Source organism: Pedobacter sp. D749 (assembly GCF_019317285.1).
Classification (GTDB): domain Bacteria; phylum Bacteroidota; class Bacteroidia; order Sphingobacteriales; family Sphingobacteriaceae; genus Pedobacter.
On the sequence record NZ_CP079218.1, the window covers coordinates 1,384,110 to 1,441,780 of the forward strand.

General features: G+C 37.3%; 48 protein-coding genes and 1 pseudogene (2 of these 49 cut by a window edge). 32 read left to right on the forward strand and 17 right to left on the reverse strand.

Annotation, left to right across the window (positions count from 1 at the left end; translation table 11 throughout):
* The 9 genes from KYH19_RS05695 to KYH19_RS05735 form a co-directional block, all read left to right on the forward strand.
* Positions 1-3,988: the 3' portion of a hybrid sensor histidine kinase/response regulator transcription factor gene (locus KYH19_RS05695; RefSeq protein WP_219077923.1), read on the forward strand. 26 nt of this gene lie to the left of the window's left edge; 3,988 of the gene's 4,014 nt are visible here — the last part of the coding sequence; its start codon lies beyond the left edge, outside the window; it ends in the stop codon at positions 3,986-3,988.
* A 138-nt stretch (positions 3,989-4,126) separates the two neighbouring features.
* Positions 4,127-5,449 (forward strand): BNR repeat-containing protein, encoded by a 1,323-nt coding sequence (locus KYH19_RS05700; protein ID WP_219077924.1) that lies wholly within the window; start codon positions 4,127-4,129, stop codon positions 5,447-5,449.
* A 16-nt stretch (positions 5,450-5,465) separates the two neighbouring features.
* Positions 5,466-7,637, forward strand: a complete 2,172-nt coding sequence (locus KYH19_RS05705) for a family 43 glycosylhydrolase (protein ID WP_219077925.1) — start codon at positions 5,466-5,468, stop codon at positions 7,635-7,637.
* Positions 7,637-8,776 carry a glycoside hydrolase family 88 protein gene (locus tag KYH19_RS05710; RefSeq protein ID WP_219077926.1) on the forward strand — a complete coding sequence of 380 codons (1,140 nt, stop codon included), beginning with the start codon at positions 7,637-7,639 and terminating at the stop codon, positions 8,774-8,776. Before KYH19_RS05705 ends, KYH19_RS05710 begins: the two co-directional genes overlap by 1 nt.
* Positions 8,777-8,783: 7 nt before the next feature.
* On the forward strand, positions 8,784-10,031 hold the full coding sequence (locus tag KYH19_RS05715) for a DUF2264 domain-containing protein (RefSeq protein ID WP_219077927.1): 1,248 nt from the start codon (positions 8,784-8,786) through the stop codon (positions 10,029-10,031).
* Positions 10,032-10,106: 75 nt separating this feature from the next.
* Positions 10,107-11,225, forward strand: a complete 1,119-nt coding sequence (locus KYH19_RS05720) for a glycoside hydrolase family 43 protein (protein WP_255562566.1) — start codon at positions 10,107-10,109, stop codon at positions 11,223-11,225.
* A 112-nt stretch (positions 11,226-11,337) separates the two neighbouring features.
* The gene (locus KYH19_RS05725; RefSeq protein ID WP_219077929.1) at positions 11,338-13,173 is read left to right on the forward strand and encodes a beta-galactosidase; all 1,836 of its coding nucleotides are present in this window, start codon (positions 11,338-11,340) and stop codon (positions 13,171-13,173) included.
* A gap of 254 nt (positions 13,174-13,427) precedes the next feature.
* Entirely contained in the window at positions 13,428-16,457 is a 3,030-nt protein-coding gene (locus tag KYH19_RS05730; protein WP_255562567.1) for a TonB-dependent receptor, read from the forward strand.
* Between the two features lie 12 nt (positions 16,458-16,469).
* Complete coding sequence (locus tag KYH19_RS05735; protein WP_219077930.1) at positions 16,470-18,095, forward strand: RagB/SusD family nutrient uptake outer membrane protein; 1,626 nt, start codon at positions 16,470-16,472, stop codon at positions 18,093-18,095.
* Between the two features lie 248 nt (positions 18,096-18,343).
* Here KYH19_RS05735 and KYH19_RS05740 read toward each other — a convergent pair whose 3' ends face one another.
* Positions 18,344-18,874 (reverse strand): OmpA family protein, encoded by a 531-nt coding sequence (locus KYH19_RS05740; RefSeq protein ID WP_219077931.1) that lies wholly within the window; start codon positions 18,872-18,874, stop codon positions 18,344-18,346.
* Positions 18,875-19,051: 177 nt separating this feature from the next.
* Here KYH19_RS05740 and KYH19_RS05745 point away from each other — a divergent pair, with 177 nt between their 5' ends.
* The gene (locus tag KYH19_RS05745) at positions 19,052-19,822 is read left to right on the forward strand and encodes an SDR family NAD(P)-dependent oxidoreductase (RefSeq protein WP_219077932.1); all 771 of its coding nucleotides are present in this window, start codon (positions 19,052-19,054) and stop codon (positions 19,820-19,822) included.
* A 20-nt stretch (positions 19,823-19,842) separates the two neighbouring features.
* Here KYH19_RS05745 and KYH19_RS05750 read toward each other — a convergent pair whose 3' ends face one another.
* Positions 19,843-20,541, reverse strand: coding sequence for an NUDIX domain-containing protein (locus KYH19_RS05750; protein ID WP_219077933.1), 699 nt, complete (start codon positions 20,539-20,541; stop codon positions 19,843-19,845).
* Between the two features lie 161 nt (positions 20,542-20,702).
* Here KYH19_RS05750 and KYH19_RS05755 point away from each other — a divergent pair, with 161 nt between their 5' ends.
* Genes KYH19_RS05755 through KYH19_RS05765 form a run of 3 tightly spaced genes read left to right on the forward strand, consistent with a single transcriptional unit; the run spans position 20,703 to position 24,632 of the window.
* Positions 20,703-21,764 carry a UDP-glucose--hexose-1-phosphate uridylyltransferase gene (locus tag KYH19_RS05755; protein WP_219077934.1) on the forward strand — a complete coding sequence of 354 codons (1,062 nt, stop codon included), beginning with the start codon at positions 20,703-20,705 and terminating at the stop codon, positions 21,762-21,764.
* 10 nt (positions 21,765-21,774) lie between these two features.
* Entirely contained in the window at positions 21,775-22,926 is a 1,152-nt protein-coding gene (locus KYH19_RS05760; protein ID WP_219077935.1) for a galactokinase, read from the forward strand.
* Positions 22,927-22,955: 29 nt separating this feature from the next.
* Entirely contained in the window at positions 22,956-24,632 is a 1,677-nt protein-coding gene (locus tag KYH19_RS05765; protein WP_219077936.1) for a sodium/sugar symporter, read from the forward strand.
* Between the two features lie 301 nt (positions 24,633-24,933).
* Here the strand turns inward: KYH19_RS05765 and KYH19_RS05770 are convergent.
* The 4 genes and pseudogenes from KYH19_RS05770 to KYH19_RS05785 all read right to left on the reverse strand — a co-directional run.
* Positions 24,934-25,662, reverse strand: a pseudogene (locus KYH19_RS05770) (cation:proton antiporter); the annotation flags it as partial.
* On the reverse strand, positions 25,646-25,870 hold the full coding sequence (locus KYH19_RS24350) for a cation:proton antiporter (RefSeq protein ID WP_370630289.1): 225 nt from the start codon (positions 25,868-25,870) through the stop codon (positions 25,646-25,648). The gene KYH19_RS24350 and the pseudogene KYH19_RS05770, both read right to left, overlap by 17 nt.
* 41 nt (positions 25,871-25,911) lie before the next feature.
* On the reverse strand, positions 25,912-26,181 hold the full coding sequence (locus KYH19_RS05780) for a cation:proton antiporter (protein ID WP_219077937.1): 270 nt from the start codon (positions 26,179-26,181) through the stop codon (positions 25,912-25,914).
* Between the two features lie 275 nt (positions 26,182-26,456).
* A complete protein-coding gene (locus KYH19_RS05785) occupies positions 26,457-26,771 on the reverse strand; it encodes an RNA-binding protein (protein ID WP_227256362.1) in 315 nt (104 codons plus the stop codon).
* Positions 26,772-27,095: 324 nt separating this feature from the next.
* On the opposite strand from KYH19_RS05785, the gene KYH19_RS05790 reads away from it, so the two are divergent.
* The 6 genes from KYH19_RS05790 to KYH19_RS05810 all read left to right on the forward strand — a co-directional run bounded on the left by KYH19_RS05790 (position 27,096) and on the right by KYH19_RS05810 (position 34,154).
* Complete coding sequence (locus KYH19_RS05790) at positions 27,096-28,976, forward strand: sialate O-acetylesterase (protein ID WP_255562569.1); 1,881 nt, start codon at positions 27,096-27,098, stop codon at positions 28,974-28,976.
* A gap of 625 nt (positions 28,977-29,601) precedes the next feature.
* Complete coding sequence (locus KYH19_RS05795) at positions 29,602-32,109, forward strand: beta-L-arabinofuranosidase domain-containing protein (RefSeq protein ID WP_219077939.1); 2,508 nt, start codon at positions 29,602-29,604, stop codon at positions 32,107-32,109.
* Between the two features lie 72 nt (positions 32,110-32,181).
* Complete coding sequence (locus KYH19_RS05800; protein WP_193425641.1) at positions 32,182-33,045, forward strand: OmpA family protein; 864 nt, start codon at positions 32,182-32,184, stop codon at positions 33,043-33,045.
* A gap of 296 nt (positions 33,046-33,341) precedes the next feature.
* Positions 33,342-33,473, forward strand: a complete 132-nt coding sequence (locus tag KYH19_RS24160) for a hypothetical protein (protein ID WP_255512139.1) — start codon at positions 33,342-33,344, stop codon at positions 33,471-33,473.
* Positions 33,463-33,783: a hypothetical protein gene (locus KYH19_RS05805; protein ID WP_132396264.1), complete on the forward strand. Its 321-nt coding sequence runs from the start codon at positions 33,463-33,465 to the stop codon at positions 33,781-33,783. Before KYH19_RS24160 ends, KYH19_RS05805 begins: the two co-directional genes overlap by 11 nt.
* Positions 33,784-33,938: 155 nt before the next feature.
* Positions 33,939-34,154: a hypothetical protein gene (locus KYH19_RS05810; protein ID WP_121283142.1), complete on the forward strand. Its 216-nt coding sequence runs from the start codon at positions 33,939-33,941 to the stop codon at positions 34,152-34,154.
* 23 nt (positions 34,155-34,177) lie between these two features.
* On the opposite strand, the gene KYH19_RS05815 is transcribed toward KYH19_RS05810, so the two are convergent.
* A complete protein-coding gene (locus KYH19_RS05815) occupies positions 34,178-36,040 on the reverse strand; it encodes an ATP-binding protein (RefSeq protein ID WP_219077940.1) in 1,863 nt (620 codons plus the stop codon).
* 637 nt (positions 36,041-36,677) lie between these two features.
* On the opposite strand from KYH19_RS05815, the gene KYH19_RS05820 reads away from it, so the two are divergent.
* The 4 genes from KYH19_RS05820 (at position 36,678) to KYH19_RS05835 (ending at position 41,048) form a co-directional block, all read left to right on the forward strand.
* Entirely contained in the window at positions 36,678-37,247 is a 570-nt protein-coding gene (locus KYH19_RS05820) for a UbiX family flavin prenyltransferase (RefSeq protein ID WP_219077941.1), read from the forward strand.
* Positions 37,248-37,395: 148 nt separating this feature from the next.
* On the forward strand, positions 37,396-38,718 hold the full coding sequence (gene mtaB, locus KYH19_RS05825) for a tRNA (N(6)-L-threonylcarbamoyladenosine(37)-C(2))-methylthiotransferase MtaB (RefSeq protein ID WP_219077942.1): 1,323 nt from the start codon (positions 37,396-37,398) through the stop codon (positions 38,716-38,718).
* 331 nt (positions 38,719-39,049) lie between these two features.
* A complete protein-coding gene (locus tag KYH19_RS05830) occupies positions 39,050-40,201 on the forward strand; it encodes a prolipoprotein diacylglyceryl transferase (RefSeq protein WP_219077943.1) in 1,152 nt (383 codons plus the stop codon).
* A gap of 58 nt (positions 40,202-40,259) precedes the next feature.
* Entirely contained in the window at positions 40,260-41,048 is a 789-nt protein-coding gene (locus KYH19_RS05835) for an inositol monophosphatase family protein (protein WP_219077944.1), read from the forward strand.
* 211 nt (positions 41,049-41,259) lie between these two features.
* On the opposite strand, the gene KYH19_RS05840 is transcribed toward KYH19_RS05835, so the two are convergent.
* The 6 genes from KYH19_RS05840 to KYH19_RS05865 all read right to left on the reverse strand — a co-directional run bounded on the left by KYH19_RS05840 (position 41,260) and on the right by KYH19_RS05865 (position 44,630).
* Entirely contained in the window at positions 41,260-41,811 is a 552-nt protein-coding gene (locus KYH19_RS05840) for a NifU family protein (RefSeq protein ID WP_121283148.1), read from the reverse strand.
* Between the two features lie 87 nt (positions 41,812-41,898).
* Positions 41,899-43,245, reverse strand: coding sequence for an adenylosuccinate lyase (gene purB, locus KYH19_RS05845; RefSeq protein WP_219077945.1), 1,347 nt, complete (start codon positions 43,243-43,245; stop codon positions 41,899-41,901).
* Between the two features lie 115 nt (positions 43,246-43,360).
* The gene (locus tag KYH19_RS05850) at positions 43,361-43,558 is read right to left on the reverse strand and encodes a hypothetical protein (protein WP_025142866.1); all 198 of its coding nucleotides are present in this window, start codon (positions 43,556-43,558) and stop codon (positions 43,361-43,363) included.
* 135 nt (positions 43,559-43,693) lie between these two features.
* Entirely contained in the window at positions 43,694-43,915 is a 222-nt protein-coding gene (locus KYH19_RS05855; RefSeq protein ID WP_132396248.1) for a hypothetical protein, read from the reverse strand.
* A 131-nt stretch (positions 43,916-44,046) separates the two neighbouring features.
* On the reverse strand, positions 44,047-44,265 hold the full coding sequence (locus KYH19_RS05860; protein ID WP_132396246.1) for a hypothetical protein: 219 nt from the start codon (positions 44,263-44,265) through the stop codon (positions 44,047-44,049).
* A 146-nt stretch (positions 44,266-44,411) separates the two neighbouring features.
* Complete coding sequence (locus tag KYH19_RS05865) at positions 44,412-44,630, reverse strand: hypothetical protein (protein ID WP_116251788.1); 219 nt, start codon at positions 44,628-44,630, stop codon at positions 44,412-44,414.
* Between the two features lie 202 nt (positions 44,631-44,832).
* Here KYH19_RS05865 and KYH19_RS05870 point away from each other — a divergent pair, with 202 nt between their 5' ends.
* The 6 genes from KYH19_RS05870 to KYH19_RS05895 all read left to right on the forward strand — a co-directional run bounded on the left by KYH19_RS05870 (position 44,833) and on the right by KYH19_RS05895 (position 49,584).
* The gene (locus KYH19_RS05870; RefSeq protein ID WP_121283153.1) at positions 44,833-45,399 is read left to right on the forward strand and encodes an RNA polymerase sigma factor; all 567 of its coding nucleotides are present in this window, start codon (positions 44,833-44,835) and stop codon (positions 45,397-45,399) included.
* Positions 45,400-45,405: 6 nt separating this feature from the next.
* Positions 45,406-46,500, forward strand: a complete 1,095-nt coding sequence (locus KYH19_RS05875) for a S1C family serine protease (protein ID WP_219077946.1) — start codon at positions 45,406-45,408, stop codon at positions 46,498-46,500.
* A 165-nt stretch (positions 46,501-46,665) separates the two neighbouring features.
* Entirely contained in the window at positions 46,666-47,301 is a 636-nt protein-coding gene (locus tag KYH19_RS05880; protein WP_193425623.1) for a peroxiredoxin, read from the forward strand.
* Positions 47,302-47,512: 211 nt separating this feature from the next.
* On the forward strand, positions 47,513-47,710 hold the full coding sequence (locus KYH19_RS05885) for a cold-shock protein (RefSeq protein WP_029276380.1): 198 nt from the start codon (positions 47,513-47,515) through the stop codon (positions 47,708-47,710).
* A gap of 723 nt (positions 47,711-48,433) precedes the next feature.
* A complete protein-coding gene (locus KYH19_RS05890; RefSeq protein ID WP_132404428.1) occupies positions 48,434-48,724 on the forward strand; it encodes a transposase in 291 nt (96 codons plus the stop codon).
* Positions 48,721-49,584, forward strand: a complete 864-nt coding sequence (locus KYH19_RS05895) for an IS3 family transposase (RefSeq protein WP_255562631.1) — start codon at positions 48,721-48,723, stop codon at positions 49,582-49,584. The genes KYH19_RS05890 and KYH19_RS05895 overlap by 4 nt, the downstream gene beginning before the upstream one ends.
* Positions 49,585-50,193: 609 nt before the next feature.
* On the opposite strand, the gene KYH19_RS05900 is transcribed toward KYH19_RS05895, so the two are convergent.
* The 4 genes from KYH19_RS05900 to KYH19_RS05915 all read right to left on the reverse strand — a co-directional run bounded on the left by KYH19_RS05900 (position 50,194) and on the right by KYH19_RS05915 (position 53,937).
* Positions 50,194-51,381, reverse strand: coding sequence for a class I SAM-dependent methyltransferase (locus tag KYH19_RS05900; RefSeq protein ID WP_219077947.1), 1,188 nt, complete (start codon positions 51,379-51,381; stop codon positions 50,194-50,196).
* Between the two features lie 109 nt (positions 51,382-51,490).
* Positions 51,491-52,765 carry an aspartate kinase gene (locus tag KYH19_RS05905; protein ID WP_219077948.1) on the reverse strand — a complete coding sequence of 425 codons (1,275 nt, stop codon included), beginning with the start codon at positions 52,763-52,765 and terminating at the stop codon, positions 51,491-51,493.
* A gap of 1 nt (position 52,766) precedes the next feature.
* The gene (locus KYH19_RS05910; protein ID WP_219077949.1) at positions 52,767-53,234 is read right to left on the reverse strand and encodes a GNAT family N-acetyltransferase; all 468 of its coding nucleotides are present in this window, start codon (positions 53,232-53,234) and stop codon (positions 52,767-52,769) included.
* A 1-nt stretch (position 53,235) separates the two neighbouring features.
* Positions 53,236-53,937, reverse strand: coding sequence for a YggS family pyridoxal phosphate-dependent enzyme (locus KYH19_RS05915; protein WP_219077950.1), 702 nt, complete (start codon positions 53,935-53,937; stop codon positions 53,236-53,238).
* 12 nt (positions 53,938-53,949) lie between these two features.
* On the opposite strand from KYH19_RS05915, the gene KYH19_RS05920 reads away from it, so the two are divergent.
* The 3 genes from KYH19_RS05920 to KYH19_RS05930 form a co-directional block, all read left to right on the forward strand.
* On the forward strand, positions 53,950-54,564 hold the full coding sequence (locus KYH19_RS05920) for a DUF4296 domain-containing protein (protein ID WP_219077951.1): 615 nt from the start codon (positions 53,950-53,952) through the stop codon (positions 54,562-54,564).
* 1 nt (position 54,565) lies between these two features.
* Complete coding sequence (locus KYH19_RS05925) at positions 54,566-56,944, forward strand: endonuclease MutS2 (RefSeq protein ID WP_219077952.1); 2,379 nt, start codon at positions 54,566-54,568, stop codon at positions 56,942-56,944.
* Positions 56,945-57,293: 349 nt separating this feature from the next.
* Positions 57,294-57,671: the 5' portion of a sorbosone dehydrogenase family protein gene (locus tag KYH19_RS05930; protein WP_219077953.1), read on the forward strand. The gene runs 714 nt beyond the window's last position; the window shows 378 of its 1,092 coding nt (coding positions 1-378); it begins with the start codon at positions 57,294-57,296; the stop codon falls past the right edge of the window.

Genomic DNA, 57,671 nt, shown 5'->3' on the forward strand with positions numbered 1-57,671 from the left:
TATTGGTTTTGCCCAGTCTTCTTTAACTGTTCCACTTAAATACCTTGGGGTAGAAAGTGGTCTGTCTAATAACGTGGTAAATTCCTTGTATCTGGATCATTATGGTTTTATGTGGATGGGTACTTATGACGGATTAAACCGTTACGATGGTTATCATTTCAAGGTTTTTAGAAATGGGTGGGGAGATGAGCATTCATTGGTGAATAACCATATCACAGTATTGAATGGAGATGAGAATAACAGGGTTTGGGTAGGTACGCAAAAAGGAATTTCATATTATGATTATGCCGATTCTAAGTTTCATCAATTGGTTTATCTGGATAAAGGCATAAAAAGTGAAGTAAGTGATGCTGTTAATTCAATTGCAATCAGTAAAGCTTCAGTTGTTTATGTGGCTACTGAAGAAAAAGGCCTGTTCATGCTCAAAAAGAATAGTGGTACAGCAGAACGGATCCCATTTGATAAAAAATTCGATTTTACAGTAAAGGCTTTATATGCAGATGAAAATCAAACCCTTTGGCTTTTTATAAAAGATGTTGGGCTTTGCAGGTATGATCTTGATAAAAACACACTTCGTTTAGTAACTCCTGCCGTACGCTCGGTAACTTGTATTACCAAAGGTGCTAACCAAATGCTTTGGGTTGGAACAGAACACGGACTTTTTCAGTTTGATAAAACCAAAGGTAGCCTGACCAGGTTTAACAAGCATTTAAGTAATGAGAATATTATGAATCTGTTGTTCGATCGGAAACAAAAACTCTGGATTTCGACCGATGGGGGAGGAATTGCCGTTTACGACACAAAAAATCAAAAAACGAATTACCTGTCTGCAGGAAAAGAAAAAGGCTTACTGAGCAGTAATTCTGTTGCACAGGTTTACGAAGACCGCGAATCCAGAAAGTGGATAGCAACCTTACGTGGCGGGGTTAATATCATTGATCCGGAAAGTGAGCAGTTTACCACGATTAAACATGATCCATTAAATAGAAATTCATTAATTAACAATTTTGTGCTCTCCTTTAGTGAAGATGAGCACAAAAACATTTGGATCGGAACTGATGGTGGTGGTTTAAGTGTTTGGAACCGGAAGCAAAACGTGTTTACTAATTATGCTAAAACCAGCGATCCAAACTCCTTAACCAGTAATTTTGTTACCAGTATTTTAAATGATACCGATCACAACGTGTGGGTGGCCACTTTTAGCGGAGGGATAGACAGGTTTAATAAAACAACCGGAAAATTTATCCATTATAACTGTTATAATACTTTTAAAGGTATTGATGATATTAATATTTGGAAGCTTTATCAAGACAAACAGCAAAATATTTGGGTAGGAACCACGAAAGGTGGCGCATTATACCGTTACAATAAGAGTACTGATAAATTTGAACTTTTTGACCATAAATTAAAAGATATTCACAGCTTGTTCCAGGATTCGAAAGGCAGGCTTTGGGCTGGGAATTATACCGATCTGATTGAAATAGATCCAATCAATAAAAGACATCATTATACAAAAATCAACTTTGCCATTAGGGCTATTCAGGAGGGTTTAAACCATCAACTATGGATTGGTACAGAAGGTGGAGGGTTACTGCTTTTTGATCCCGAAACCAAAAAAATAAAACGATATATCCAGAGTGATGGATTGCCGGGTAATTCGGTACTCAATATCCTCCAGGATAAACAAGGCAATTTATGGTGCAGTACCTACAATGGTCTGTCGAAATTTGATGTTACACACCATAACTTTAAAAACTACTATGCTACTGATGGTTTACAGAGCAATCAGTTTAACTACAATGCAGCCTTAAAGCTTACTAATGGTGATCTTTTATTTGGTGGAATTGGCGGCTTCAACCTGTTTTCGCCCGATAGCATAAAGAAAAACAGAAGGATACCTAAAATGGTGCTGACAGATTTCAGGATCAATAATATTCCGCTCGACCAGGATTCAGGTTATAAGGATATCTCTATCGTTAATTTAGCTCATATAGAAATCCCATATAATGCTGCGGTGATTTCTATCGATTATGCAGCCATAGAATTTTCTTTTCAGGACCAGATTTCGTATGCTTATTACCTGGAGGGGTGGGACAGAGACTGGAATTATGTAAACAAATTGAGTACCGCTTATTATTCCAGATTAAGTGAGGGCGAATATAAACTGCACATTAAAAGTACCGATACAGAAGGTGCCTGGAGCAACAACGAAAAGATCGTATTCATTCGGATTTTACCTCCCTGGTACCGTACCTGGTGGGCGTATGCCATTTATCTCATTATAGGATCTTCCCTGTTTTATCTTTTTCAAACTTATCGCAGCCGCCAGAGAAGATTAAAACACGAAGTGGAGCTTACCAATTTTAAAATGGAGCGTGAAAAGGACCTGAATGAGAAAAAGTTAAACTTCTTTACTAATATTTCTCACGAGCTTAGAACACCGTTAACCCTGATCGTTAATCCGATTAAAGATATTATCCATAAAAAAGATCCGGGGCAAGAGAAGAACGATTTAAGTGTAGTTTACCGCAATTCGAGGCGTTTATTAAGCTTGGTAGATCAGTTATTGCTATTTAGAAAAACGGAAAGTGAAAATGATACCTTGAAAATTGTAAGGATCAACCTATACAAATTTACAAACGAGATTTTCCTCTGCTTTAATTATCTGGCAAAGCAGAATCACATCGAGTATATATTTGAGTGCGAAGAAGAGGACCTGGATATTTATGCAGATAAAGACAAACTCGAAATTGTTTTTTTTAACCTGCTCTCTAATGCACTAAAATTTACACCAAAGGGCGGTTTTGTGAAATTTAGTGTTAAAAGCCTTGGTATGCGTGTGCATATTGAAGTGAGCGATAGTGGTCCGGGCATACCGGCGCATGTCGGTGAAAAGTTATTCGATAAATTTTATAAGGTCATGTCGAACGAATCGCTGAAAATGGGTTTCGGTATTGGCCTGTACCTGGCCAAAAACTTTGTAGAATTGCATCAGGGTAAAATTTCGTTCCGCTCCAATCAGGGAATAGGTACGGTATTTTTGATCGATATTCCGGTTGGAGAACCAAATTTGCAACACAGTGGTGTGTTTCAAAATGAATTAACCTATGTAAATGAACTTATTGCACAAGAGGAAGAAGCTGAAAATAATGACACCGAGCATGTAGGCAACCTCGAATTGCTTATCTCAGATTTACACTCAATTTTGGTTGTTGATGATAACCTGGAAATTATAGATTACATTAAACAGATTTTTCAGGATAACTTCAAAATTTACAAGGCCGAAAACGGTACCGATGGACTAAAGCTTTGTAAAGAATATTTGCCAGATATCGTGATATCTGATGTAAACATGGATGGCCTCAACGGTATCGAACTCTGTAAGGCGATTAAAGACGATTCTGCCCTAAGCCATATTCCTGTAATTCTGCTAACCGGCGACCCTGGTCCGGAAGTAAAACTTAAAGGAATTGAAGTTGGAGCCTACGATTTTATAGGTAAACCTTTCGATAAAGAGCTTTTTACAGCCAAGATTAATAGCATTATTAAAAACAGGACCAATCTTCAGTCTTATTTCTACAATGAAATAACCTTGAAGAGTGATGCCCACAAAGTCTCTCAGGAGGATAAGGGCTTTCTTCAAAAATGCATTATGATTATCGAAGAAAATTTAATGGAGGATAACTTTAACGTAAAAACAATGGCATCTGATCTTGGGATGAGTCATTCTAATCTCTATAAAAGAATCAAAGCTACTTCAGGCCAATCGATAAATGGTTTTATCCGTTTTATCAGGTTAAGAAAAGCTGCCGAATTATTAATCAATACCAATTTAAATATTAACGAAGCAGCTTTCAGAGTTGGCATAAATGATAGTAAATATTTTAGGGAGCAGTTTCAAAAGCTGTTTAAGTTAACGCCATCAGAGTTTATAAAGAAACACCGGAAAAGTTTTCATAAATACTATAATGTTAATGCTACAACATAAAAGTTACGCTATTTTACCTTTTTAAGGCATTTAGCTTAAAACACCCCCTGCAAAGTATGATTTAACCCCCTGTGTAAAGCTTAAAAATTTCGGTACTTAGGCTTTGCCAAATGTAATGCCGATCAGTGTAAACGTATAATGTATCAATACCTCAATAAAAATATATTTCTAATCTGTGTGTTCGTCAGTGTTAGTCTGATAAGTGTTGCACAAGAAACACAGCTGAGTACTATTGCCAGCAACGGTTGGGCGAACAATTCAGTAAATACAGTTATTTTTCGAAAAAATTCCTTAATTAGCTTTAAAGGCAGCCAGTATGCAGCTTACTATGATCACGAACAAAATGTGGTATTGGCCAAACGAAAAATCGGTTCTACCCATTGGACGTCGGTTATCACACCTTATAAAGGCGATGCTACCGATGCGCATAAATCAATCAGTATTATGATCGATGGGGATGGTTTTCTTCATATTGCCTGGGGCCAGCATAACAATAATTTAAACTACGCCAGATCAGTTTCAGCAGGTTCGTTAACTTTAGGCAAAAAAGAAGTTATGCTCTCCGCAAAGGAAAATAAAGTCAGTTATCCTGAGTTTTATAAGCTGACTAATGGCGATCTTTTGTTTTTTTACCGTGATGGGGGCTCTGGAAACGGAAACCTGATGATTAATCATTATAGTTTAAAAACCAGAAAGTGGACACGGATACAAGATGGAATGATTGATGGCGAAGGCCAGCGTAATGCCTATTGGCAGGTTGCAGTAGATCAGGTTGGAACCATCCATTTATCGTGGGTTTGGCGCGAAAGCCCTGATGTAGCCAGTAACCATGATTTATGTTATGCAAAATCAACCGATGGCGGCATCACCTGGTTAAAATCTACCGGCGAAAAATATCAGCTTCCCATTACCGCCACAAATGCAGAGTATACCGTAAAAATTCCACAGAAAAGTGAGTTGATTAACCAAACATCAATGTTTGCCGATGCGAAAGGTAAAGTATTTATTGCTGGTTACTGGCGCGGAGTGAATGAAGCCGGGCCTCAGTATCACCTTGTCTTTAAAACGGATAACAGCTGGAAAGTAAGTAACCTGAATTTTAGAAAAACGACGTTTAGCTTAAGTGGTACCGGTACCAAGCGGATTCCAATTTCGCGACCACAGATTATCGTTTGGTCAAATGGAAAACATTATGCCGCAGGTTTATTATTTAGAGATGCCGAACGCGGAAACAAGGCATCTATTGCTTTAAATGATCATCTTGGATCAGAAAACTGGATAATTAAAGACCTGACCAAAACCAGCATGGGCGATTGGGAACCTACGTATGATACTGAACTTTGGAAAACTAAAGGTATATTAAGCCTATTTTTACAAAATGTTACCCAAATAGATGGCGAAGGAAAAGCAGACCATGCGCCAACAAAGGTCCAGGTATTGGATTGGAAACCAAAAAAATAAAATAACTACACGAGAAATGAAATATTCACGAATAAAATATACTATTCTTTTATTACTGATATGTTTATCAGGAAAAATAATCGCACAACCTAAAAAAACTTCTGGTCAAAAAGCCCAATCAAAAGAGAATGTGGCTTACTTATTTACCTATTTCACCGGAAATTCGAAAGCAGAAGAAGCCATTCGTTTTGCAGTGAGTACCGATGGTTATCATTACAGCGCATTAAATAACAATAACGCAATCATTTCTTCAGAAAAGATTAGCAGCACTGGTGGCGTTCGCGACCCACATATTCTGCGCGGTGAAGATGGCAAAACCTTTTACATGGTGGCTACTGATATGGTTTCGGCTAATGGCTGGAACTCGAACAGGGCCATGGTATTGTTGAAATCAAATGATCTGATCCATTGGACATCGGCAGTTGTTAATATTCAAAAACGTTTTCCGAATAACGAAAACCTGCTGCGCGTTTGGGCTCCGCAAACCATCTATGATAAAACAGCCAAAAAATATATGGTTTATTGGTCGATGAAGAATGGCGATGATCCTGATAAAATTTATTACGCTTATGCCAACGTGGATTTTACCGACCTCGAAACTACTCCAAAACAGCTCTTTTTTAGTCCAACCAATGGCTCTTGTATCGATGGAGATATTATTTACGATAAGGGTAAATACAATCTGTTCTTTAAAACAGAAGGTAATGGTAATGGCATTAAAAAAGCAGTTTCTGATAAATTAACAGAAGGTTACGTATTACAGGATAAATACCTTCAACAAACTAAAGAAGCGGTAGAAGGAGCCGGTGTTTTTAAACTGAACCATGGCGATGAATATATCCTGATGTATGATGTATACATGAAAGGCCGTTACCAGTTTACCAAGAGTAAAGATTTGACAAATTTTAGTGTGGTAGATCAGGATGTTACAATGGATTTTCATCCAAGGCACGGAACTATTTTGCCGATTAATCAGCAAGAGTTAAGCCGTTTGCTTAAACAGTGGTATACAGTCGAGTCTGTTCTACATACCACAAAAAATAAGGCAATCAACCAAAATAACATTGTTCTGGATAGTGTGAACCAAAAACTTTATCTACCTGTAAATTATGGCACAGATCTAAAGACTTTTGATCCGCAGTTTAATACCTTTAACCAAATCAGCATCCTGCCAAAAGGAAAACTGGATTTTTCTAAAGGCCCTGTAAAAATTAAGGTGAGCATTCCTGGTCAGCAAGCTAAAACTTTCGAGGTAATTGTTGCAGTAGCGAATAACCCTGTGCTAAAAGGCTATTATGCCGATCCTGAGATTTTATATTCCAATAAAACTTCTAAATATTATATCTATCCAACCAGTGATGGATTTAACAATTGGAGCGGTACTTATTTTAAAACTTTTTCCTCAACAGATCTGGTTAACTGGAAAGATGAAGGCAAAATATTAGATCTTGAAAAAGACGTTTCATGGGCAAAAAGGAATGCCTGGGCACCTACTATTATCGAAAAGAAAGTAAATGGAAAATATAAATATTTCTATTATTTCACAGCTGCACAGAAAATTGGTGTTGCTGTTGCTGATGATCCGGCAGGACCATTTAAGGATAGTGGCAAAGCTTTAATTGCGAGCAAGCCAAAAGGAATTAAAGGTGGTCAGGAGATTGATCCGGATGTGTTTAACGATCCTAAAACCAATAAAAGTTATTTGTACTGGGGAAATGGCTACATGGCTGTTGCACCATTAAATGATGATATGATTTCGATTGATACCACTGCGATTAAAATTATTACCCCAAATAATGATTTCAGAGAAGGCACAGAAGTGTTTTATAGAAATGGGAAATATTATTTTTTATGGTCGGAAGATGATACCCGAAGTGAGAATTACAGGGTAAGATATGGTTTTTCTGACTCGCCTACAGGAAAAATAACCATTCCGAAAAATAATCTGATTTTGGCAAAAGATGCACCTCAGGGTATCTACGGTACAGGGCACAACAGTGTGATTAAAGTAAATGGCAGAGACGAATGGTATATGGTTTACCACCGTTTTACCCGGCCAAAAGGAATTTCAATGGGAGACGCTGCAGGCTTCAACCGCGAAGTTTGTATTGACAAGATGGAATTTAATACTGATGGAACCATTAAGCCTATAAAACCAACTGTAAATGGCATTAAACCAATACACTAATGAATTCAAAATTATATAAAGTGCTTTTCTTACTCTTTTTCTTAACCAGCGGAGCGGTAAATGCCCAGAGCCAGCTGTCAAAAGAAGAAGTGCTGGAAATGATTAACCGGGCAAATATTTATTGGCAAAGCAACAATAAACCCGAAGTGCGTGCCTTTTGGGATCACGCAGCTTATCATACCGGGAACATGGAGGCCTATGAGGTTACCAAAAACGAAGCATACCGAAAATATTCAGAAGATTGGGCCGGATACAATAAATGGATGGGCGCAAAATCTACCGATAAATCCAATTGGAAATATAAATATGGCGAAACAGATGAACATGTACTGTTTGGCGATTGGCAAATCTGCTTTCAAACCTATATCGATCTATACCACTTAAAACCCGAAGAATATAAAATCGCCAGGGCAAAAGAGGTAATGCAATACGAAATGAGTACACCCAATAACGATTATTGGTGGTGGGCAGACGGCTTGTACATGGTAATGCCAGTGATGACCAAACTTTATAAAGTAACCGGCGATCAAAAATACCTGGATAAACTCTACGAATATTTTATGTATGCCAACAGCATCATGTACGATAAAAAGGAAAAGCTTTATTACCGCGATGCCAAATATGTTTATCCGAAACATAAAAGTGCCAATGGCAAAAAAGATTTTTGGGCAAGGGGCGATGGCTGGGTGTTTGCAGGTTTGGCGAAAGTGCTAAAAGATCTGCCCCTTACAGATCCACACCGGAATGAATACCTAACCAAATACCGCAATATGGCCAAAGCAATTGTTAAAAGCCAGCAAGCAGAAGGCTATTGGACCAGAAGTATCCTCGATCCGCAACACGCGCCAGGACCTGAAACCAGTGGGACAGCGTTTTTTACTTATGGTTTGTTGTGGGGGATAAACAACGGCTATTTAAAAGAAAAAAACTATTTACCTGCAGCGCAAAAAGCATGGACATATTTAACTAAAACTGCATTACAACCTGATGGTAAACTGGGTTATGTACAACCGATTGGAGAGAAAGCCATTCCAGGTCAGGTGGTTGATGTAAATTCTACATCGAATTTTGGTGTAGGTGCATTTTTATTGGCAGGAAGCGAAATGTACCGCTATTTATCAAAGGACGCTAAATTTTAAAGAGAAAATGAGACTTAAAAATATCTTGATTGCAGGCTTATTCATCATTTTGGCTGGTGGATCTGTTTTTGCACAAAAGAAAGCCAAAAATAATAAAGGTGCAGCGCTAACTGACAGGCAGTTTTGGTTGCAGCAAATGGATAAGATGGTGAAACCTGTTTTATATAATCTGGCTAAAGACAGTTTGAGGATTGTGATGCCTAAGGTTACCTCTATCCACGTAGATAATAAAGAACACCGCATTAAAGTACAATATGTGGAAGTTTTGGGTAGGGTTTTAAGTGGTATTGCACCATGGTTACAGTTAGAAGGAGGTTCAGCTGAAGAAGTTGCCTTAAGGAAACAATATCGTGAATGGGCTATTCAGGGCTTAAAAAATGCCTTAGACTCTAACGCCAAAGATTTTATGAACTTTGATATTGGTGGGCAACAATTGGTAGATGCTTCCTATGTGGCACTTGCTTTAGTTCGTGCACCATGGCTATGGGAAAACCTGGATAAGAAAAACCAGGCATTGATGATGCAGTCTATTGTAACGACCAGAAGATTCAAGCCCGTTTTTTCTAACTGGTTACTGTTCTCAGCGATGAACGAGGCTTTTTTAGCCAGATTTGGTTACAGTTGGGACTCTATGCGTGTTGATTATGCTCTACAGCAAATGGAGCAATGGTACACAGGCGATGGAATGTATAGCGATGGAACATCATTCGCCTTCGATTATTACAATAGTTATGTAATCCATCCTTATCTGGCAACTTTAGCAAATATCATTGGTACTAAAACGAGCAGTTATAAGGAAATGTTCGGGAAAATTAAAAAACGTAATGAACGATATGCCATCATTCAGGAAAGATTAATCAACGCCGATGGCACTTATCCTGCAACTGGTCGCTCTATTATTTATCGTGGAGCTGCATTTCATCATTTGGCTGATATGGCCTGGAGGAAAGCACTGCCTAAACAGTTAAGTCCGGCACAGGTACGTTGTGCTTTAACAGCAGTAATCAGAAAAACTTTAGAGAGCCCATCAACCTATAAAAATGGATGGTTAACAATAGGTTTATATGGCGATCAGCCCAATCTCGGCGATTTCTATAACAACCAGGGTAGCCCATATATTGCTTCAAATATCTTCTTGCCTTTAGGGTTGCCGGCATCAGATCCTTTTTGGGCTAACCCGGCAGAAAAATGGAGTGCACAAAAGATCTGGAGTGGCGAGAATTTTGATAACGACCATAGTGTTAGTTTAAAATAAATAAAGCGTTGATAAACAGTTGGAAAGAGGCAGGTAATTACTTCTATATAATATTAAAATTAGTTAATTAAAATGATGAATAAGAGAATCAGTTTTGTTTTAGGATTTATCGCCTTTAGTTTGTGCTTAAACAGTTTTGTTTCTGCACAGCAAACCTATACCTCTTTTACCCCAGGTAAAATTTGGAAAGATGATAAAGGTGTTCATATCAATGCACATGGCGGCGGTATTGTGGAGCATAAAGGTGTTTATTATTGGTTTGGAGAACATAAAATTGAAGGAGAAATAGGAAATACGGCACAGGTAGGCGTGCATTGTTATTCATCGAAAGATTTATACAATTGGAAAGATGAAGGCATTGCCTTGCCGGTTTCAAACGATTTGACCAGTGATATTGCCAAAGGCTGTATCCTTGAAAGGCCTAAAGTAGTGTACAACAAGAAAACCAAAAAGTTTGTAATGTGGTTTCACTTAGAACTTTTGGGCAAAGGTTATGCAGCAGCCAGATCAGGTGTAGCTGTTGCCGATCGCCCAACCGGGCCATATACTTTCATTAAGAGTTATCGCCCAAATCCAGGTAAAATGCCTTTTTATGCATCAGGCACAGCCGAAAAAGATATGGTAAACTGCCAGCAACCAGCCAATAAAAGTGATGGCTTTTTCTGCAGGGATTTACCTGGCGGACAAATGGCAAGAGACATGACCGTTTTCGTTGACGATGATGGAAAAGCCTATCATGTATTTTCTTCCGAAGAGAATTTTACCTTGCATTTAGCAGAATTAACGCCAGATTATTTAGGGCATACCGGAAAATTTATCAGAATTTATGTAGGGCAGCAAACCGAAGCACCAGCTTTGTTCAAGAAAAATGGAACTTATTATATGATTGGTTCAGGCTGTACAGGCTGGGCGCCAAATCCGGCAAGATGGTTCAAAGCAAACAATATCTGGGGACCCTGGAGTTATATGGGAAATCCTTGCCAGGGCGAAGGTGCTAAACTAACTTATGGTGGGCAAAGTACACATGTATTGCCAGCACCAGGTAAAAAGGGAGATTTTATTTTTATGGCCGATAAATGGGAGCCAAAAAATGCAATTGATGGCCGTTATTTATGGTTGCCGATCAAATTTGAGCAGGATAAAATTTCGATAAACTGGGCAGATGAATGGGATCTGAGCGTGTTTAAAAAATAAATAATAAACAAAGTTTTTATATAAACCTTGATGATTGAACTGCGTAAAGCAAGGCAAAAAGGGACTGTTTTGCCCAAAATTCGGATCATCTTAAAAACAACTTTTAAAAAAAATGAAAGAAAAATTACTATGGTTGATGGCGATATGTTTCTCCTTATCTGCTTTTGGCCAGCAAGCTAAACATACATTTAAGCTGGGAGAAACAGACTTTTTATTAGATGGAAAACCTTTTCAGATTATCTCTGGTGAGATGCACTACCCACGTGTACCAAAAGAAGCCTGGAGAACCCGTATGAAAATGGCCAAAGCAATGGGTTTAAATACCATTGGTACCTATGTATTCTGGAACTTTCACGAACCGCAAAAAGGAAAGTTCGATTTTTCAGGTAATAACAACATTGCCGAATTTGTAAAAATTGCCCAACAGGAAGGCTTATGGGTTATTTTAAGACCAAGCCCTTACGTTTGTGCGGAGTGGGAGTTTGGTGGTTATCCTTATTGGTTGCAAACCGAAAAAGGTCTGGTGGTAAGAAGTACCGAACAGCAGTATTTAGAGGAGTATAAGAAATATATTATTGAAGTTGGTAAACAGTTGGCACCATTGCAGATTAACCATGGTGGTAACATCATTATGGTGCAGGTGGAGAATGAATATGGTTCGTATGCCGCCGATAAAAACTATTTAGATATCAACCGCAAAATGTTTATAGAAGCGGGTTTTGATGGATTGCTTTATACCTGCGATCCTGCAGCAGATGTAAAGGATGGACATTTAGATGGGTTGCTGCCAGCACTAAACGGCATTGATAATCCAGCGAAAATCAGGCAACTGGTAAATGAAAATCACAATGGCAAAGGGCCGTATTTTATTGCAGAATGGTACCCTGCCTGGTTCGATTGGTGGGGAACCCCTCATCACACTGTTCCAGCAGCAGAATATACCCAAAAGTTAGACTCTGTTTTAACAGCAGGTATTTCGATTAATATGTACATGTTTCATGGAGGAACCACCCGCGATTTTATGAATGGTGCAAACTACAAGGATATTTCGCCTTATGAGCCACAAACCAGCAGCTATGATTATGATGCACCTCTAAATGAGGCAGGAAATGTGACTGAAAAATTCAAGGCATTTAGAAGTGTGATCGAAAAACACCTTCCTGCAGGACAAAGTTTACCATCAATTCCAACTGCAAAGCCCAGCATGGCCATTGCACCTTTTAAATTGTCCACTAAAGTTGCTTTGTTCAATGCATTGCCTAAGGCTGTGAAAAACAGTGCACCTTTAACTTTCGAGGATCTTAGTCAGGATTATGGTTACGTATTATACCGAACCACCATTCAGGGAGGTAAAAAAGGCGAACTGCAGCTTAAACAATTGCGCGATTATGCGCTCATTTTTGTTAATCAAAAAAGGGTAGGTATTTTAGACCGCAGACTAAACCAGAATACATTAGCATTAGATCTTCCGGCAGGAGAGGTACAGCTTGATATTTTTGTGGAGAATATGGGCCGGATAAATTTTGGAAAGTATTTACTCGAAAACAAAAAAGGAATTACCGAACAGGTTACTTTTGATGGTGCCGAAGTTAAAAACTGGTCGATGTATGGCTTCCCTTTTGGCAACGATCGCCTGACCATGACTGGTTCATCAAAAGCTAACGGAAATGGGCCAACATTGCAGAAAGGTTTCTTTCAGCTATCAACCGTTGCCGATACTTATTTAGATATGACCGATTGGGGAAAAGGAGTAGTATGGGTTAACGGACACAACTTAGGGAAGTACTGGGCAATTGGTCCACAGCAAACGCTTTATATTCCTCAAGAGTGGCTAAAAAAAGGTAAAAATGATATCGCAGTTTTAGAACTGATTAAACCTGATCAGAATATGTTAAAGGCAATTGACCAGCCAATCTTAAACACACTTAAAAAATTAAACGTAGAATAAACGTTAAAAAATCTTCAGATTAGGGGTTAAAAGCGAAATTTTAACAAAAAGTAACAATTTAACCCCTACTTATTACCGTATTACCCCTCACTCCACTAGGATTTTATGTCTACTTTGCTGTAATAAATCCCTTCATCATTCATGCACAATTATACATCCGGCCAGATTAAATATTTAATAAAATATTTTAATAGGCTTCCCCTTTGAATTTCCTTCGAGGTTCAATTATTAACTAACCAAAATAATCTTAAAAAATGAAAAGAAAACTACTAGCCACATCTAAGTGTGCGGTAATGTTTTTGTTTGTTTTAATCCTATCCTTAGGTAAATCAAACAATTCAATTGCACAAACAATCGCTCAAATCTCAATTTCCGGAAAAGTAAAAGATAATAAAGGTAACCCCATTCCAGGTGCATCTATTAGTGTTAAAGGAACTACACAGGTGGTGGCCAGCGATGCCAATGGAAATTTCAAAATATCAGCCCAAAAAGGAGAAAGTTTAGTCATTAGTTTTGTAGGTTACGTAACCAATACAGTATTGGTAGCTAATGAAACGCAACTGAGCATCATCCTTGCAGAGGATAAGGATAAAAACCTACAAGATGTAATTGTAATAGGTTATGGTACGCAAAAGCGTTCTGATGTTACCGGTTCGGTAGTTTCTGTACCTAAAGCACGGTTGTCGCAACTACCCGTTACCAACGTTTTACAATCTATAGAAGGTGCAGTTGCAGGTGTTAATGTTACCACGACATCTTCAGTTCCAGGTAGCCAGCCAAACGCATTAATCAGAGGTCAGAATTCAATAAGCGCAGGTACCGGACCTTATGTTGTTGTGGATGGAGTACCTTTGACCAAAACCGGTGGTTCATTAAATGACATCAATCCGAATGATATCGCATCTGTTGAGATTTTAAAAGATGCGAGTGCAACTGCAATTTATGGTACCAATGGCTCAAATGGTGTTATCTTAATCACAACGAAAAGAGGTACAACTGGTAAACCGGTTATTCGTTACAGCGGTTATGCTGGTATTGATAATATTGCACATATTTTGCAGCCAGGAAGCGGTGCTGATTACGTTCAGAAATATGCTGATATGCTTAAACAGACCGGACAGGTACAACAAAGACCTGTTCCAAATATCGGAGAACTTCCTGCTTATAATGCAGGCACCACAACCGATTGGGTTAAAGAAGCAACTCAACAAGGTGTAATTCAGGATCATAATGTTAGTATTTCGGGCGGATCACAGGATGTTAAATATTTCATTTCAGGCGATTATCTTAATCAGAAAGGTGTAATTAAAGGTTATGATTTTAAACGTATAGGTTTGCGTTCTAACCTGGATGTTAATGTAACCAGTTTTTTAACTATAGGTACATCATTATTCTTAACCAGTAATAACTTCGACGGTGGAAGGGCAAACTTGTTGTTAGCAACGGCGATGAGTCCTTACGGTCAGGAGTATAATACAAATGGAACATATACAATTTATCCGATGAGTCCGGAGCAGTTGTACACAAATCCATTGCTTGGTTTAACGACTACTCAAATTAGAAGAACAACCAACATTAATGGAAACGGTTATGCTGAAGTTAAGTTTCCCGGTGCTTTAACCGGTTTAAAATTTCGTTTAAATGCAGGTTACACTTACTTTCCTGAAAAAAGAGGGAGTTATATCGGCCGTTTAGCGAATGATTTAAACGGTACGGCAAGTAGTTTCAATGCATCTACAAATAGCTATACCATCGAAAATATCTTAACTTACTCTAAAGACATTAAAAAACACCATTTTGATTTTACTGCTTTGTATAGTGCTCAGGAGCGTAACTATAATTCTACCACAGCTGGTGCGGTTGGCTTCATTAATGATGAATTAGGTTTAAATAATATTGGTGCAGGTGCTACGCAAACCAGTGGATCTAACCGTGATAGATATGGGCTGAACTCTCAAATGGGCCGGTTATTCTACTCATACGATAGCAAATACTTGCTTACTTTGACTGCACGTAGAGATGGTTCTTCTGTTTTTGGTGCAAACACAACTAAATATGGGGTTTTCCCTTCTGCAGCAATTGGATGGAACATTATTAACGAAGACTTTATGAAAAACGTTAAAGTTTTCAGCAATCTGAAGTTAAGAATATCTTATGGTAAAACAGGTAATGAAGCTGTTGGTGTTTACAATACGATTACAACTGAAGGGTCCTCGCGTTCCCCTTTCAACGGCATAAGTACAATTGGTGTTATTCCAAATAACTTAGGAAATATATCATTGCAGTGGGAAACTACAAAAACGGCCAATATCGGATTGGATTTCGGAATTCTTAATAACAGGATTAATGGTAGTATTGAAGCTTACCAAAATAAAACAAGTGGTTTATTGCTTAACAGAAGTTTGCCTATTATTACAGGATACTCAAAAGTTTCAGAAAATATAGGTAAGACAACAAATAAAGGCTTAGAGTTAACTTTAAATACACAAAATATTGCTGGTAAAGATTTCCGTTGGGAAACCATGTTTGTTTTTGCGACTAACAAAAATAAAATTACAGATTTATATGGCGATGGAAAAGACGATTTAGGAAACAGATGGTTTATAGGTAAGCCAATCAGAGTAGTGTATGATTATCAAATGACTGGCGTTTGGCAAACAGGAGAGGACGTTTCTAAACAAGACCCAACAGCAAAACCAGGAAGCCTGAAATTTGCTGATTTAACCAACGACGGTAAAATTACTGCTGATGACAGAACGATTCTAGGTCAAATTGATCCAAAATGGACCGGTGGTATAACCAATACTTTCCATTACAAAAACATCAACCTGAGCATTTTCATTCAAACCGCTCAAGGAATGACCAGAAACAATACTGATCTGGGGTATGGTGATGAAACCGGAAGAAGAAATACGCCTGCTGAAATTGGTTACTGGACGCCTGAAAATATGAGTCAGACCAGACCCGCATTATCTTACAACAACACTTTAGGATACGGCTATGCATCTGATGCAAGTTACACCAGAATCAAGGATGTAACTTTAAGTTATGTGTTTTCACAAAATCTATTGGATAAACTTCATTTAGGTGGTCTAACAATTTATGCTAGTGGCCGTAACCTGCATACTTTTACTAAATGGGTAGGTTGGGATCCTGAACAAACTACTTATGGTAGAGGATCAGGGGATGGCAATGCAAATCAACAGGCATTTGCAGCAGACTGGACAAATAATTATCCTTTAACAAGAACTTTTGTATTGGGTTTAAATGTTTCATTACGTTAATTTACAATCATCATGAAAAAATATATAACCATAATTGCTTCATTATCATTGCTTTTTGTTGCGTTTTCGTCCTGCAAAAAAGCATTTTTAGATGAGAAACCGTTTTCATCATATACACCATTAACGCTTACGGATTCACTTGGATTCGAAGCATCGTTAATTGGTTTATATAACCACACCAGTACAATTTTTTCCTGGTCCGATCAGCAGGGCTGGCCAAGCGTTTGGCAGGTTGGAACTGATGTTGCAAATGCAACCAATAACCAGCAAGGTGTAGAAATTCCATACTATAATTATGCTACGCTAACCGCTACAGATGGTGGTGCAGCCCGCATGTGGAATAGAGACTATATCATGGTTAACTTAACTAACATTATTGTAGATGGAATTGAAAATCCAGGTGTAACCAGCTTAAGTGCAAAAGGTAAAAGCCTGGTAAGCGCCGAAGCTAAATTTTTCAGGGCTTATGCTTACAACAACTTAGCAACCTTGTTTGGTGGCGTGCCATTGATTACACATGCATTAGCAGGCCCGAAAACAGATTTTGTGAGAGCACCTATAGCTGATGTAAACAATCTCATCGTAGCAGATTTGCTTTTTGCTGCAGCAAATCTTCCTGATATTGAAGCGGTAAAAACCAATTCCAAAGGCAAAATGTATGGCAGGGCAAACAAATTTATGGCCATGCAGCTTCTGGCTGAAGTTTATCTTCGAATCGGGAAACCTGATTTAGCTGAACAGCAGGCACAGGCCATTATCAGTAGCGGAAAATTTAGCTTGATCAGAAGCCGTTATGGTGTTAAAACTGGCCAGCCAGGAGATTATTATTCAGACATGTTTCAATATGGAAATGAAAGAAGGGTTCAGGGCAATACAGAGGCTATTTGGGTGTTAGAACAGGAAAATCCGACTGCGGTTGTTGGCGGTATTACCGATAGTCCGCAGCAAAGAAGGGTTTGGGGTGCTGCTTATTACAACATCGCGGGAATGGCTTTGGCCGATTCATTAGGCGGGCGTTCGATTGGCAGGTTGCGCCTAAGTAATTGGGTACTTTATGGTTTGTATAAAGGAAATGATATTCGGAATTCGCAATACAATATCCGTAGAAAATATTATTACAACGATCCAGATCCTAAATACGCAGCAAAATTCGGAAAACAAGTTCCTTTTACCGGTCCCGATACGTTAATCAATATTTGCCCAAGTACAACCAAATGGGGCGCTTTTGATCCCAATGATACCTTTGGTTATGCCATGATCAAAGATTTTATCTTGATGCGTTTAGGTGAAACTTATTTGCTTCTAGCTGAAGCACAGGTTGCACAAGGTAAAACAGGAGATGCAGCAACAACAATTAACGTGTTAAGAACCAGAGCAAATGCTGCACAGGTTAGTGCTTCTGAAATGACAAAGGATTTTATTCTTGATGAAAGAGCCAGAGAGTTAATTGGTGAAGAAAACAGAAGAATGACCCTAATGAGAACCGGAACTTTGGTAGAACGTGCACTTCGTTTAAACGCTAATGATGCATCAAAACCGATTACAGGCTTAACAACAAAAAATTTGTTATTGCCAATTCCTTTAGGTGAAATACAGTTAAATAAAGATGCTGTATTAACCCAAAACCCAGGCTATTAGCCTATTTTGGTTAGTATGATTAATATGCTCTTCGGATCTTTCTGCAAAGAAAGGTTCGGAAAGTTTTTTTAAACAGTGCAACCAGTTTTATCTGTTAAATAAACGTTTAATTTCTGACCGGAAAGCAGAAAATATCATAAAAAGGCTGAAGTCGAAGGGCAGAAACAAGTTTAAGAATACGATTATACGCTAAATTAAAAAGGGCCATTGATATTAAATCATGGCCCTTTTTCTTATTTTTTTAAGAATTACTTCTGAACTTTTATTTCAGTTCTTCTGTTCAGCATTCTACCTTCTTCGCTATTATTGCTGCTAATCGGCTCTTTCTCGCCATGACCAACAACAGTGAAATTATTTCCATTTAAACCCGCATTTATAAAGTATGATTTTACGGCATTTGCACGGTCTACAGAAAGTTGCATGTTGTGCTCGGGTGTGCCTTCAGCAGATGAATGACCATTAAGAATAAATTTTGTATCTGGCGATTTTTTCATTTCTGCTACAGCTTTATCCAGAATTGAGAATGATGATGTTTTAAGTACAAATGAATTAAACTCAAACTGGATGTTATCTAAGTTAAAATTGGGCTTTTCAACCGGAGCAGGTGCTTCTTCTTTCTCTGGTGCAGGCGTTGGTTTTTTCTCTTCTACTGGTGGTGCAGGCTTTTCAACAGGTACAGGAGCAGGCTTTGCTGCCAGTTTTTTTGTTTTACAAGAGTACATGGTTAGCGTAAACAAAGCTAGGAGCGTAGTAAATAAAAGGTTTTTGGTAATGTTCATGTTTTAAGATTAATTTAAGTTTATTGTGTGTTTGTTACCCAAACATACTAATAAATGATTACAGCTATAACGATGTTTTTTTTGAGAACTTATATTAATGTATTAATCCTGTTAATAACTTCAGTTTTACTCAAACATATTTACATCAATTTCATTTATGTATTATAACATTTTACTATGAATCGTTTTGAAAACAAAATTGCTTTAATTACCGGAAGTAGTCAGGGAATTGGTGCTGCATGTGCCTTAAGGTTGGCCAAAGATGGCTGTGATATTATTTTAAATGGGCATAAATTTGATGAGCGGGGCGAAAAACTTATCAAAGAAATACAGGACATGGGTAGAAAGGCCGCTTTTTTGGAAGCCGACTTAAGTAAAGCCAATGCAGCCACCAAATTGATTACCGATGCAGTAGCAGTATTTGGCCATTTAGATATCCTGGTCAACAATGCGGGGGTAGAAAAAAAAGCCAGCTTTTGGGAAGTTACGGAAGAAGATTACGACCTGATCATGAATACCAATTTAAAAGGTGTTTTTTTTAGCATCCAGTCGTTTGTAAATTATTGTAGAAAAAGTAAGGTAGCCGGAACGATAATCAACATGAGCTCTGTACACGAAGAAATCGCATTTCCGCATTTTACTGCCTACTGCGCAAGTAAAGGAGGTTTAAAGATGTTAACCAGAAATCTTGCTTCAGAATTAGCCCAGTTTAATATCAGAATTAATAATGTAGCTCCCGGAGCTGTTTCAACACCGATCAATCAGGATTTATTGAATAATAAAGAACAGCTGGAAAAGGTATTGCAGAATATCCCGTTAAAACGAATGGGTAAGGTAGAAGATGTGGCCGCGGTAGTGGCATTTCTTGCTTCTGATGATGCCACTTATGTAACTGGATCAACTTATTATGTAGATGGAGGATTAACCTATCATTATGAAGAACAATAGGTTAACCACGTTAAATTAATTTAAGCCTTTAAATTTGGCATTAAGTTTAAGAAAGCCTGCGAATTGGCATGATATTTCTTCTTATCTAATTTAAAATAGAATGCACCTTTTTTAGAACCAGTTCTGTCTTTTTCGGCCAGCTTAATTAATAAACCTGTAGAGGTAATTTTGCGGCTAAAATTTCTGGTATCGATTTTAGTGTCGTTTACTTCCTCAAAAAGGATATGCAGTTGTGGAATCGTAAATTTTTTAGGCAGCATTTCAAATAATATTGGATGAAGTGCAGCTTTATACCTTAATTTTTTTCGGGCATCAGCAACCATTTGGTTATGATCGAAAATGAGTTTTGGCCGGTCGTTAATCAAAAACCATTCTGCCTCATAATCGTCGCTTAACTGTGCCTCATATTTGTGAATATCAATGAGGGCAAAATAGCCAACAGAAAGCGTTCTTTCGATGGGGTCGCGGCCTGGCTCTCCATAAATCTGCATCTGCTCCAGGTAAACGCCTTCTAAACCTGTCATTTTTTTGAGTACCCTATTTGCTGCATCATCCGGACTTTCATCAGCGCCTACAAAACCTCCCATTAAACTCCATTTATTTATTTCGGGTTCTAAACCCCGTTTAACCAATAGAATTTTAAGGTGCTCGCCGTCAAAACCAAACACGATGCAATCAACAGCAACAAGATAATGTGGCTGCCTGGAATATTCAATCATTTTTTATCAGGGTTTTAAAGGGCTTAATATGTTCAAATTTTCACGAAAATAAAAATTATTATTAATTGTCGTTTTGACAATTAATAATAATTTTATAATTTGGCCAACTAGATAGGAGAGCCACGTGGATCTCTTTTTTCTAACCAGTTGAAAAATATAAAATGAACCAAACATTCGAACTTGACAGTAATCCACATACCCGGCTTAACATATTAACTGGCGAGTGGGTATTAGTATCACCGCACCGCACCAAGAGACCGTGGCAAGGTAAGGTTGAAGGCATCACACCAGATAACCGCCCCGAATATGATCCTAAATGTTATTTATGTCCGGGAAACGGTAGGGCAGATGGCGATAGCAATCCAGAATATACGGAGAGCTTTGTTTTTAACAATGATTTCGCCGCTTTGTTGGAAGATACACCAGCTGGCGAAATGAATGAAGCTGATTTGTTGGTAGCCAACAACCAGCGTGGACTTTGCAGAGTAATCAGCTTTAGCCCTAAACATAATCTAACACTTCCTGAAATGAGTGTCGAGGGCATAACAGCTGTAGTTAATGTTTGGCAAAATGAATTTAACAGCCTGGCTGAAAACGATTGGATCAAATATATTCAGATTTTCGAAAATAAAGGAGAAATAATGGGCTGTAGCAACCCACATCCGCATGGTCAGATCTGGTCGCAGGGTGATATCCCATTGGAAATTGCCAAAGAAACCGAACGCCAGAAAACTTACTATGCCATCCATAGGAGGAGTTTATTAGCCGATTATTTAAAGCTGGAGCAGAAGAAAAACGAGCGCATTATATTTGAAAATGATCATTTTGCAGTATTAGTGCCTTTTTGGGCAGTTTGGCCGTACGAAACCATGATTATCAGCAAACGACATGTCAATAGTATTAAACTTTTTACTGCTACGGAAAAGAAATCACTGGCTGAAGCTATTAAAATCCTCTCCACTAAATACGATAACCTGTTCGAAACATCTTTCCCTTACTCGGCAGGTATGCACCAGGCTCCGGTAAACAATGGTGATTACCCAGAATGGCATTGGCATATGCATTTTTATCCACCATTGTTACGCTCTGCATCAGTTAAAAAATTTATGGTCGGTTATGAGATGCTTGCCAACCCTCAACGCGATATTACCCCTGAGTTTGCAGCCAACCGTTTAAAAGAAATGTCTACAACACACTATAAAATCAGCAAAACTGAAGTCTAAAATATTCATAATGGATGCACAACATTTAAAAAATACATTTAAAAAACTTTTCAATGCTGAACCCATTTTAGTGCGTTCGCCCGGAAGGATCAATATTATTGGCGAACATACCGATTACAATGGCGGTTTTGTAATGCCTGCAGCTATAGATAAAGCCATTTATGTAGCTATCTCAAAAAGAGAAGACGATGAAATACATTTATTTTCGGAGAGTTATCAGCAATTTGATATTTCATCAATCAAAAGCCTGAAAAAATCAGAAAATAGTTGGGCCAATTACATTTTAGGTGTTGCCGATCAATTAAAAGAAAGAGGTTACCAATTAGGAGGTTTTAACTTTTACATCGATGGTGATGTGCCTTTGGGCGCAGGTTTATCCTCTTCGGCTGCTGTAGAATGTGCTACTGGCTTTGCACTCGGTCAGCTTTTTTCGCTTGATGTTCCAAAAATAGATATTGCTTTAATTGCTCAAAAGGCTGAACAGACTTTTGCTGGTGTTAACTGCGGTATTATGGATCAGTTTGCCTCTGTATTTGGTAAAAAAGATCAGGCCATCATGCTTGATTGCCGATCAATGAAACACGTTTATATCCCTTTAAAGTTAGATGGTTACAAACTTTTGCTTTTAAATACGAATGTAAAACATGCTCTTGCTGATTCTGCTTACAACAAAAGAAGAGCCCAATGCGAGCAAGGTGTAGCCTGGGTAAAAGAACATTATCCCAATGTAAATACATTACGCGATGTAGACCTTAGCATGTTAGAAGCACATGTTAAGGCAAAAGATGAAGAGGTATTTACAAAATGCAGCTTTGTAGTGAAAGAAATAGGGCGTTTACTAACAGCAGCAGAACAACTTGAAAATGGTAATCTGCAGGGGTTAGGAAACCTGATGTTTGAAACGCACGAAGGTTTAAGCAAAGATTACGAAGTAAGCTGTAAGGAATTAGATTTTTTGGTTGAGGCTGTTAAACCACTGGATTACGTATTGGGTGCCAGGATGATGGGCGGTGGTTTTGGTGGTTGTACCATCAATATCGTTAAAGAAGAAAAAATTGCGGATTTAATCGAAGAACTGTCTTCTAAATATTTATTACAATTCGGGCTCAAGCTGGATGCTTATACCGTTCAAACCGAAAATGGAACCAGTTTATTCAATTAAAATTTAAACAACCTAACAAAGATAAAACAATGAAAAATAACATATTAGACACTAAGGATTACATTGTCTTTGCAATTTACTTCGTTATTGTAGCTGCTTACGGGCTATACATTTATAACAAGAAAAAGTCCGAATCTACGGGTTCTAAAGATTATTTTCTTGCAGAAGGTTCTTTAACCTGGTGGGCAATCGGCGCATCTTTAATCGCATCAAACATCTCTGCTGAGCAGTTTATCGGTATGAGCGGTTCAGGCTTTAAAATGGGACTGGCTATTGCAACCTACGAATGGATGGGTGCACTTACTTTGGTAGTGGTAGCCGTATTTTTCATTCCGGTTTATTTGAAAAACAAAATTGCTACCATGCCACAGTTTCTGCACCAGCGCTATAATGGTACTGTAGCCATGATTATGGCCGTTTTCTGGTTATTGCTTTATGTTGTGGTAAACTTAACTTCTATTCTTTACTTAGGTGCATTAGCGGTAAGCAGTATTTCTGGTTTCGATTTAAGGTTTTGTATGTATGCCATTGCAATTTTTGCCATTCTCATCACCTTGGGCGGGATGAAAGTAATTGGGTATACCGACGTAATCCAGGTATTTTTCTTGATTTTAGGTGGCTTGGCTACTACTTATCTGGCTTTAAACCTGGTTTCTACACATTATGGTACAAGTGGTATTTTTGAAGGCTATAGCTTAATGACTTCTAAAGCATCAGAGCATTTCCACATGATCTTAAAACCTGATAATGAAAATTATATTGACTTACCAGGCTTAAGCGTATTGATAGGCGGTATGTGGATCGTGAACCTAAACTATTGGGGCTGTAACCAGTACATCACGCAACGTGCCTTAGGTGCTAATCTGGAAACTGCGAGGGGAGGTATCCTTTTCGCAGCTTTCTTAAAGCTGTTAATGCCTATCATTGTGGTATTGCCCGGTATTGCCGCTTATGTGTTGTATAAAGATGGTGCTTTCCAAACAGAAATGCTGCAGGATGGATCTGTAAATCCAGATCGTGCTTACCCGGTATTGTTAAACTTGCTTCCTGCGGGATTAAAAGGGCTTTCGTTTGCTGCATTAACCGCTGCGGTTGTGGCGTCACTGGCAGGTAAAGCAAATAGTATTGCCACCATTTTTACGTTAGATATTTATAAAAAAGTATTAAAAACCGATGCTACAGAGAAAAATTTAGTTACAACAGGTAAGATTTCTATTGTTGTAGCAATGATTCTTGGCGTGTTGATTGCTCCACACTTAGGAATTGATAAAAAAGGTGGTTTTCAATACATTCAGGAATATACCGGTTTTGTTTCTCCGGGTATTTTTGCCATGTTTATTTTAGGTTTCTTCTGGAAAAGAACAACCTCTGGTGCAGCACTATTTGCTACCATCGGCGGTTTTGGTTTGTCGATTTTACTTAAATTCTTACCTAAACTTACCGATCTTTCATGGTTGTCGGGTATGGGCTTCTCTGTTAAAAATGCAGCCGGAGTTTACGAAATTCCATTTTTGGATCGAATGGGCTTTGTATTTGTATTCTGTATGTTAGGTATGGTGATCATCAGTTTAGCGAGCAACAAAGTTAAGGCAGAAGCTAAAGGATTGGCTATTGATGCTAAAATGTTTAAAACCACTACCAGTTTTGCAGTAGGCGCTTTAATTATCATCGGCTTATTGGTTGCACTGTACAGTGTATATTGGTAAACAATTTAGATCAACAATTATTTACTTTGACAATCTTTTGGGCGTAATGCCTGTAAGATTGTCAAAGTTTTAACTGCATTATACCATAATGATTAAAGAAATAAGTTCAATTATTTACTTTGACAATCTTTGTGCGTGATGCCTGTAAGATTGTTTAAGTTTTTTAACTACCTTAATTTCTTAATGATAAATGCAGGTAGTCCAAAAGTCAGGGATCGGGATGTTCGAAGTTTAAGGTAAAAAACGACTCTGTTTTCTCTGTGATTTCTTCTCAGTGAACTCGGTGGTTAGAAAAACAAAATTACCCTTCATCCTCCGTCGCCAGTTTCTTCACTAACCAAGGTAAAGTAAGGCCCTGCCCGATTAAGGTAAACAATACCACCACTACCGAAATAAATATAACGGCATTTCGTTGTGGAAACGCACTTCCATCCGATAAAGTAGCTGGTAACCCAATTGCAATGGCCAGCGAAACAATGCCTCTCATGCCCGACCAGCTGATAATTAAACTGTTCTTAAAATCCAGCAATGCATCCTCTGTAATGCGGTGTTTCCCTTTCTGAAAAGCTTTTTGAAGATTAAATTTTTGTAAGAAAACACGCGCCATTCTGAGTAACAAAGCGACAACCGTAATCACCAACGAATAACCAATGTATGGTAGAATATCAGCACTGCTAATATTTTTATATACATAAGGAAACTGTAAGCCAATTAATATAAAAATTAGCCCATTTAATAAAAAGATAATAATGTCCCAGATGTTTTTCGATTGGTTTTTAAGTTGCTCTGGAAATACCTTGTTACTAAACCTGGATATGCCCAATCCTAAAATAACAACAGCAATAACACCCGAAACATGCACTTGTTCTGCAATTAAATAGGTAACAAAAGGCATTAATAACATAAAGCTGATGGTTGCCAGGCGATTGTTATGAATCCGTTTAATAATAAAGGCTAAAATTTTCGACATCACCATGCCAATTAAGAATCCACCAGCCATCAATAAGACAAATTCAAGGGATGCTTTCCAAAATACAAAGGCTGTTCCTGTTACTGCGGCTACTGCAAAACGATACGCTACAAGCGCAGAAGCAAACTAAACTCTCACCCTCCAGAATGGTGTTGGTTTTATGAGATAAACCCAGTCCTTTGGTAATACTCATGGCGGCAACCGCATCGGTGGCTGAAAGAATTGCGCCTAATACGAAAGATACCGGCCAACTCATCCCCGGAATCATATAATGGGCAACGACAGCAATGCCGATAGCGGTGATAAAAACTAGCGTAATAGCTGGGTAAATATGGTGTTGATATTGGTTTTAAATTCATTAAATGAGATATTAAAGGCGGCATCATAAAGCAATGGCGGTAGAAATATCAAAAATATAATTTCGGGATTAATATCAATTGGCGGCAACGAAGGCACAAAACCTACTGCAATTCCGGCTATAATCAATAAAATAGGGTAGGGAATCTTAATTCGGTCTGCGATAGCAGAAAGGCCAATCATTACAGCCAAAATAAATATTACAACGGCATAATTTTCCATACGTCTAAATGCGTTTTTAATTAACACGTCATGCAAATTATACGTTTACCATCGGATTACGAAGTTTATGTAAAATTAGCTAGGTGGTAGAGGTCTTTCGCATAATGAATTGCGGTATCGTTATCCGATAGCTTAGGGTGTGATAGCTGATCTTGCATAGGATGAATCAATCTTGATCATACTATTCGCTAAAAAGCAAGAAAGATTGCTTTGTGGTTATTTATCGCAATAGCGACCTTATTCCCGAGCCTTTCAGTAAAAGCCAATTTGATGCACTAGCGTTGTAACCTGGGCCTTTTACTTTTAAAAGCTGGGTTGGGTTTTGGTTTTACTGCTTTAGCGCCACCTTCCTCTTCAGATATTTTAACTGTAATGACATTACCTTTAAATGTCTCGCCATTTAAAGTTGATACGATGTTTTTGGCATCGGGAAGACTATAAATTTCCAGAAAAGCGTAACCTTTACATTTACCCGTTGCCCTGTCGCGAACAATTTTAATTGTTTCTACCCTACCATGAAGGCTAACCAATATTGCCAAATCCATCTCTTGGATATTGTCAGGAAGGCCGCCTATGAAAATCTTAATCATTAATTCTTTTATTTGAGAGAACATTTGAGCTATAAATATTAAAATCCAGCGCTGTTCCTTAAGACCTGCAAAATAAGTAAAATGATGTTCTTACCCAAAATAATTTGTAGGAATTTTGTCTCATTAACCATAAATTTTGTTTGTAGCAGACCTGTATATTGATGTTGATCGGTAGAAAACGTACATTAGCTTTCTAATCATCCAAAAATAGGTTAAAATATGAGCGCGCGCAGGTTAAGATCTATACTTCTCATTACACTATTACTTTGCATATCTCCCTTTATACAAGCTAAAATTTTATTGCCCTCAGTTTTTAGCAATAACATGGTTTTACAGCAGAAAACCAATGCTGCAATTTGGGGTAAAGCAGATGCTGGTAAAGCAGTTAAAGTAACGGTTTCATGGAATAAAATTAATTACGGAGCTATTGCGGATGCCAATGGTAATTGGAAAATTAAAGTGGCAACGCCAGGTTACGGAGGACCGTATACCATAACTATATCAGATGGGGAGTTGCTGGTGCTCAATAACGTATTAATTGGCGATGTATGGATCTGTTCCGGGCAGTCGAACATGGAAATGCCGCTGGCAGGCTGGGGCAAAATCCTCAATAGCGAAAAAGAAATCGCCGAAGCTAAATATCCCAATATCCGTTTATTGCAGACGGAACATGTTGCCAGTAATTTTCCACTTAATGATGCTAAAGTGGCCAATGGCGGTTGGCAGGAATGCAGTCCAAAATATATTGCGGAGTTTTCTTCTACCGCATATTTCTTCGCCCGCGAAGTGTATGAAAAAACTAAAATCCCTATTGGCCTGATCCACACTTCCTGGGGCGGTACAATTGCTGAAGCCTGGACGAGTGCTGAATCGTTAAAAAAGATGGCAGATTTTTCTGCTGCAGTTGATAAGATTCAGAAATCTGCTAAAAATCCATCTCCAATTTCTTATGATGAAAAGCTAAAAAATTGGGTTAAAATCACTACAGATAAAGATTCAGGTAATCAAGACGGGCAGATGAAATGGGCTTTGGAAGAAAGTGGCAATTGGAAAGATATGACTTTGCCAACCTTATGGGAGGATGCAGCACTTAAAGACTTCGATGGTGTGGTTTGGTTTACAAAAAAGGTTACCATTCCAGAAAACTGGAAAACGAACCGGGTAAAGCTTAATTTGGGGACTATTGATGATAACGATATTACTTTTATAAATGGTGTAAAAGTGGGCGAAACAGCAGGATATAATGTTGGAAGAACATATACAATACCTGCTAATTTGCTCAAAGTAGGTGATAATTTCATCACTGTAAGGGTTTTTGATAGTGGAGGAGGGGGCGGCTTATACGGTGAAGCTAAAGATCTAAATTTAACAAATGGCGCTACCGGGAAAATTTTACTTGCTGGTGAATGGAAATATAGAATAGGTTTGGATTTTAAAAATATTGAGCCTAAGCCACACGAAGAAAATGGCGCTAACCGTCCGACAGTTTTGTACAATGCTATGATTCATCCTTACCGCCAATTCTCCATCAAAGGGGCTATTTGGTATCAGGGAGAAGCTAATGCCGACAGAGCTTATCAATACCGTGAGTTATTTCCAGCAATGATCAAAGATTGGCGGCAGAAATGGGGGCAGGGCGATTTTCCATTTTATTTTGTTCAGTTAGCCAATTTTATGCAAGTTGATAATTTGCCAGCACAATCTGCCTGGGCAGAACTTAGGGAGGCACAGCAAAAAACACTCGCTTTGCCAAATACGGGCATGGCCACAATTATTGATATTGGTGATGCAAAAGATATCCACCCTAAAAATAAACAGGAGGTAGGTAGAAGATTGGCATTAATTGCCCTGGCCAAAACATATGGCCAAAAAATAAACTATTCCGGCCCAGTTTATCAATCAAATAAAATTGAAGGAAAACAGATTCTTTTAACCTTTAGCAATACAGAAAATGGATTAAAAGCCGCAGATGGCGCAGCACTTACAGGTTTTGCCATCGCCGGAGCAGATAAAAAATTTTACTGGGCCAAAGCAAGTATCAAGGGTAATCAGATTATCGTAAGTAGTGATCAGGTAGCAAATCCTGTTGCCGTTCGTTATGCATGGGGAAATAATCCTGTTTGTAACCTCGTTAGTAACGATGGCTTACCAGCGTTGCCATTTAGAACAGATACGTGGCTGGGAATTACCTTTGGAAAGAAATAAATAGTTGTAAGCATTTGCGTTAAAAAAAATGAATTTTTCGTAAAGCAGGTTTAATGCTTTTCGGTCAGAACAGTCCTTCTTTTAGTTACTATCTTTTGTGAAGGTGTTGCTCAATGTCATTAAGTTAGGGTGAAAAATCGCAAAAAGATCTCATCCTGAGGGATGATTTATTATTAAAAATCAATATGAATGACAGATTTTTAGCGGATTTTAGACTGCGAGGAATCGTCATTCCCAACTTGATTGGGAACCACGGAGTGCTCATGAATGCCTCTGAATAAAAGGAAAACTGATGAATAATCGTAATGCAAGCGCTTTAAGATTCCCGCCTGCGCGAGAATGACGGCCATACTGATAGATTCTGTCAATGGTAGTATAATCTAAGGGCATTTATTTGCGATTTACCAATCTCAAGAAGTCTCCGACTACGCTCAGATTGACGATCGTGGTGCTGAACTTATAATATCAAGGTAAGTTTCAGGCTGTTGCCTATGCTACAAAAGTCTAACTACTACATAAGGTTTATTTAACAGTTATACTACTCGAATATACGCTTACTAAATCGTTTTAATATTTGATGTATATTTATTAGTTTTATAAAACATTTCTAACCAATATGTCTTTTATGAAAAGAATATATATCTTAATCCATTTTCTTGTTTCTATATCGATTCCTGCATTATATGCCCAAAATTTAACTGAATTTAATAAAGCGCCGTTAAAACAACAGGTTTATGTGCAATTACCAATAGGCAGTATTAAAGCAAAGGGATGGTTGTTAAAGCAGCTGGAACAACAAAGAGATGGTGCAACCGGAATGGCTGAAGAGTTATACCCTGAAAAAGATAATCTTGGAAAAAATTCCGATTGGCTGGGAGGCGATGGAAATGGATGGGAGCGCGTACCTTATTATGTTAAAGGTTTAGTCGCATTGGCTTATACTTTAGATGATCCTGTGCTAAAAGCGAAAGCGCAGAAGTATATCGATTGGACTTTAAACAATCAACAAGCCAATGGATTATTTGGTCCACCGAAAATGAAAGATTGGTGGCCGAGAATGCCAATGATGTATGCTTTACAAAGCTATTATGAAGCCACAAATGATAAAAGGGTTATTCCATTTCTCTCCAAATATTTTAAATATGAACTTGCGAATCTCGATGCCGATCCGTTAAAAGAATGGGGCAAAGCAAGGGCAGGCGATAACATGGAAATTGCCATTTGGCTTTACAATAAAACCGGTGATCAGGATTTATTAACACTTGTAGAAAAGTTAAAACAACAGGCATATCCCTGGATTGATATATATAGTAATAACGAATTTTACTTTTTCGGTGACGATTTTCAGCCAAAACACATGGTTAATGTGGCTCAGGCGTTAAAATTTCCTATAGTTTGTGCGCAACTTCAAGATCTTCCATCTAATCTTGAAGCACTCTCTAAAGGTATCGCACATATTATGCACGACCATGGTCAGCCCGAAGGGCTAGGTTCGGGAACTGAATTCCTGGCAGGCACTAGCAGTATAGAAGGCGTAGAAACCTGTACAGTAGTGGAATGGATGCAGAGTTTAGAAACTGCGGCAAAAGTTATTCACGATGCAAAAATTGGCGATCAGTTGGAGAAAGTGGCTTTTAATGCTTTGCCTGCGCAGTTTAGCCGGGATTTTAAAAACCACTCCTATTACACATTACCAAATCAGGTGCAGAGTATTCATGGCGAGCATGGTTTTAATCAGGATTATGCTACAGGAATTGTTTCCAGTCCATATTCAGGCTATGGCTGCTGCCGATATAATATGCACATGGGCTGGCCTTATTTTTTGAAAAGTAGCGTGGTATCTACTCCAGAGAAAGGTTTAGCGGTAATTACCTATGGCCCTATGGAAATAGAAACCGTAGTAGCAGAAAATAAAAAAATAAAAATTACCGAAGAAACCAATTACCCCTTCGAAGAACAAATCAGGTTAAAAGTAGAACTTGCCGCCAGTACATCATTTCCATTAACTTTAAGAATCCCAGCCTGGAGTGTAAAACCAGGCATCAGGTTAAATGGAGCTACATTAGAAGGCGTAAAAGCTGGAGAAATGTTTACCATAGCCAGAGAATGGAAAAATCAAGATCAATTAGAATTGAATTTTCCAATGGAAATCACTACCAGGGCACAGGTAAATAATTCTTTGAGTGTAGAACGTGGACCTATTGTTTATGCACTGGAAATTAAGGCGGTAAACAAGGTAACCAAAACACATCCTGTTGCTGGCTTTGCAGATTACGAAATCCATCCGGAATCAGCATGGAATTATGGTTTGATGATCGATAAAAGTGGTTTAAGTAAGGCTAGGGTATTAAAATCAGAAATGCCAAATAACCCTTTTATTGCGGCAAATGCACCGGTTAAAATAAAGGTTCAGGCAAAAAAGATTCCTTCATGGGGTTTAGGTTACAATAAAATGTCTGCTTTTGATGTGCCCTTTAGTCCAATCGCATCAGCTGAAAAACAGGAAGAAGTTATCCTGGTACCCTACGGATCTGAAAATATCCGCTTAAGCTGTTTCCCTGTAATCGGTGAGCCAAAAAAAATAAATAAAACTTTGGTCGAAAACTTTGATGAAGGAATGGCCAGCAATTGGGTTTTTTATGGCGGGGGCTGGTTTTGGAAAGATGGACAGATAAACGCTGCGTCAAATGCAGGCTCTGGTGGCTATGGTATACATGGATCTAAATATGTGGCCAATGACACAGACTTTAAAGATTTTGTTTATCAGGCAGATGTTAAAATCAATACCTCTGGTGATGCGGGTTTAATGTTCAGGATTTCTAATCCTGATATTGGCCCTGATGCCTACCAAGGCTATTATGTTGGCTTAGATCAACTTAATGGAACTGTAATATTTGGAAAAGCCAACGGACAAAAATGGACGGTAATACGTTCAGGAAAATATCCTGTTGAAATGAACAAAATGTATACCTTAAAGATAGTGGCCAAGGCAGATAAATTTGATGTCTTTATAAACGGATCAGTTCAGCCTGTACTTTCGGCATCAGATAATCAATACCAATCGGGGAGTATAGGATTAAGAACATATAACGCTTTGGCAAGCTTCGATTCGGTAAAAATTAACACCTTTTAACATCAACTGCGGGCGATGTAAAACTTACGGCAAGGAATTTGCTAATGCAGTGGTAACAAATAAAGTAATATTATGAAATTATACAAATCAATTCCCATAATGCTCTTTACGCTTGCACTTGCTGCAGGTTGTGTAAGCAATAAAAAGTATGCTGAACTTCAGGACACCTATGCCAAGTTAAGAGATAGGAATCAGGAACTTAGTAATAAATACCAGGATAGCCAGCGTGAACTTAGCGGAAGCACCAGTAGGGTTAAAAGTTTAGAAGAGCAGATCGCATCAGAAAAAGCCAATGTAACGGCACTGCAAGATGCTTTAAACAAATGTTTAAATTCGAGTAACCAGGGAAATGTTAACATTTCAAAATTGGTTGATGAGATTAATAGTTCAAACAAATACATCAAACAATTAGTGAATGCTAAAAACAAAAGTGACTCACTTAATATGGTGTTAACTAATAACTTAACAAGGTCATTAAGTCGTGAAGAGTTGGGTGATGTTGATGTTCAGGTACTTAAAGGCGTGGTATACATCTCTTTAGCTGATAACATGTTATATAAATCAGGTAGCTATGAAGTTTCTGATAAAGCTGGCGAAACTTTAAGCAAAATTGCCAAAATTATTAAAGATTACGATACCTATGATGTACTGATAGAAGGTAACACCGATAATGTACCAATTGTTCAAACAAACATCCGTAACAACTGGGATTTAAGTGCCTTACGTGCTTCATCAGTAGTGCAGGTATTACAAACCAAGTATGCCGTCGACCCTAAGCGTTTAACAGCTGGTGGACGTGGAGAGTTTAATCCAATTGCTGATAATAATACTCCAGGTGGAAAAGCAAAAAACAGGCGTACACAGATTATCATAACACCTAAACTAGATCAGTTTATGGATCTGATCGGAAAAGCGCCTGAGCAATCTCAAAAATAAAAGGTTATTATGATTAAGCATAAGAAGGGTTGGAGTTAATTTTCCAACCCTTTTTATTTGCAATGCTTTCCTTTTGATATTTAAATGAAATATATCCTGATAACCAGACTTCTATGACTGTTCTAATCATTAATAAAGGTATATTTGTTTATATCAGTAATACTATCACTTCTTTCTCTCGCTGATGTACCATTATAGTATTCGCCAATCTTATTTAGGTGAGTATTCCTTACTCCAGCCACCGAATTGTTTAAGCAATGATGATTGGTCTTAGCTAACAGTAAACATTTATTTTTATGAGTAGAGACAAAAAGAAAGAGGCCAGTCTAAATAAAAAGGCACCCTCAGATTATCAATCGGGAAAAGGTAAAACAGCAAAAACAGAAATTGATCCTTTCGCCAAAAAACCGGGTAAAAATGGCAAATAACGATCAAAAAGCTCAGGTCAAAGTTTTTTTGTATGAATTGAACAATACCAGGCACGAATATGGTTTTTCGGCAGACGAAGAGTGGACATTGGATTTAGCTACAGATAGTCAGCGAAAGGTTCTCGAGCATAAATATTACCCCATGTTATCTTTAACTGTTGTACCAGAAAACATTATCGGGATGCTTGATCTTTTGGAAGATAAACTTGGAAATGCAGTTGGCCATATTAAAGATAGCCTCAGCCGTAAAAAGATTTCAAAAGAATCAACACATCTTTTGGCTTATTGTATAGCGAGATTAAAACATTAAAACACGGAATTGCCTATTTGCTTGCATTAATTCGTTTTAGTAATAAATATTGTATCAATCCCTACACTTAATTTTTCAAAAAAAATCTTTTATGTATCTTTTATGATACGTAAATTGACTATAATTGTTCATTATTTATAAAAATAAATTCTGCAATGGGAGTGAATAGGAAGGGAGACGTTATCCAGATTGACTTTGAAAATGGGCATGGGATCATTATTGATGAAAATGGCCAGGATATCCATTTTCAATTAGATGACGTGTCTGATCGAATTAATATAAACTCGAAAATAGTTTTTGAAATTGAATTACACGAGCGTGGCTTGGTGGCGGTTAACGTTAAATTAGCAATGGAAGAGATAAAAGTTTAATTCCACACCGACTGAATAGATATTCAGGGCATCAAATGGTCATTTGGGATGGGCAAGCTGAAATAAAATGTAGAACCTTGCCCCAACTTGCTTTCTGCCCAGATTTTTCCCCCATGCCTTTGAATTATTTCGGCACAAATGTACAAGCCAACTCCAAATCCTGCAATTGTTTTGGTATCAGAACTTTCTACACGGTAAAAGCGGTCAAAAAGTTTGGGTATATTATCTTCCTTAATGCCTATACCCTCGTCTTCTACACTAACAACCAGATAACCCTTTTGTATATCGCATTTTATTGCAATTAAAGATTCTTTTTTCGAGTATTTCGCTGCGTTGCCAATCAGGTTATTAACAACATTGCCAATTTTGTCCATGTCAGCATGTAGCATCATTTCTTCAGGACCAATTACCTGGATAAAATGGCTGGGTAAAACCATTCTGTTTTCTTCAGCAATAGTTTTAATCAAATCAACCAGATTAAAATTTGTTTTATTCAATAAAATTTTACCCGATTCTAATAAGGAGACATTTAAGAAACCATCAATCATTAATGACATTCTCTTTAACTGGACATTTATCTTATCCAGTATCTGAGTAGGGAACTCGTTATCCGTTTCTTTGAATTTAAATTGTAAAAGCTGTACATAAGCGCTTAAAGATGTCAAAGGAGTTTTAAGCTCATGACTTACCATACCGATGAAATCATTTTTTCTAATTTCATCCTGTTTATGTTCCGTAATATCCAGAACTGCTCCAGCAATATAAACGGCTTTTCCCTCTTCGTTATAATAGGCTTTTCCTGCAGTTCTTAACCATTTGCGCTTTGCACTGATGCCATTCAAATTAATCTGGTATTCGATATTAAAAGCGTTTCGGTGGTGTAATGCACGTTTAATACCACTAGTAAGATGCCTGCTGTCTTCGGGACTAATCAATGATTTGGCTTCCTCAATACCCAATCTGTTGTTTTCCAGTTCATATATATGTTGTGCCCTTTCTGACAGCAGGATCTGTTTGTTTTCTAAATCGATATTCCACGAGCCCATTTCTGAAGCATCCATGGCTATTTTTAAAATATCTTTAGCCTTAAGTAATTCTTTTTTAAAGTTTACCTGCTCTGTAATATCCTTGATAATCACTAAAATTCTGGTTACTTCGTTTTTATCATTTTTTAAAGGTTCATACAAAGCGATGAAATAACCGTCTGAAACTGCTGTGGAGAGTTTTAATTCGTTGAGTGTTAATGGCTGTTGGTTTTTGAAAATGTCTTTTACACGTTTTACAAGCGCCTGCTGTTTTTCAAATTCCGGCCGTGCCTCTTCTAAAGGTAATCCGATAACTTCTTTTCTGGATTTACCCCAAATTTTTAATATGTTATCGTTTGCATACTCCGTAATCAACTCCGGACCTTTTAATACACACATGCCTAAAGGTGCCTGCTCAAAAAATCCCCTAAAACGAGCTTCACTTTCCGAAAGTTCAAATAAAATATGCTCAAGGTCATTTTCATCCATTGGAATTTCTCTTAATGAACAAACGAGGTATTCAACCGGGCGGTCATTTTGTAATACTGGCGAAAATTCTAATTCCCACTTCACGTTTGGCGAGTTGGAATAGATGGGATGAATGATTAGCGTACTTTTTGTCTTAAGTTCACTTACTTTATGAACTGTTTTAATTAGAATATTCTTTTCAACATCAGATAAGAGGTTTGGGATAATGTCGATATCATATAATTTTAATTTTCCACCCACACGCTCAATTAAAGCCTGGTAAGCATCGTTATGTTCTACTACAACCAATATTGGCTTTACTTTAAAAATGATTATAGGACTTGTAGAATGTTTTAATAGTGCTTTTAGGAATGGAGAAGCTAAATCTATCATATATTTGAGTGACACTTTCCCAAATATAATCCTTAAACAGTTAATCGCCAACGGATTTTTAAGGAATATCTAACATTTATCATACAAATTGGTATGAGCTATAAGTGTAATAATTTTATCGTAAGCTGTTACATTCCATTATTTAATTTGGAACCCTTAAACTATGATGAATAAAACATTTAAGATGGATGGGGCTGTCCTTATCTGTTCTAAAAATCTGCATATGATTTTTTGGAGTGTACAAAATGATGTTATGCAAATATCAAAAAATTGTAAAGTTAAGGTCGTAAAATGATAAGCGAAATTTAAATTAGATCATTATAAGATAATTATGACTGATTTATAATACAGTATTAGGCGTTATTCTACTGAAAATTGAGTCTTTTTAAGCATTAAAAAAGTTTTTATCTATTTTAGTAGAAAATTATTAATCTGATAATCAGTTGTTTGTGTTTTATTTTTGAGTTTAACATTTGATTTAAGTGATTTAGCATTTCTCCATTACATTTTTTTAAAAATTTATATATATTTGTTCTTACCCTTTCGAGGGTATGTTTTTCATAGGTAGATGTAGGGTCAGAACATTGTTCTGGCCCTTTTTTGTTTGAATAGAATTTATAAAAACTATTTTTGTGTTATGATAAAAAAGAAAGTGATTGTTGCAGTTACAGGTGCCAGCGGTTCAGTTTATGCAAAGGTTTTATTTGATCAGTTATTAAAATTAAAAGATCAGATTGAAGCCGTTGGTGTGGTAATGAGCGATAATGCCAAAGAGGTTTGGCAATTCGAACTGGGGAACCAGGATTATACTCATTTTAAAGACTTCACTTTCTATAACAAAAACGATTTTAATGCCCCTTTTGCTTCAGGCTCGGCAAAATACGATACGATGATCATCGTTCCATGCTCGATGGGTACATTAGGACGTATTGCACACGGAATATCAAATGATCTGATTTCAAGGGCTGCAGATGTGGTACTAAAGGAACGGAGAAAACTGATTGCTGTAGTACGCGACACACCTTTTAGCTTAATTCACATCAATAATATGAAAACAGTTACCGAAGCCGGTGGCATTATTTGTCCGGCTAATCCATCTTTTTATAGTCTGCCTAAAAGCATCGAAGAAGTAGCCGGAACAGTTGTGAGCAGGGTGCTTGATTTAGCAGGTTTTGAACAGGAAAGTTACCGCTGGCAGGAGAAATAAGTTTCAGTTAGCAGTTTTTACCCGATCGTTTATAATGAGCTGAAAATCGAAAAACTACAAACAGCATTGTTAATTAACTGTAATTTACCTTTAATCTCCAATCTCATATCATAATACTCAAATCTATTTTGTTATCTTTGCAGCCTCAATGAAAAAGGTCGCATTTTATACATTAGGTTGTAAACTCAATTTCTCCGAAACCTCAACCATCGGTCGTTTATTTACCGATGCGGGTTACTCCGTAGTAGAATTTCAGCATCAGGCCGATGTTTATGTGATCAATACCTGCTCTGTTACCGAGCATGCCGATAAAAAGTGCCGTAAAGTTGTTAAAGAAGCTTTAAAGTATTCACCAAATGCCTTTGTAACCATTGTAGGTTGTTATGCACAGCTAAAACCACAGGAAATTGCCGAAATAGAAGGAGTTGATATGGTTTTGGGCGCTGCAGAAAAATTCAGGATAGTAGAATATATTACCGATTTAACTAAACAGCCTAAAACGCTTATTCATCAGCAAAGTATTGAGAAAGTAAACCATAATTTTATTGCCTCTTATTCTATTGGCGATAGAACACGTACTTTTTTGAAAGTACAGGATGGTTGCGATTACCCTTGTACATATTGCACCATTCCTTTAGCACGCGGTGCAAGTCGTAGCGATACCATTGAAAATGTGGTTAATCGTGCAAAAATGATTGCCGATAGCGGTGTTAAAGAAATTGTATTAACCGGTGTAAACCTTGGTGATTTCGGAATCAGAAATGGTCAGCGTGAAGATAAATTTTTTGACCTGGTTAAAGCTTTAGATGAGGTAGAAGGAATTGAAAGAATCCGTATTTCATCTATTGAACCTAACCTTTTGAGCAATGAGATCATCGAGTTTGTATCCACTTCTAAAAGGTTTGTTCCGCATTTTCATATTCCCTTACAATCCGGTTCTGATAAAATTTTAGGTTTAATGCGCCGTCGCTACCGTAGCGATTTGTATGTAGAGCGTGTTGCCAAAATTAAGGAGGTAATGCCGCACTGTTGTATTGGCGTAGATGTAATTGTTGGTTTTCCTGGTGAAACAAAAGAAGATTTTTTAGATACCTATCAGTTTTTAAACCAACTTGATATTTCTTATTTACACGTATTTACTTACTCCGAACGCGAATTAACGGCTGCAGCCGAAATGAAAGGTGTTGTGGCAGGAAGCGAGCGTAATGAGCGTAGTAAAATGCTTCATATTTTATCTGATAAAAAGCGGAGGGCTTTCTACGAATCTCAAATTGGTACTGATGCTGAAGTACTTTTCGAAGCAGATCAGAAATTGGGTTACATGCACGGTTTTACTAAAAACTATGTGAAAGTACGTGCCAAATACGATCCGGTTATGGTAAATGAATTAAAAGCAGTTAAGCTTTTAGAAATTACAGCCGATGGAGAAGTAGAAGTGGCAGAACTGGAAACTGTTCACGCGCATCATTAGTTTAGTCCTAGGTCTTAGTTTAGTCCGAAGTCATTAGTCAGAAGTCTTCAGTCAAACATCCTTTACTGTCATTCTGAACGCAGTGAAGAATCTTTTACTATGAAAGGTTTGCTTGTTTCACAAGTTTTTAATCTGGAGAGTAAAGTGTAGAGCAGGACCTTGTTAACCGACGGAACACAGAATCACTTTTTCCAAATAGGAAAACAGATTTTCACCTCTTTCTCCCAGGTTTAAACACTGGTTTTTAGTCTTTCCGCTTTAGTCTTTAAGCTTTGGCCTTTAACCTTTCAGCTTTGCGCTTTCTTTCCTATCTTCGCAACAAATTATTTGTATGTTTCCTACCGTTTCACATTTCTTAGAATACTTATTCGGCATTAATTTACCGCTTCCATTTAATACATTTGGTGTTTTTGTTGCACTGGCATTTGTTGCTGGCTATTGGGCTTTTACCAAAGAACTTAAGCGTAAAGAAGCGCTGGGCATACTCCATCCAATTAAAAAAACAATTGTGGTTGGTAAACCTGCTACTACATCCGAATTGATCATGAACGGTCTTTTTGGATTTGTTATTGGGTATAAACTGGTTTATGCGTTGTTAAACTATAAACTTTTTGTAAATGATGCACAGTCGATTTTAATGTCGGCCAAAGGAAATATAATTGGTGGTTTGTTTTTTGCAGGTTTATTTGCTTACTGGGATTATACCGAAAAGAATAAGCACAAACTAGATAAGCCAAAAGAAACACAGGTAACCATTCACCCATACCAAACCATGAGTAATCTGATTGTTTGGGCGGCGGTTTGGGGCTTTTTAGGTGCAAAATTCTTTGATAATTTAGAATATTGGGATGATTTTGTTCAACACCCAATAGAGCGCTTATTATCTTTTAGCGGCTTAACTTTTTATGGTGGCTTAATTTGCGGCGGTGCAGCTGTATTAATTATTGCAAAGAGAAATGGTATTAAGCCTTTACACATGCTTGATGTAGGCGGACCGGGGATGATGCTGGCTTATGCAGTAGGTCGTATCGGTTGTCACTTAGCTGGCGATGGCGACTGGGGGATTGTTAATTCTAATCCAAAGCCATTTTCATGGCTTCCAGATTGGTTGTGGTCTTATAAATACCCAAATAACGTAGTAGGGGAAGGAATTCCGATTCCTGGTTGTACTGGTAAGTTTTGCAACGAACTGGCACAAGGTGTATACCCAACACCGATATACGAAGTAATTATCTGTTTAATTCTTTTTGCCTTTTTATGGCGCATCAGAGATAAAATAAAAGCACCAGGTTTAATGTTTGGTATTTATATGATCTTAAACGGTGTTGAGCGTTTCTGCATCGAATTAATCCGGGTAAACTCAAAATACCATGTTTTTGGTTTGTCTTTTACGCAGGCAGAAATGATTTCAACTTTTCTTGTAGTAGGTGGGATTGCGCTAAGTGCTTATGCTTTAAGGAACAAGAACGAACTGGCCCGGTAAACAACCTTATACATTCATTTAAAATCCAACAACAACCTTATTTAGTTGTTAAATAGTTATGAATTACGAATTACTATGCAATAAAGTGATCTCGATTGTAAAGCTTACCGGAAATTTTATCCGTAAAGAGGCCTTGCAGTTCGATGTTCAGAAAATAGAATACAAAGGGTTAAATGATATGGTTTCTTATGTTGACAAAACAGCAGAGCAGAAATTGGTTCAAAATCTTGAAAAATTAATTCCCGATGCAGGTTTTATAACGGAAGAGAAAACCATTAACCGGACAGGCAAAACCTACACCTGGATCATCGATCCTTTGGATGGCACAACAAACTTTATCCATGGCATTCCGGCTTATGGCATTAGCGTAGCGCTTTATGAAGACGGATTACCTGTAATTGGTGTCGTTTACGAATTAAATAGGGGAGAGATGTTTTATTCGTATAAAGGCGGACCCGCCCTAATGAATAAGAAAGAAATTAAGGTTTCTGTAAACCCTGATCTGGGTTCGAGCTTGTTGGCTACAGGTTTCCCATATTATCAGTTTGATAAACAAGAGAAATACTTAAAGTTATTAGCCGAAATGATGCAGAAAAGCCATGGGGTACGTAGAATTGGTGCGGCGGCAATAGATTTAGTGTATACAGCCTGTGGACGTTTTGATGCTTTCTTTGAATACAACCTGCAGCAATGGGATTTTGCAGCAGGATGCTTTATTGTTCAGCAGGCAGGAGGAGAAGTATACGATTTCTCAGGTGGAAATGATTACTTTGAAAAAAGAGAGATATTGGCTACCAATGGTAAACTTACTGCCGAAATGTTAACTGCGATTAAACAGTATTTTTAACGATCGTGACGTCACCTGACCTGTAGTGAAGCGGAAAGCTACGAAGTAAACCGAGCCTTAAGCGAGCTCACCGAAGGTAATTTATTTCGGGGCCTAACCTAGCAGGAAAGATGCTGAAACAAGTTCATGACGACAAAGAAGAACGCATAAAAAAAGGTCGCGATTCTCATCGCGACCTTTTCACTATATATACTATGAAAAATGCACAATTTTAAAGCGCTTCAGAAACTACTTCTGTAACTTCAGGTACCATTCTCTGTAATAAGTTTTGGATCCCTGATTTAAGCGTAATGGTAGAAGACGGGCAACCACTGCAAGAACCACGCAGCTCTACGGTAACCACACCTTCATCAAAAGATTTATAGGTAATTGCACCACCATCCTGTTCAACAGCCGGACGTACGTAATCGTGTAAAATCTGTTGAATTTTAATTTCAGTTTCCGTACCTTCAAAAGCAGGAGCTTCTTCGGCAGTTGCTTCTTTAATTTTTAATTCAGATTCTACAGCACCTTTAACAAATTCTTTTAGAATAGCTTCAATATCAGCCCATTCTGCATCATCTGTTTTGGTAATGGTAACAAAATTACTGGCGAAAAAAACGCCGGAAACGAAGTTGAACTTAAATAACTCTTTAGCAAAAGGCGAATGCTCAGCACTCTCTTTAGTCGCAAAATCCTCACTGCCATTTATTAACAGTTTGTTTACCATGAATTTCATGGTCGCTGGATTTGGAGTCTGTTCTGTATATACGTTAATCGTCATGTCTTAATCAATTTGAATAAACAAAATTAACAATTACTCAGCAATAAAGCCTTTATTGGCTGTCTGCTTAACGTCAATTTAATTTTACTAAAAAACGCCGGTGTAATTAAAAGGTGTAATGGTTCTCAACTGCACTTTTACAGATTCAGAAACCGCTAAACCTTCAATAAATTCGGCAATACTTGCTGCATTGATTTTTGAATTGGTTCTGGTTAATTCTTTTAAGGCTTCGTAAGGGTTAGGGTAGTTCTCTCTCCTTAAAACTGTTTGAATAGCCTCAGCAACAACTGCCCAGTTTTCATCTAAATCTGCATGTAAAGCAGCTTCATTTAATAAAATCTTATTTAATCCACGTAAAGTAGAATTAATGGCAATTAAAGTATGTCCAAAAGGGACACCAACATTTCTCAAAACAGTAGAATCTGTTAAATCTCTCTGTAAACGCGAAATCGGTAATTTAGCAGCAAAGAACTCGAAAAGTGCATTTGCAATTCCTGCATTTCCTTCTGCATTTTCAAAATCGATCGGGTTAACCTTGTGCGGCATTGCTGATGAACCAATCTCTCCGGCTTTGATCCTTTGTTTAAAATAGTTTTTGGAAATATAAGTCCAGATATCTCTATCCAAATCGATAATGATGTTATTGATGCGTTTTAAAGCATCGCACTGGGCTGCAAACTGATCGTAGTGCTCAATCTGCGTAGTATGTTGCGCACGGGTTAAACCTAATGTTTCATTTACAAATTGATTCGAAAAATCAACCCAGTTTACTTCCGGATAAGCAATGTGATGGGCGTTGAAGTTTCCGGTTGCACCACCAAATTTTGCACTATTAGGGATGTTTTTCAAACTTTCCACCTGGATAGCCAAACGGTCAGCGAAAACCAAAAACTCTTTCCCTAATTTGGTAGGAGAGGCCGGTTGTCCGTGGGTATGTGCCAACATCGGAATATCTTTCCATTCTGTTGCCAAGGCATTTATTTTTTCGATTAAAGAACCAATCGCCGGGTAGTAACTTTCATTCAGCGCCAGTTTAATAGAATAAGGGATGGCAGTATTGTTGATGTCCTGAGAGGTTAAGCCAAAATGGATGAACTCTTTATAGTTTTGAAGAGATAAAGCATCAAATTTACTTTTGATAAAATATTCAACCGCTTTAACATCGTGATTGGTTACTTTTTCAGTTTCTTTAATTTCTAAAGCATCTGCTTCTGAGAAATTTTCGTGGATTTTGCGTAGTTCAGCATAAAGATTTCGATCAAAATTTTCTAAGCCAGACAAGTTGATTTCGCAAAGTGCGATAAAATATTCGATTTCTACAAAAACCCGGTATTTAATTAGCGCTTCTTCAGAAAAATAAGCAGCTAAACTTTCGGTAGTTTTTCTATAACGGCCGTCAACAGGTGAAATAGCTTGTAGTGATGTTAAATTCATTATGCGGATTATATTTTTGCCGCAAATTTACGACAATTGATGGATTTTAAGGTCTAGCTGCCTAAAATAAAAAAGCCTTAGGTATACTAAGGCTTTTTCAAATGGTTTGATAAAACTATTTTTTAGTTGTATCAGCTTTTAGAGTGTCTTTAACGGTTGTGTCTTTTACAGTTGTATCTTTAACTGTAGTATCTACAACTGTAGAGTCAACTTTAGATGAATCTGTTCCGCCATCTTTCTTTTCCGATTTACAGGCTACAACCGATAGAGATAAAGCCAGAGCTAAAAAGCCCATCTTGAATGCATTTTTCATTGTTTTTTAATTTGTTTGGTTTTTAAAATTAATTACTAATTTATACAAAAAAGCTATAAAAGTAACCCGGTTTGATTAAATAAAAAAGGTCACGATTCAGAATCGTGACCTTTTTTGTGGAATTTTATAAAAAAATTAGTGTTTTACTTCAGTTTTTTCTGTAGTAGCTTTAACTGTAGTATCTTTTACGGTAGAATCTTTAACTACTGTATCAACTTTAGTTGTATCAGTAACAATTGTAGAAGAATCTGTCACTGTTGTATCAGCGCCATCTGCTTTTTTAGTTGAATCGCCACAAGCAGCAACTGTTAAAGATAAGGCCAGGGCTAAAAAGCCTAATTTGAATGCATTTTTCATCTTGGTATATGTTTTAGGGTTAATATATACCATTAATACCCAAAAAGTAAAAAGGTAACCCGTTTTTGGGTTAAAATGAAAAAGCCTTTGAAAAATGAATTTCCAAAGGCTTCTTTTATAAAAAAGTTAAACTAGTGTTTAACTTCAGTTTTTTCTGTAGTAGTTTTTACAGTAGTATCTTTTACTGTAGAATCTTTTACTGAAGTATCTTTTTTAGTAGTGTCAGTAATTACAGTTGAAGAATCAGTAGCTGTAGTATCAGCACCTTCTGCTTTTTTCTCTGAGTTACAAGCAACAACTGATAAAGATAAAGCTAAAGCTAAGAAGCCTAATTTGAATGCATTTTTCATTTTGAATATTTTTTAAGTAATTAATTAATTTACCTGTTAATACCCGTTATTGAAAAAGGTAACCCAAAAAAATAAAGAAAAATTAGAAAAAAATAAAAAAGGCTTCTGATGTATAACCAGAAGCCTTTTTTTATAGTAAAGTTAGACTAGTGTTTAACTTCAGTTGTAGTAGTAGTTGCTTTTACAGTTGTATCTTTAACTGTAGAATCTTTAACTGTAGTATCTTTTGCAGTAGTATCAGTAACGATAGTAGAAGAATCAGTTAAAGTAGTATCAGCACCTTCAGCTTTTTTTTCTGATTTACAAGCTACAACTGATAAAGATAAAGCTAAAGCTAAAAAGCCTAATTTGAATGCATTTTTCATTTTTGAATTTTTTTAGTAATTAATTTCTTATTAATGCCGCAAAGGTAAAAAGGTAACCCGATAATTTTCAGAAAAGGTAAAATATTTTTTTCTGGCGATTTGGGTTACCGTTTGCTTTTAGTTTGTATTAAGCAATTATAGTAGCAATAAATATTTTTTTGTCTAATATTGGGTTACTATTTATAGAAAAATGTATTAACTAGTGAATAACAGTTTAAAGAGTTCAGTTCCAACAGATAGAGAGGTTATTTTAGGTATTCTAAATAACTCAGAAGATACACTTAACAAGTTATACAAAGCGTATTATGCGATGGTTTTGCAGTTTATCCTAAACAATAACGGTGATGAAGATGATGCAAAAGATGTTTATCAGGAAGGCATAATAATTTTATATAACAAAATTAAGGCGGGTAATTTTGAGCTCAGCAGCAAGCTGAAAACTTATATTTATTCGGTCTGCAGGCGTATCTGGCTAAAAAAACTTAGTCTGAACAGTAAAAAAGCCGGTAATATTACCGATTATGAAGATGTATTTGCTGTTGAAGAAGATGTAGAAAACCATGAAGAGAAAGATGCTTCTTTTGCAAAAATGCAATCTGCACTTGATCACCTGGGCGAACCTTGTAAAACCATTATTCAGGATTTTTATATCCACAATTTATCCATGCAGGATATCTGTGAAAAGTTCGGTTATACCAATACCGATAATGCAAAAACGCAGAAATATAAATGCCTGCAAAGGTTAAAGAAAATATTTTTTCAACCATAATTTGAAATGAGAAACGATTTGGAGTTAGATGCAATTATTGAAGATTATCTTTTAGGTAAACTTAATGCACAGGAAATGGAAGCTTTTGAACAGTTACGTCTTAATGATGCCACAGTAGATCATAAGGTAGTTTCGCATAAGTTCTTTTTAGCATCTATGGATACATTTGCAGAACAGCTGCGCCTAAAAGAACAATTAAATCATATTCATTCAGAAATTGATGTGGAAGGTCTGGCTGCTACACTTAGGCCTCATCCTTCACGTGTAGTTCAATTGTGGCGGAAACATAAATCTGCCATTGCGGTGGCAGCATCTTTTGTTGTACTTTCTCTGGTTTCTATCTACTCTATTCAGCATAGCACTCAACAGGCAGAACGCTACAGACAATTAAGTAATAAGGTAAATAATGCCATTAAAACACAAAATAGCTTAATCAGAAATATTAAGCATAACAATGCAACTTCTGATAAGCCAAGTACTCAGAATAGTTTTGGTGGTACTGGTTTTGCCATTTCTACAAATGGTTATATTTTAACTAATCTGCATATCATTAATGGCGCTGATTCTTTATATGTTCAAAACAGTAAAGGAGAATCATTTAAAGTAAAATCGATTTATACAGATCCTCAAAACGATATCGCAATTCTTAAAATAAACGATAAACACTTCAGTAACTTATCTTCTATTCCTTATACCATTAAAAGAAATACCAGTAACATTGGTGAAATTGTGTACACTTTAGGTTATCCAAAAGACGATGCTGTACTTGGAGAGGGCTATGTGAGTTCTAAAAATGGTTTTATTGGAGATACCACTCAGTATCAGGTAGCCATTTCGGTTAATCCAGGTAATAGCGGCGGTCCGGTTTTAGACAATAACGGAAATTTGGTTGGTATTATCAGTGGTAAGCCAGATCAGACTGAAGGCGCTGCCTTTGCCATTAAATCAAAATATATTTTAGAGGCAATGAGGGCTATTCCTCAAGATTCATTGGGTACAAATAAACTTTCTGCCAACAAAAAGAGCTTACTGTCTGGTTTAAAACGTACCAAACAGATCGAAAAAATACAAGATTATGTATTTATGATTAAAGCATATTAAAAATATAATACCCCAAACAAATTAATATTCTTAAACCCTGTAGATTAAATTCTTCAGGGTTTTTTATTGGAATTGTAATTTGGAGGTCTGAAATTAATATTAAATCTATGTATTTACTATAGTATTGTTTAGATTTGTTATAGTCAAAATTAAATTAATAATATCATGAGTATAAGATTAGGCGATACCGCACCGAATTTCAAGGCCGATACCTCTATTGGCGAAATAGATTTTTACGATTATTTAGGCGATAGCTGGGGCGTGCTTTTTTCTCACCCTGCTGATTATACACCAGTTTGTACAACAGAACTGGGTAGAACGGCTGCGCTAAAAGGCGAATTTGAAAAGCGAAATGTTAAAGTTCTGGCATTAAGTGTTGATTCTGCCGAGTCGCATAAAGGCTGGATTAATGATATTAACGAAACTCAAAATACTTCTGTCGAATTTCCAATTATTGCCGACCCAGACAAAACAGTGGCCAATCTTTATGATATGATCCACCCGAATGCTTCAGAAACATTAACCGTTCGATCATTGTTCGTCATTAGTCCCGATAAAAAAGTGAAATTGATCATTACTTATCCGGCATCTACCGGAAGAAATTTCAATGAAGTATTGCGCGTAATTGATTCTTTGCAGCTTACCGCAAATTATAGCGTAGCTACACCGGCAGATTGGAAAGACGGAGAGGATGTAATTGTGGTAAACAGCATTAAAACTGAAGATATTCCGGCTAAATTTCCAAAAGGACATCAGGTAATCAAGCCATATTTACGTACTACACCTCAACCGAATAAATAATTTGAGCAACATGCTTTTTGAAACGCAACATTCTTGTTAAACGTCCAAAAAGGAGAAGCATTATAGGTGCAAATTATTATATTTGATAGTTTTGTTTCAATATTAACGCTCTAACTAATTGTTTATCCCATTTTTAATTGTCAATTGGTTGAATGAAATGCTGATCAAAGCGTAAAAGGTTTATTTATTTTATACAATTTTTTATTTTTTTATGGCAACCGGAAAAGTTAAGTGGTTTAACACACAAAAAGGCTTTGGATTTATTGTACAAGAAGACAATAAAGACTTATTTGTACATTTTAAAGATGTTTTAGGTGGAATCGAAAGCTTGAAAGAAAACGATACAGTAGAATTTGAAGTGGCTGAAGGCAGAAAAGGTTTACAGGCAGTAAACGTTAAGAAAGTTTAAGCAATAATATAATCATTATTTCTCCACCCTACAAAAAGCTTTTCGAGAGAAGGGCTTTTTGTATTTTGTATTGCCATGTTTGTCATTCTGAACGCAGTGAAGAATCCCTGACCTATGAATACTGCCTTCTGGACTGTAACTTTGCACAAAGGTCGATTAGCATTTATGTTGGTTGCTCCCTACTTGCGGATTCCTTATTCTGTTTGGGATCACAGTTTACTAATATCATGCAATGGGTTCTGACCTATTTTTTGAAAAGCAGTAGTTGTAGTGCTTCTGTTTTGATAGTCCCGTCATTTGCTTAATCCCGATTTAAATCCTCTATGGGATAAAATATAATACTCCAATCGGGATAACGCTGTCTGTCGGGTTTATTTTACAAACAATAGCTGTACTATTTAAGCCAGCTAAACCCGATCTTAGCGAGATGCCGGTATTTTTCATCGGCAGAAGCGGGAGCGGGGCTGTGGGATCCCAATGGCTTCTGGACCTGCTTTCCAAAAAAAAGTAGTTGGTTTTGATTTAATATTTTGTAGGTTAAAGATTCTTCACTGCGTTCAGAATGACAGACTTCAATATAATGGTCGTCATCTCGACCGGAGCAACGCAAAGTGGAGAGATCTATTTAGACAGATTTTGCTTCTCAAGAGCCTTTGGAGTTGCTACATTTGACTGGAGGGTTTTATTTGTCAGATTTAAACATTAAACTTTAAATTTGAATATATGAGCAGACGAATATTTGATGAGCCTTTTAAAAGAATGGCTTTGGATCTGGCCCATGCGCGGGGTTCGATAAAGGATGTTGCAATAGAATTGGGTATAAGTTCGAACCTTTTAAGTAAATGGAAAGAGCGCGAAGGAATTGCAAAAGCTGATACTACAAGCCTTAGCGAGGAGCAGCAATTGATTCGGAAACTTCAAAAGGAGCTTAAAGAAGCCCAGCTAGAACGTGATATATTAAAAAAGGCGGTAGGCATCTTTTCCAAGGGAGACGGGAGATATTCGGATTTATAAAAGATTACCGAAAGATATTTTCTGTTGAAAGGATGTGTAGGGTATTTGGAATAAACAACAGTAGTTTTTATTACTGGTTAAAAAACCCCCAGGGTAAGCGGCTTACCGATGATAATTATCTTATGATAGAGATAAGCAAGATTTACGCAGAGAGTAAAGGGTGTTACGGGAGTCCGCGTATTACTGCCGAATTATGTTCCAGAGGGATCTTTATCTCTCGGCCCAGAGTTGCCAGGCTGATGCGCAGATTGGGTATAAAGAGTACCATCCGTAAGAAATGGGTACAGACAACAGATTCACAGCACACTTACTCCTTAGCAGAAAATTTCCTTAATAGAGATTTTTATGCCGCCAATATTAGAGAGAAATGGGTTTCAGACCTCACTTATATACAAACTGGGGAAGGTTGGCTATATCTGACAACAGTTATAGATCTGGCGGATAGAAAAGTTGTAGGCTGGTCATTAAGTGAAAATATGGAAGCTGAGAACACCACGATAAAGGCATTAGAAATGGCTATAAAGAATAGACCTATTACCCAACAGTTAATTTTTCACTCAGACAGAGGTATACAATATGCATGTTCCGAGTTCAGAAAAAAATTAGAATGCTTAGGGATAAAGCAAAGCATGAGCAGAAAAGGAAACTGTTGGGATAACGCAGTTGCAGAGAGTTTCTTTAAAACTATAAAAACAGAAATGATATACCAGCAGATATATAAAACAAGAGCGAAGGCTAGTTTAGCCATTTTTGAATATATAGAGGTCTGGTATAATAGAAAAAGAAGACATTCATACTTAGGGTACTTATCGCCATTAGAGTTTGCAAACAGCTCAATAAATCCTAAAATCGCAGCTTAAAAGAAAGAAAAATATCTAAAGTAATGCTTCTCAATAAAAATAATATGACAAAAAAAAATCTCCAGTAGACTATTGCAATTCCACTTCGGGTTATCGGCTGCTGCACCTGTTACCTATCGGGTTCGCTTATAAAGACGATTGGGATATCATGTAATGGGTTCTGACCTATTTTTTTGAAAAGCAATAGTTGTAGTGCTTCTGTTTCGATACTCCCGCCATTTGCTTAATCCCGATTAAAATCCTCTAAGGATAAAATATATAATACTCAAATCGGGATAACGCTGTCTGTCGGGTTTATTTTACAAACAATAGCGGTACTATTTAAGCCAGCTAAACCCGATCTTAGCGAGATGCCGATATTTTTCATCGGCAGAAGCGGGAGCGGGGCTGTGGAATCCCAATGGCTTCTGGACCTGCTTTCCAAAAAAAAAAGTAGTTGGTTTTTGATTTAATTTTTTAGTTAAAGATTCTTCACTGTGTTCAGAATGACAGAATCAATAGAATGGTCGTCATCTCGACCGGAGCAATGCGAAGTGGAGAGATCTATTTAGGCAGATTTTTGCTTCGCAGAGTTATCTGGTTAGCTCGAAATGACGATGTATGGAAACCTTAATAATATTGTATAATTGATGCTTTCAAAATCACATTTTCGCCATTAGCAATCTTTGTAAAAATCAAAAATTGCTCCTGATCTGACTTGATTTTATATTTCTTAATCAAATCCTCAGGCTTTGCCGGATAGTTCCGGACAATTACATTCCCTTTTAAATTTGTTTCCTTTTTTAGTTCCCCAGTATTTAATATGGCCTCGATTTTAAATATACGGCCTGGAAAATCTGTTTTGATTACATCAGCACTAAATAGTTGCGTTTGAGGATGTAATTTGATAAGTTGATATGTGGAACCGATTAAGTTAAAAGCGCCTGATTTTAATAAGGCGGCATCCGGTTCGTACAAATATTCACCAACGCTTAAGTTTTCTGCAAATTGTACAGCTCCGTTAGCAGCCAGCCTGTAAAAGGAAAAATCTTTTTCAATCTCGTTATTTAGCGTTACAGCTATAATTTTCGTGTCTTCGCTATAATGTTTATCAATTACCCATAAAAGTTCTTTACACTCGTTTTTTATACTCACAATGTGTATTTCACTCACCTGGCTCAATTCGGTTAATCCAGCTGAAATATCAAGCAATGGGGCTGTTTTAACAATTATTCTGGAAGATTTTTCTAATAATATGTCCAGATTGCCTGCAATATCTGGCGTACAATCTTTTAACATAAAAACTTTACCCTTTTCGGCTCTTCGGGCTGGATCTACATAGATCGTATCAAAAGTAGTATCACTATTTTGAATATAACCAATACCATCTACCGCTTTAAATTCTATATTGGTTGCATGTAAGGCCTGTGCATTATGCTGGGCTATGGCAGATAGTTCGGGATTTATTTCGCAATGTGTAACTGTTTTTACCTTTTGCGAAAAGTAATAACTGTCAATTCCGAAGCCTCCGGTAATATCAATTAATGTCTCGCCTTTAGCAAGCTTTGATTTGTATTTTGCGGTAATTTCAGAAGAGGTTTGTTCGATGGATAGTACAGGTGGATAATAAATGTTTTCTGTATGGAACCAGGTTGGTAATTTCTTCTCCGATTTCTTTTTTGCCGTAATTTGTGTGGCTAGCTCGGCTGGGCTAATGCCTTCGAACGGACTTTTTGCCAGAGCAATCTGATTTACATCTGCATTTAAATTGGCACTGATATAATCTTGTACGGCTTTGGCTAAAAGTTTGTTGTTCATTGTTTTAGGTAGTAGTATCAGGTATTAAGTAGCAAGTATCAAGTATTAGGTAGCGAGAATTAAGTAGCAAGTATCAAGGGTAGTATCCAATCTTGATTCTTGATACTAATTACTTGCTACTAATTTTATTCTTCATCACCATCTGACAGGTGTGCCGGCTCTTCACCTCTAATAAAATATCTTTATCAACTGTTACACGATCAATGGTTCGCTGGTTGTAATAACGGATGGTAACCAGTTCCAGGCCCTTGTTATATTTTACAGTAAATTCTTCAGACAGGTCTTTAATCAATTTTTCAATCTGAACAGGATGATCATCAACACTCACTGAAAAGCTGATGGCAGAGTTAAGCATGGTATTGATTTTGATCATGTGTGTATGGAAAAGTTCAAAAATATTGCTCAGATTTTCTTCAATAATAAAAGAATAGTCTTTTGGAAAAATAGAAATCAGCGCCTGGTCTATCTTAAAAATAAAAGAGGGGATAGGTAAGGGGTTATTATCTTTGGTAATTGCTGTCCCAGAGCCTTCTGGCTGAATAAATGACCTTACAAAAAGCGGAATCCCTTTGTTTTGAAGTGGTTTTATCGTTTTAGGGTGGATTACCGTTGCGCCATAATAAGTAAGCTCAATGGCATCATGATAAGAAAGCTGTGCTATTTTTTCCGTTTCATCAAACCATTTCGGGTCTGCATTTAATACCCCGGGAACATCCTTCCAGATGGTTAATGCAGCGGCATCTAAACAGGAAGCAAATATGGCTGCCGAATAATCAGAACCTTCGCGACCTAATGTTGTAGTGTAATTTTCGCTCGTTCCGCCTATAAATCCTTGTGTTACAATAATATTATCGGTTAAAAGCGGTACTAAATCTTTCTGTATAATCTGATTGGTTTTTGCCCAGTCTACTTTACCCTCTTTATATGTATTATCCGTCTGGATATAGTTGCGTGCATCGGCCCAAAGGGTTTTATTTCCCGTTTCATTTAACCAGGCGGCTACAATTTTAGTAGAAATGACCTCACCGATGGATACAATCTGATCATAAATATAATCAGGATTGTTATCAGGCTCATCCTCAATCAACCAATCGATCTCCACAAAGGTATTAGCCACATCATCATAAACCGGATGGTGTTTCCCCTGAAATAGTTCGTCTATGATGCTAAAATGGAAATGTTTAATTTCTTCAAAAATTGCATGTGCCTCATCATTTTGTGAGAGGAAAGCATGGGTTAGGTCTTCCAATCTGTTGGTAATTTTGCCCATGGCAGAAATTACGATCAACAGATTCCCCTTTTTATAATCGCGAACGATATTGGCCAGATTTTTAACACCTGCCGCATCTTTTACCGAGGCACCTCCAAATTTAAAAATATCCATATTAAAATGCCTTGATCTGTTCTTTAGAGAAAGCCGCGTTTAACCAGCCACTTTCTAAATGTGCTTTATATTTATTGTAGAAGTTGATTGCTGGTTCGTTCCAGTCCAATACTTGCCAAACCATGCCACTGTAGTTGCCATTTTTAGCCTCTTCTATTACTTTTTCGAACAAGACTTTACCCAAGCCCTTTCCTCTAAATTCTTCTGTTACAATAAAATCTTCGAGGTATAATCTGCATCCTTTCCAGGTGGAGTAACGTGTATAGTATAATGCAAAACCTACAATCGCATCGTTTACTTCAGCTACGTAAGCTTTCCATACTGGATTTTTGCCAAAACCGGCATCAATAAAATGCTCCAGACTAACTGTTACTTCTTCAGGAGCCCGCTCATAAACGGCCAGCTCATTAATCAGTTCTAATATTCTCGGGCAATCTTCAGCGGTTGCAAATCTGATATTGAAATCCATATTAGTTGGCCGAAAGATCGTTTTTAAAATGTTTGATTATCCTTTTTCCGAAAATACTGCTCCCTATGCGGACCATGGTACTGCCTTCCGCGATGGCGATTTTATAGTCGGCACTCATTCCGGTCGATATTTCTTTAAAAAAATCCTCTTTCCGGAAGAAACTCACTTTTATGCCGTCAAAAAATACTTTTAACTCATGAAATTCGATCGTAATTTGCTTTTCATTCTTGGTATTTGTGGCAATTGCCATTAATCCGACAATACGAACGTTTTTTAATTCAGCAAATACTTCATCACGCAAAAGTTCGATCACTTCGTCAAAGCCGAGTCCAAATTTAGTGTCTTCATCAGCAATGTAAACCTGTAACAAACAATCGATTACCCGTTTGTTTTTTTTCGCTTGCTTATCAATTTCCTGCAGCAGTTTCAGACTGTCTACTCCGTGTATCAGTTTTACAAAAGGCGCAATGTATTTTACTTTATTGGATTGCAAATGGCCAATCAGGTGCCATTCGATATCTTTAGGGAGTTGCGCTTCTTTATCGACCATTTCCTGCACATGGTTTTCTCCAAAAATGCGCTGTCCGGCGTTGTATGCTTCTAAAATTGATTCTACTGGTTGTGTTTTTGAAACTGCAATCAGTTTTGCCCCATCTGATTCAACTTCGCTTTTATATTGTTTAAGATTATCAGCTATGCTCATTTATAACTATTTTTGGTAAAATTAATAACCTTGTCGCAATTTGGGCAAAAAATAATATTTAAATTAAGCATGAAGAGATTAATATGGGTTTTAATGACAGCTATATTATGGTTTGGATGTAAGCCTGGTATACCTGATGGCATTATTAAACCTGATAAGATGGAAAAGATTTTATACGATATGCACATTGTTGATGGGTATCTTTCCAGTATTTATGTAGTAGATTCTGCAAAGAAGGTAGCTGCAGGTTATTATAAAGGGATTTATAAAAAATTTGGTACAGATTCTGTCCAATACAATAAAAGTTTACTCTGGTATAATACGAATCCTGTAGCGCTTGAAGCTATGTATAAAAACATTCAAAAAATGTTGGCTAAGCAAAAAAAAGGAACGGAGCTAGCCGATTTAATGATTAGGAAAAAACAATTTAAAACTGATTCGTTGGTAATAGCAAAGAAATTTAAGGCCGATTCTCTTGCCATTAGAAAAAAAATGAAACCAGATTCTCTATCAAAGGTTAAAGCGGTGGCGGCAATTGCCAAAAAGAAAAAACAGGCCGATTCACTTATCAATATAAAAAAAGCTGGAATAGCGAGCGCAATGCCTACACCAGCCGTAGTACAATAATATGTTATATCCCGAAAATTGTTTAGAACGTTTAGGTTTTGTGGAAATCAGGCAACTGATCAGCAAACATTGTTTAAGCCCTATGGGCCAAACGATGGTGGAAAAGATGCAAGTGATGAATCGTTTTGATCAGATTGATAAATTTTTACGTCAAACAAACGAGTTTAAGAGTATCCTTCAAAATCAGGAACCCTTACAGATCAATACCTTTTTTGATATTAAATCGCTGGTTGAAAAAATCAGGGTTGAAGGCACTTATCTTTTAGAAGATGAGTGGTTTCAGGTATATACTTCATTGCAAACTGTCTTTTCTGTTCTCCGTTTCTTCGAAGAGCGCGCGGAAGTATACCCAACATTGGAAGCTTTATTTGAGCACCTGCCGATCGAAAAAAACATCCTGCGAAAAATAGAAACCGTAATCGATGCCAAAGGAAAGATTAAACCCAATGCATCAAAAGAATTGCAGGAGATTACCTCCGCTATTTCGAAGGCGGAGCAAGATGTGCGTAAGCGGATGGATTCTATTTATAAACAGGCCATTGCTAATAACTGGGTTGCAGACGGTAGCCTAACTATTCGTGATGGCAGGATGTGTATTCCGGTTTTGGCCGAGAATAAACGCAAGCTTAAAGGTTTTGTGCACGACGAATCGGCCACAGGGCAGACCGTTTATATTGAGCCGGAAGAGGTTTTCACTTTAAATAATAAGTTACGAGATTTAGAATTTGACAAGCGCCGCGAAATCATTAAGATTTTAATTGCGTTAACAGACGATCTTCGTCCGTATTCTCCTTTATTGCTTTCTTACCATGGTTTTTTGACCAAGCTTGATTTTGTGCGTGCAAAAGCATTGTTTGCCTTAGATATTGAAGCCGAAATGCCGGGTTTATTAAAGGAGCCGAAAACCAAACTGATCAATGCGCGGCATCCTTTATTATCAATCTCTTTTGCAGCTGAAAGAAAAACGGTTACACCATTAAATATCCATATCGATGCTGAAACGCGTGTAGTTTTAGTCTCAGGGCCGAATGCTGGTGGTAAATCGGTTTGTATGAAAACGGTTGGCCTTTTGCAGATTATGTTACAGACAGGTCTGTTAATTCCCGTTGACGCCAATAGCGAGGTTGGTATTTTTGAAAATATTTTCGCCGATATTGGCGATGACCAATCGATAGAAAGTGATTTGAGTACCTACAGTGCGCACCTGAAAAAGATGCGTTATTTTGTAGAACACGCCTCAACAAAAACAATGGTATTAATTGATGAGTTTGGTACGGGTACTGATCCACAGTTTGGCGGACCAATGGCTGAAGCTGTTCTTGAGGTGTTGAACAATAAAAAGGTGAGAGGCGTAATTACCACCCACTATTCTAATTTAAAGCTGTTTGCAGGAAATACACCTGGATTGGAAAATGCATCGATGCTTTTTGATAATGCAAAGATGAAACCGCTTTACATTTTAGAAATGGGCAAACCCGGAAGTTCTTACGCTTTCGAAATTGCACAGAATATTGGCTTGCCAAAAGAAGTGATCCAGCTGGCGAAAGAGAAAACAGGATCTAACCAGAACCGGGTTGATACAATGCTTGTGGATCTGGAAAGAGAGAAGAAAAATATTTATGATGCGAAAGTAAGTTTGGCCAATCAACAGAATAAAGCCAAAAACCTGGTTGCGGAAAATGAAAAGCTCAAAACATTTTTAGAGGAAAATAAAAAAATCCTGATTAAGGAAGCGAAACAAGAGGCGCAGAACATTATTAAAAATGCCAATAAACTGGTAGAAAATACCATTGCCGAGATCAAGGAAAAACAGGCTGATAAGGAAGTAACCAAAGAACTTCGCCAAAACCTGCAACGCGAACTGGTTAAAAATACCATTCCGAAAGAGCGTCCTAAACCGGTACAGGTAGTGGTTGGTGGTGAGATTGAAATTGGTGATTTGGTGAAATTTACGGATAGTGAAACCATCGGTCAGGTTTTAGAAATTAACCGCAATGAACTGGTTTTGGCTATTGGCGATTTACGCTCTACCGTTAAAAAGAACCGGGTACAAAAGGTGAGTAACCGGGAAGCTAAAAAAGTGGTTCAGAGCAGTGCCAATTCTTTTGCAGGGCGCATGAATGAGGCAGTCTCTGGCTTTAGGGCTGAACTCGATCTTCGTGGGAAGCGCACAGAAGATGCCCTGTTCGAAGTAGAGAAATATTTAGACAAAGCTATTATGCTGGGTTTTCCCTCTATTAAACTGATTCATGGTAAAGGTGATGGGATTTTGAGAAAAATGATCAGGGAATATTTACGTAAGTATAGTCAGGTAAACAGAATGGAGGATGAACATGCGGATAGGGGTGGGGACGGCATTACCTATGTGTATTTGAATTGATTCGGATGGGTAATGTAAGATGTAAAATGGATGATGGAGATTTTTGACTTTCATTCACCTATTCGTCATTGCGAAGCGCAAGGAGATAAATCTTCATTTCCAACTTGATTGGGAATTTTAACGCCATATAATACTTGAGTCTAAGCCCCTGTCTGCGCAAGGATGATGGTAAGGGTGAAATACTCGTATAATCGTCATTTCGACCGCAGTGGAGAAATCTTTGAATATGATGTTAAGCACTTTTTAAAGATTTCTCGGCTGTGCTGTGCTTCGCACGAAATGACGTCCGCCCAATAAAATAATAAAACTTTTATAACCGTAACTATGTTATTTTTAAAATGTTACGGTTATGAAAAAAATCTTACTCTGCCTTTTTGTGGTATTGTTTGCCACAACTTGCAAAAAGAATGATGACGATAGTAATCAAGACCCAGGTATCTTACCAGATGTAGAATTAAAATCAACAGTTGTTGTTTCTGTATTAACTTTACCATGGGAAATGGTTTACGGACCCGATAATTTCATCTGGTTTACTGAAAAAGCTGGGAAAATCAACCGTTTGAATCCTGCTACAGGTCAAATTACACCCTTATTAACTATTTCAGAGGTACGTACCAATGGAGAAGGAGGTTTGTTGAGCATGGCTTTACATCCTGATTTCACTGCTAATCCTTATGTTTATGTGGTTTATGGATACGGAAGCACTTATAAGGCTAAAGTGGTTCGT

What these genes read in the sequence shown, in the direction of transcription:
- KYH19_RS05700 (WP_219077924.1), top strand. Translation starts at nt 4,127, where the DNA reads ATGTATCAATACCTCAATAAAAATATATTTCTAATCTGTGTGTTCGTC.
- KYH19_RS05705 (WP_219077925.1), top strand. Translation starts at nt 5,466, where the DNA reads ATGAAATATTCACGAATAAAATATACTATTCTTTTATTACTGATATGT.
- KYH19_RS05710 (WP_219077926.1), top strand. Translation starts at nt 7,637, where the DNA reads ATGAATTCAAAATTATATAAAGTGCTTTTCTTACTCTTTTTCTTAACC.
- KYH19_RS05715 (WP_219077927.1), top strand. Translation starts at nt 8,784, where the DNA reads ATGAGACTTAAAAATATCTTGATTGCAGGCTTATTCATCATTTTGGCT.
- KYH19_RS05720 (WP_255562566.1), top strand. Translation starts at nt 10,107, where the DNA reads ATGAATAAGAGAATCAGTTTTGTTTTAGGATTTATCGCCTTTAGTTTG.
- KYH19_RS05725 (WP_219077929.1), top strand. Translation starts at nt 11,338, where the DNA reads ATGAAAGAAAAATTACTATGGTTGATGGCGATATGTTTCTCCTTATCT.
- KYH19_RS05730 (WP_255562567.1), top strand. Translation starts at nt 13,428, where the DNA reads ATGAAAAGAAAACTACTAGCCACATCTAAGTGTGCGGTAATGTTTTTG.
- KYH19_RS05735 (WP_219077930.1), top strand. Translation starts at nt 16,470, where the DNA reads ATGAAAAAATATATAACCATAATTGCTTCATTATCATTGCTTTTTGTT.
- KYH19_RS05740 (WP_219077931.1), bottom strand. Translation starts at nt 18,874, where the DNA reads ATGAACATTACCAAAAACCTTTTATTTACTACGCTCCTAGCTTTGTTT.
- KYH19_RS05745 (WP_219077932.1), top strand. Translation starts at nt 19,052, where the DNA reads ATGAATCGTTTTGAAAACAAAATTGCTTTAATTACCGGAAGTAGTCAG.
- KYH19_RS05750 (WP_219077933.1), bottom strand. Translation starts at nt 20,541, where the DNA reads ATGATTGAATATTCCAGGCAGCCACATTATCTTGTTGCTGTTGATTGC.
- KYH19_RS05755 (WP_219077934.1), top strand. Translation starts at nt 20,703, where the DNA reads ATGAACCAAACATTCGAACTTGACAGTAATCCACATACCCGGCTTAAC.
- KYH19_RS05760 (WP_219077935.1), top strand. Translation starts at nt 21,775, where the DNA reads ATGGATGCACAACATTTAAAAAATACATTTAAAAAACTTTTCAATGCT.
- KYH19_RS05765 (WP_219077936.1), top strand. Translation starts at nt 22,956, where the DNA reads ATGAAAAATAACATATTAGACACTAAGGATTACATTGTCTTTGCAATT.
- KYH19_RS24350 (WP_370630289.1), bottom strand. Translation starts at nt 25,870, where the DNA reads ATGATTCCGGGGATGAGTTGGCCGGTATCTTTCGTATTAGGCGCAATT.
- KYH19_RS05780 (WP_219077937.1), bottom strand. Translation starts at nt 26,181, where the DNA reads ATGGAAAATTATGCCGTTGTAATATTTATTTTGGCTGTAATGATTGGC.
- KYH19_RS05785 (WP_227256362.1), bottom strand. Translation starts at nt 26,771, where the DNA reads ATGATTAAGATTTTCATAGGCGGCCTTCCTGACAATATCCAAGAGATG.
- KYH19_RS05790 (WP_255562569.1), top strand. Translation starts at nt 27,096, where the DNA reads ATGGTTTTACAGCAGAAAACCAATGCTGCAATTTGGGGTAAAGCAGAT.
- KYH19_RS05795 (WP_219077939.1), top strand. Translation starts at nt 29,602, where the DNA reads ATGAAAAGAATATATATCTTAATCCATTTTCTTGTTTCTATATCGATT.
- KYH19_RS05800 (WP_193425641.1), top strand. Translation starts at nt 32,182, where the DNA reads ATGAAATTATACAAATCAATTCCCATAATGCTCTTTACGCTTGCACTT.
- KYH19_RS24160 (WP_255512139.1), top strand. Translation starts at nt 33,342, where the DNA reads ATGAGTAGAGACAAAAAGAAAGAGGCCAGTCTAAATAAAAAGGCACCC.
- KYH19_RS05805 (WP_132396264.1), top strand. Translation starts at nt 33,463, where the DNA reads ATGGCAAATAACGATCAAAAAGCTCAGGTCAAAGTTTTTTTGTATGAA.
- KYH19_RS05810 (WP_121283142.1), top strand. Translation starts at nt 33,939, where the DNA reads ATGGGAGTGAATAGGAAGGGAGACGTTATCCAGATTGACTTTGAAAAT.
- KYH19_RS05815 (WP_219077940.1), bottom strand. Translation starts at nt 36,040, where the DNA reads ATGATAGATTTAGCTTCTCCATTCCTAAAAGCACTATTAAAACATTCT.
- KYH19_RS05820 (WP_219077941.1), top strand. Translation starts at nt 36,678, where the DNA reads ATGATAAAAAAGAAAGTGATTGTTGCAGTTACAGGTGCCAGCGGTTCA.
- mtaB (WP_219077942.1), top strand. Translation starts at nt 37,396, where the DNA reads ATGAAAAAGGTCGCATTTTATACATTAGGTTGTAAACTCAATTTCTCC.
- KYH19_RS05830 (WP_219077943.1), top strand. Translation starts at nt 39,050, where the DNA reads ATGTTTCCTACCGTTTCACATTTCTTAGAATACTTATTCGGCATTAAT.
- KYH19_RS05835 (WP_219077944.1), top strand. Translation starts at nt 40,260, where the DNA reads ATGAATTACGAATTACTATGCAATAAAGTGATCTCGATTGTAAAGCTT.
- KYH19_RS05840 (WP_121283148.1), bottom strand. Translation starts at nt 41,811, where the DNA reads ATGACGATTAACGTATATACAGAACAGACTCCAAATCCAGCGACCATG.
- purB (WP_219077945.1), bottom strand. Translation starts at nt 43,245, where the DNA reads ATGAATTTAACATCACTACAAGCTATTTCACCTGTTGACGGCCGTTAT.
- KYH19_RS05850 (WP_025142866.1), bottom strand. Translation starts at nt 43,558, where the DNA reads ATGAAAAATGCATTCAAGATGGGCTTTTTAGCTCTGGCTTTATCTCTA.
- KYH19_RS05855 (WP_132396248.1), bottom strand. Translation starts at nt 43,915, where the DNA reads ATGAAAAATGCATTCAAATTAGGCTTTTTAGCCCTGGCCTTATCTTTA.
- KYH19_RS05860 (WP_132396246.1), bottom strand. Translation starts at nt 44,265, where the DNA reads ATGAAAAATGCATTCAAATTAGGCTTCTTAGCTTTAGCTTTATCTTTA.
- KYH19_RS05865 (WP_116251788.1), bottom strand. Translation starts at nt 44,630, where the DNA reads ATGAAAAATGCATTCAAATTAGGCTTTTTAGCTTTAGCTTTATCTTTA.
- KYH19_RS05875 (WP_219077946.1), top strand. Translation starts at nt 45,406, where the DNA reads ATGAGAAACGATTTGGAGTTAGATGCAATTATTGAAGATTATCTTTTA.
- KYH19_RS05880 (WP_193425623.1), top strand. Translation starts at nt 46,666, where the DNA reads ATGAGTATAAGATTAGGCGATACCGCACCGAATTTCAAGGCCGATACC.
- KYH19_RS05885 (WP_029276380.1), top strand. Translation starts at nt 47,513, where the DNA reads ATGGCAACCGGAAAAGTTAAGTGGTTTAACACACAAAAAGGCTTTGGA.
- KYH19_RS05890 (WP_132404428.1), top strand. Translation starts at nt 48,434, where the DNA reads ATGAGCAGACGAATATTTGATGAGCCTTTTAAAAGAATGGCTTTGGAT.
- KYH19_RS05900 (WP_219077947.1), bottom strand. Translation starts at nt 51,381, where the DNA reads ATGAACAACAAACTTTTAGCCAAAGCCGTACAAGATTATATCAGTGCC.
- KYH19_RS05905 (WP_219077948.1), bottom strand. Translation starts at nt 52,765, where the DNA reads ATGGATATTTTTAAATTTGGAGGTGCCTCGGTAAAAGATGCGGCAGGT.
- KYH19_RS05910 (WP_219077949.1), bottom strand. Translation starts at nt 53,234, where the DNA reads ATGGATTTCAATATCAGATTTGCAACCGCTGAAGATTGCCCGAGAATA.
- KYH19_RS05915 (WP_219077950.1), bottom strand. Translation starts at nt 53,937, where the DNA reads ATGAGCATAGCTGATAATCTTAAACAATATAAAAGCGAAGTTGAATCA.
- KYH19_RS05925 (WP_219077952.1), top strand. Translation starts at nt 54,566, where the DNA reads ATGTTATATCCCGAAAATTGTTTAGAACGTTTAGGTTTTGTGGAAATC.